The sequence below is a fragment of the Bradyrhizobium centrolobii genome (assembly GCF_001641635.1).
Lineage (GTDB): Bacteria > Pseudomonadota > Alphaproteobacteria > Rhizobiales > Xanthobacteraceae > Bradyrhizobium > Bradyrhizobium centrolobii.
In genome coordinates, this window is the sequence record NZ_LUUB01000096.1 from 89,588 (window position 1) to 132,151 (window position 42,564).

The 42,564-nt window shown below is 63.8% G+C and carries 47 protein-coding genes (1 of these 47 running past the window's edge); 7 read left to right on the forward strand and 40 right to left on the reverse strand.

The features are described from left to right. On the forward strand, positions 1 to 172 hold the final stretch of the coding sequence (locus tag AYJ54_RS35215; protein ID WP_063706412.1) for a serine hydrolase domain-containing protein. Its footprint begins 1,097 nt before the window's first position; 172 of the gene's 1,269 nt are visible here — the last part of the coding sequence; its start codon lies beyond the left edge, outside the window; it ends in the stop codon at positions 170 to 172. A gap of 129 nt (positions 173 to 301) precedes the next feature. Here AYJ54_RS35215 and AYJ54_RS35220 read toward each other — a convergent pair whose 3' ends face one another. Both AYJ54_RS35220 and AYJ54_RS35225 read right to left on the reverse strand, forming a co-directional pair. Next, complete coding sequence (locus tag AYJ54_RS35220) at positions 302 to 1,189, reverse strand: dienelactone hydrolase family protein (protein WP_063706413.1); 888 nt, start codon at positions 1,187 to 1,189, stop codon at positions 302 to 304. A gap of 101 nt (positions 1,190 to 1,290) precedes the next feature. Continuing rightward, positions 1,291 to 2,517: an MFS transporter gene (locus AYJ54_RS35225; RefSeq protein ID WP_082906007.1), complete on the reverse strand. Its 1,227-nt coding sequence runs from the start codon at positions 2,515 to 2,517 to the stop codon at positions 1,291 to 1,293. A gap of 560 nt (positions 2,518 to 3,077) precedes the next feature. Between AYJ54_RS35225 and AYJ54_RS35230 the strand changes: the two genes are divergently transcribed. Beyond that, entirely contained in the window at positions 3,078 to 3,656 is a 579-nt protein-coding gene (locus AYJ54_RS35230) for a MarR family winged helix-turn-helix transcriptional regulator (RefSeq protein WP_063706510.1), read from the forward strand. Between the two features lie 13 nt (positions 3,657 to 3,669). On the opposite strand, the gene AYJ54_RS35235 is transcribed toward AYJ54_RS35230, so the two are convergent. Then, positions 3,670 to 4,626: a hypothetical protein gene (locus tag AYJ54_RS35235; protein WP_063706415.1), complete on the reverse strand. Its 957-nt coding sequence runs from the start codon at positions 4,624 to 4,626 to the stop codon at positions 3,670 to 3,672. An 816-nt stretch (positions 4,627 to 5,442) separates the two neighbouring features. Here AYJ54_RS35235 and AYJ54_RS35240 point away from each other — a divergent pair. After that, a complete protein-coding gene (locus AYJ54_RS35240) occupies positions 5,443 to 6,213 on the forward strand; it encodes a response regulator transcription factor (protein WP_063706416.1) in 771 nt (256 codons plus the stop codon). A 120-nt stretch (positions 6,214 to 6,333) separates the two neighbouring features. Here AYJ54_RS35240 and AYJ54_RS35245 read toward each other — a convergent pair whose 3' ends face one another. From AYJ54_RS35245 to motA, 37 genes are all read right to left on the reverse strand, one after another. After that, entirely contained in the window at positions 6,334 to 6,792 is a 459-nt protein-coding gene (locus tag AYJ54_RS35245; RefSeq protein ID WP_063706417.1) for a hypothetical protein, read from the reverse strand. After that, entirely contained in the window at positions 6,789 to 7,298 is a 510-nt protein-coding gene (locus tag AYJ54_RS35250) for a hypothetical protein (RefSeq protein WP_063706418.1), read from the reverse strand. Before AYJ54_RS35250 ends, AYJ54_RS35245 begins: the two co-directional genes overlap by 4 nt. A 42-nt stretch (positions 7,299 to 7,340) precedes the next feature. Then, entirely contained in the window at positions 7,341 to 7,802 is a 462-nt protein-coding gene (locus tag AYJ54_RS35255) for a rod-binding protein (RefSeq protein ID WP_063706419.1), read from the reverse strand. Continuing rightward, positions 7,799 to 8,218, reverse strand: coding sequence for a hypothetical protein (locus AYJ54_RS35260; protein WP_063706420.1), 420 nt, complete (start codon positions 8,216 to 8,218; stop codon positions 7,799 to 7,801). Before AYJ54_RS35260 ends, AYJ54_RS35255 begins: the two co-directional genes overlap by 4 nt. 8 nt (positions 8,219 to 8,226) lie before the next feature. After that, entirely contained in the window at positions 8,227 to 8,979 is a 753-nt protein-coding gene (fliR, locus tag AYJ54_RS35265) for a flagellar biosynthesis protein FliR (protein WP_063706421.1), read from the reverse strand. Further along, complete coding sequence (flhA, locus tag AYJ54_RS35270) at positions 8,976 to 11,057, reverse strand: flagellar biosynthesis protein FlhA (RefSeq protein ID WP_063706422.1); 2,082 nt, start codon at positions 11,055 to 11,057, stop codon at positions 8,976 to 8,978. Before flhA ends, fliR begins: the two co-directional genes overlap by 4 nt. A gap of 78 nt (positions 11,058 to 11,135) precedes the next feature. Further along, entirely contained in the window at positions 11,136 to 11,402 is a 267-nt protein-coding gene (gene fliQ, locus AYJ54_RS35275) for a flagellar biosynthesis protein FliQ (protein WP_027556656.1), read from the reverse strand. Positions 11,403 to 11,404: 2 nt separating this feature from the next. Then, positions 11,405 to 11,821, reverse strand: a complete 417-nt coding sequence (flgD, locus tag AYJ54_RS35280) for a flagellar hook assembly protein FlgD (RefSeq protein WP_063706423.1) — start codon at positions 11,819 to 11,821, stop codon at positions 11,405 to 11,407. 15 nt (positions 11,822 to 11,836) lie between these two features. Beyond that, a complete protein-coding gene (flbT, locus tag AYJ54_RS35285) occupies positions 11,837 to 12,247 on the reverse strand; it encodes a flagellar biosynthesis repressor FlbT (protein WP_063706424.1) in 411 nt (136 codons plus the stop codon). Next, positions 12,247 to 12,591, reverse strand: a complete 345-nt coding sequence (flaF, locus tag AYJ54_RS35290; protein ID WP_063706425.1) for a flagellar biosynthesis regulator FlaF — start codon at positions 12,589 to 12,591, stop codon at positions 12,247 to 12,249. The genes flbT and flaF overlap by 1 nt, the downstream gene beginning before the upstream one ends. 65 nt (positions 12,592 to 12,656) lie before the next feature. Then, the gene (locus AYJ54_RS35295) at positions 12,657 to 13,703 is read right to left on the reverse strand and encodes a flagellar hook-associated family protein (protein WP_063706427.1); all 1,047 of its coding nucleotides are present in this window, start codon (positions 13,701 to 13,703) and stop codon (positions 12,657 to 12,659) included. Positions 13,704 to 13,706: 3 nt separating this feature from the next. After that, the gene (gene flgK, locus AYJ54_RS35300; RefSeq protein WP_063706429.1) at positions 13,707 to 15,182 is read right to left on the reverse strand and encodes a flagellar hook-associated protein FlgK; all 1,476 of its coding nucleotides are present in this window, start codon (positions 15,180 to 15,182) and stop codon (positions 13,707 to 13,709) included. Between the two features lie 34 nt (positions 15,183 to 15,216). Continuing rightward, positions 15,217 to 16,461, reverse strand: coding sequence for a flagellar hook protein FlgE (locus AYJ54_RS35305; protein ID WP_063706432.1), 1,245 nt, complete (start codon positions 16,459 to 16,461; stop codon positions 15,217 to 15,219). A gap of 95 nt (positions 16,462 to 16,556) precedes the next feature. After that, positions 16,557 to 17,138 (reverse strand): transglycosylase SLT domain-containing protein, encoded by a 582-nt coding sequence (locus AYJ54_RS35310; protein WP_063706434.1) that lies wholly within the window; start codon positions 17,136 to 17,138, stop codon positions 16,557 to 16,559. Then, the gene (fliK, locus tag AYJ54_RS35315; protein WP_063706436.1) at positions 17,089 to 18,414 is read right to left on the reverse strand and encodes a flagellar hook-length control protein FliK; all 1,326 of its coding nucleotides are present in this window, start codon (positions 18,412 to 18,414) and stop codon (positions 17,089 to 17,091) included. Before fliK ends, AYJ54_RS35310 begins: the two co-directional genes overlap by 50 nt. Beyond that, positions 18,411 to 19,595 (reverse strand): chemotaxis protein, encoded by a 1,185-nt coding sequence (locus tag AYJ54_RS35320; protein ID WP_063706438.1) that lies wholly within the window; start codon positions 19,593 to 19,595, stop codon positions 18,411 to 18,413. Before AYJ54_RS35320 ends, fliK begins: the two co-directional genes overlap by 4 nt. Continuing rightward, positions 19,592 to 20,944 carry a MotB family protein gene (locus tag AYJ54_RS35325; protein ID WP_063706440.1) on the reverse strand — a complete coding sequence of 451 codons (1,353 nt, stop codon included), beginning with the start codon at positions 20,942 to 20,944 and terminating at the stop codon, positions 19,592 to 19,594. Before AYJ54_RS35325 ends, AYJ54_RS35320 begins: the two co-directional genes overlap by 4 nt. 6 nt (positions 20,945 to 20,950) lie before the next feature. Then, a complete protein-coding gene (locus tag AYJ54_RS35330) occupies positions 20,951 to 21,625 on the reverse strand; it encodes a hypothetical protein (RefSeq protein WP_063706442.1) in 675 nt (224 codons plus the stop codon). Then, positions 21,622 to 23,247, reverse strand: coding sequence for a flagellar basal-body MS-ring/collar protein FliF (gene fliF / locus AYJ54_RS35335; protein ID WP_063706444.1), 1,626 nt, complete (start codon positions 23,245 to 23,247; stop codon positions 21,622 to 21,624). The genes AYJ54_RS35330 and fliF overlap by 4 nt, the downstream gene beginning before the upstream one ends. Positions 23,248 to 23,553: 306 nt before the next feature. Then, positions 23,554 to 24,468, reverse strand: a complete 915-nt coding sequence (locus AYJ54_RS35340) for a flagellin N-terminal helical domain-containing protein (RefSeq protein ID WP_063706446.1) — start codon at positions 24,466 to 24,468, stop codon at positions 23,554 to 23,556. Positions 24,469 to 24,743: 275 nt separating this feature from the next. Next, the gene (locus AYJ54_RS35345; RefSeq protein WP_063706448.1) at positions 24,744 to 25,649 is read right to left on the reverse strand and encodes a flagellin N-terminal helical domain-containing protein; all 906 of its coding nucleotides are present in this window, start codon (positions 25,647 to 25,649) and stop codon (positions 24,744 to 24,746) included. 269 nt (positions 25,650 to 25,918) lie between these two features. Continuing rightward, positions 25,919 to 26,659, reverse strand: coding sequence for a flagellar type III secretion system pore protein FliP (fliP, locus tag AYJ54_RS35350; protein WP_063706450.1), 741 nt, complete (start codon positions 26,657 to 26,659; stop codon positions 25,919 to 25,921). Then, a complete protein-coding gene (locus tag AYJ54_RS35355; RefSeq protein ID WP_063706452.1) occupies positions 26,656 to 27,099 on the reverse strand; it encodes a flagellar basal body-associated FliL family protein in 444 nt (147 codons plus the stop codon). The genes fliP and AYJ54_RS35355 overlap by 4 nt, the downstream gene beginning before the upstream one ends. A gap of 42 nt (positions 27,100 to 27,141) precedes the next feature. Beyond that, a complete protein-coding gene (gene flgH, locus AYJ54_RS35360) occupies positions 27,142 to 27,837 on the reverse strand; it encodes a flagellar basal body L-ring protein FlgH (protein WP_063706455.1) in 696 nt (231 codons plus the stop codon). After that, entirely contained in the window at positions 27,834 to 28,613 is a 780-nt protein-coding gene (locus AYJ54_RS35365; protein ID WP_063706457.1) for a MotE family protein, read from the reverse strand. Before AYJ54_RS35365 ends, flgH begins: the two co-directional genes overlap by 4 nt. Positions 28,614 to 28,680: 67 nt before the next feature. After that, positions 28,681 to 29,811, reverse strand: a complete 1,131-nt coding sequence (gene flgI, locus AYJ54_RS35370; RefSeq protein ID WP_063706459.1) for a flagellar basal body P-ring protein FlgI — start codon at positions 29,809 to 29,811, stop codon at positions 28,681 to 28,683. Continuing rightward, on the reverse strand, positions 29,808 to 30,284 hold the full coding sequence (gene flgA / locus AYJ54_RS35375; RefSeq protein ID WP_082906005.1) for a flagellar basal body P-ring formation chaperone FlgA: 477 nt from the start codon (positions 30,282 to 30,284) through the stop codon (positions 29,808 to 29,810). Before flgA ends, flgI begins: the two co-directional genes overlap by 4 nt. Before the next feature lie 13 nt (positions 30,285 to 30,297). Further along, complete coding sequence (flgG, locus tag AYJ54_RS35380) at positions 30,298 to 31,086, reverse strand: flagellar basal-body rod protein FlgG (protein ID WP_063706461.1); 789 nt, start codon at positions 31,084 to 31,086, stop codon at positions 30,298 to 30,300. A gap of 17 nt (positions 31,087 to 31,103) precedes the next feature. Beyond that, the gene (gene fliE / locus AYJ54_RS35385) at positions 31,104 to 31,430 is read right to left on the reverse strand and encodes a flagellar hook-basal body complex protein FliE (RefSeq protein WP_063706463.1); all 327 of its coding nucleotides are present in this window, start codon (positions 31,428 to 31,430) and stop codon (positions 31,104 to 31,106) included. Positions 31,431 to 31,432: 2 nt separating this feature from the next. Next, a complete protein-coding gene (flgC, locus tag AYJ54_RS35390; protein WP_063706465.1) occupies positions 31,433 to 31,849 on the reverse strand; it encodes a flagellar basal body rod protein FlgC in 417 nt (138 codons plus the stop codon). A gap of 11 nt (positions 31,850 to 31,860) precedes the next feature. After that, complete coding sequence (gene flgB, locus AYJ54_RS35395) at positions 31,861 to 32,241, reverse strand: flagellar basal body rod protein FlgB (RefSeq protein WP_063706467.1); 381 nt, start codon at positions 32,239 to 32,241, stop codon at positions 31,861 to 31,863. Between the two features lie 85 nt (positions 32,242 to 32,326). Next, positions 32,327 to 33,412 (reverse strand): flagellar biosynthesis protein FlhB, encoded by a 1,086-nt coding sequence (flhB, locus tag AYJ54_RS35400; protein ID WP_063706469.1) that lies wholly within the window; start codon positions 33,410 to 33,412, stop codon positions 32,327 to 32,329. 13 nt (positions 33,413 to 33,425) lie between these two features. Then, entirely contained in the window at positions 33,426 to 34,466 is a 1,041-nt protein-coding gene (locus AYJ54_RS35405; protein WP_063706471.1) for a flagellar motor switch protein FliG, read from the reverse strand. Between the two features lie 2 nt (positions 34,467 to 34,468). Further along, the gene (gene fliN / locus AYJ54_RS35410; RefSeq protein ID WP_063706473.1) at positions 34,469 to 34,858 is read right to left on the reverse strand and encodes a flagellar motor switch protein FliN; all 390 of its coding nucleotides are present in this window, start codon (positions 34,856 to 34,858) and stop codon (positions 34,469 to 34,471) included. Positions 34,859 to 34,959: 101 nt separating this feature from the next. Then, on the reverse strand, positions 34,960 to 35,268 hold the full coding sequence (locus AYJ54_RS35415) for a hypothetical protein (protein WP_063706475.1): 309 nt from the start codon (positions 35,266 to 35,268) through the stop codon (positions 34,960 to 34,962). After that, complete coding sequence (locus AYJ54_RS35420; RefSeq protein WP_063706477.1) at positions 35,249 to 36,190, reverse strand: flagellar motor switch protein FliM; 942 nt, start codon at positions 36,188 to 36,190, stop codon at positions 35,249 to 35,251. The genes AYJ54_RS35415 and AYJ54_RS35420 overlap by 20 nt, the downstream gene beginning before the upstream one ends. Further along, a complete protein-coding gene (gene motA, locus AYJ54_RS35425; protein ID WP_063706479.1) occupies positions 36,187 to 37,083 on the reverse strand; it encodes a flagellar motor stator protein MotA in 897 nt (298 codons plus the stop codon). Before motA ends, AYJ54_RS35420 begins: the two co-directional genes overlap by 4 nt. A 142-nt stretch (positions 37,084 to 37,225) precedes the next feature. Here motA and AYJ54_RS35430 point away from each other — a divergent pair, with 142 nt between their 5' ends. The 4 genes from AYJ54_RS35430 to AYJ54_RS35445 all read left to right on the forward strand — a co-directional run bounded on the left by AYJ54_RS35430 (position 37,226) and on the right by AYJ54_RS35445 (position 41,576). Continuing rightward, positions 37,226 to 38,014, forward strand: a complete 789-nt coding sequence (locus AYJ54_RS35430; protein WP_063706481.1) for a DUF1217 domain-containing protein — start codon at positions 37,226 to 37,228, stop codon at positions 38,012 to 38,014. Between the two features lie 3 nt (positions 38,015 to 38,017). Beyond that, positions 38,018 to 38,746 (forward strand): flagellar basal-body rod protein FlgF, encoded by a 729-nt coding sequence (gene flgF / locus AYJ54_RS35435; protein WP_063706483.1) that lies wholly within the window; start codon positions 38,018 to 38,020, stop codon positions 38,744 to 38,746. 30 nt (positions 38,747 to 38,776) lie between these two features. Next, a complete protein-coding gene (gene fliI / locus AYJ54_RS35440; RefSeq protein WP_063706485.1) occupies positions 38,777 to 40,102 on the forward strand; it encodes a flagellar protein export ATPase FliI in 1,326 nt (441 codons plus the stop codon). An 838-nt stretch (positions 40,103 to 40,940) separates the two neighbouring features. Next, positions 40,941 to 41,576: a MarR family winged helix-turn-helix transcriptional regulator gene (locus AYJ54_RS35445; RefSeq protein WP_063706487.1), complete on the forward strand. Its 636-nt coding sequence runs from the start codon at positions 40,941 to 40,943 to the stop codon at positions 41,574 to 41,576. The last annotated feature ends 988 nt before the right edge of the window (positions 41,577 to 42,564 follow it).

Sequence of the window (42,564 nt, forward strand, 5' to 3'; positions counted from 1 at the left end):
GGTCCCCGGCAATCCCGGCGAGTTCACCTGGAATGGCGCCTACGGCACGCAGTTTTTCTGCGATCCCAAGGAGCGGCTTGTCGTGGTGGTGGGAACAGCGGCGCCCGGCGAGCTACGCAAATACTACCGCGAGCAGGTGCAGGACATCGTCTACGGCGCGATGGTGAGGTGAGCGCGCCCTTCGAGATCGGACGGGTGGCCGATCAGGCCGCCCGCGCAATTCTTTGAGCATGATCTTGTCGGAAAGCCGCTGCACCCTTTGCGCTAACGCGGCCCTTCGGGTCCGGATCATGCTGCGGCGTCAGCTCAGCACGCCGTACTTCTTGAACCAGGCCTGCGCCTGCTTCCAGGCATCTTCCGCCGCGTCCTTGCGGTAGCTGCCGCGATAGTCGGCATGGAAGCCATGCGGCGCGTCCGGATAGATCTTGAACTCGGCCGTCTTCTTGTTCTGCTCCAGCGCGGCCTTGAACTGCTCGACCTGCGCGACCGGAATGCCGGTATCGGCGCCGCCATAAAGGCCGAGCACCGGTGCTTTCATCTCGGGGGCAAGCTGAAGCGGGCTCTTCGGCCACAGCGGATTGGCGGGATCGACCGGCGCACCGTAGAAGGCAACGCCCGCCTTGAGGTTACCGTTATGGGCGGCGTATTCCCAGACGATGCGCCCGCCCCGGCAGAAGCCGATGATGCCGAGTTTCGTGATGTCGCCGCCTTGCGATCCCGCCCATGCCGCCGTCGCATCGATATCCGAGAAAAGCTCGGCGTCCGGCTTGGCATTGACGACCGCCAGCAGGTCCTTGATGTCGGTGACCTTGGTCAGATCGACGCCCTTGCGGAAGTAATAGTCGGGCGCGACCGCGAATGCGCCGAGTTTTGCGAGGCGCCGGGTCACGTCCTTGATGTATTCGTGCAGACCGAAAATCTCCATCGCCACGATGATCACCGGCGCCTTGGTGTTGCCGGCCGGGCGCGCATAGTAGGCGGGCATCTCTTCGGAGCCGACCTTGATCTTGGTATCGCCGGCCTGCAGGCCATTGGTGTCGGTGGTGATGATGTCGGCTCGGACAGGCCCGGCCGCGAGTGTATAGCCGGCAGCAACGGCCGCGGTCGCGCTCATGAAGCCGCGACGCGAGACAGGCGCCGCTTTGGTCAGTCCGACGACGTCGGATGTCATGGTGGTTTCGATGCTCATCGGTCTATCCCTTCTTGATGCCCTCCCAATCACCAGGGCGACGCATTCGCCAACAGTTGCCGGCGAAACGCAAATCACCAGCCTGCGAGCGCACGCCGCGCTCAAGCCTGCCCCTGCCGTTTTTTCACCGGCGCAGTCTCCGGCATCAGACTCATCGCGACCAGCCCGACGACCGCGGCAAGCAAGAGGTACCACGCCGGCGCCAGGGGATTGCCGGTGACATGGAGGAGCCAAGTGACGACGAGCTGCGCGGTGCCCCCGAAGCTCGCGATCGCAACCGCATAGACCGTGGCGAACACGCCGCCGCGGATGTTCTGGGGCAGCGCTTCGGTGAAGGTGGCATAGAACGCGGTGAACGGCAGCGATCCGATGATCGAAAGCACGCCGAAACCGACCAGAAGCGACAACGCGCCGGGCGCATGGACGATCCACAGGAAGGTCGGATAGGTCAGCACGAGCACTGCGAGCTGCGGCCAGACCATGATCGGCTTACGGCCCAGGCGATCCGCAAGCCAGCCGCCAAACAGCGCGCCGGCGATCTGAAGGCCATTGCCGACAAGTGACACGGTGAAAGCGAGTGTCGGCGTCACATGCAGCGTGTTCTGCGCATAGGTGGTCATGTACTGCGTGACGTAGGTGGAGATCGTGCCGCTCGCCAAGATCATCAACGCCAGCGCGATGACGCCGATGTGGCGGCCGGCCAGCGACAGGTGGTTCGTGCGTTCGTGAGCCGCAGCCCCCTCTTTACTCTGCGGGATCGTCTCCGGCAGCGTCCGCCGCATCCACAAGCCGAACGGCAGGCAGATCGCGCCGATCAGGAATGCCACCCGCCAGCCGTAGGATTCCAGCATCTCCGGCGCCATCGTCTTGCTCAGGATGACGCCGACCAGGGCGCCGGCAGTCGCGGCGATCTCCTGGCTCGCCGGCTGCCACGCCACCACCAGCCCTCGGTGTTCGGGCGGCGCGATCTCGATGAGATAGGCGGTGGTCGGTCCAACCTCGCCGCCGAGCGCGAACCCTTGCGCCGTACGCGCCACGATCACGATGATCGGCGCCGCAAGGCCGATCGTGCTGTAGGACGGGGTGAGCGAGATGGTCAGGATCGCAGCCCCCATCAACGCGAAGCTCAGGAGCATCGCGGGCCGCCGGCCGATCCGGTCGGAATAGATGCCGAGCACGATGCCGCCGATCGGCCGGGTGACGAAGCCGGCGCCAAAGGTCGCCAATGACAGCATCAGGCTGCCGTACTCGCTCTGGCTCGGGAAGAAGGTGCGGCCGATCTGGATGGCGAAGAAGCTGTAGGTGATGAAGTCGTAGAACTCGAGCATGTTGCCGATGGTGGCGGCCAATGCTGCGCGTTTGGCGTTGAACGGCTTTGCGTCCTCGATCGCAGACGGCAATCTCGCATTCCCTGTATCTGATCGCTTCCCCTATTTAACCGTCTCTCCGCGCCGCATCGCAACATCCATTAACCGAAAAGAGCGGTTCTATTGCCGCCGTCGACACCTTCGCCCGTTGCAGGCGTTCAATTCCCTCGTGCCATTCGAGAGCCTCCACAGCAACAAATGCGTCGCGCAGTGGCGGCGAGGACACATCATATTGCCCAGTGTCGCAAACGATTCTTCGCTGCCGCGAATACGCGTGCGAGCGCCACTCATTTGACTGAAATTTTCAGAAGACTTGAGCTTCGCAATTTACTCGAACTTTCTTTGTGACGCTCTAGTTCCACTCGCGAAAGTTCCATCTCCAGAACGGAGAAGCGTCTTCCACGCGCGGTAAGTATTCCCGCTTCGAGCCGAACGGATCGCTCGATAGCTTCATTCTCGCCCGCCCAGATTGCGCTAGCAGATGCCCAATTGAATAAAGCTTTATCCGACCTGGAATGGAAATGAATTTAGCACGCGAGTCGATCGAATTACTGGAGCAGGTCGCGCGGATCTTGTGGTTCGAGGGCACCAAGCATGGCTTGCGCGATCGCGAGTGGATGGCACTGCGCTTTTTGTCCCGCGCCAACCGCTTCTCCAGGACGCCATCGGCGCTGGCGAGCTATGTCGGCACCACGCGCGGCACCGCCTCGTTCATCATCGGCGAGCTCGAGCGCCTCGGATATCTGGAGCGCAAGCGCTCGGCAAAGGACAAGCGCTCGGTGATGCTGAGCGTCACGCAACAGGGCAAGAAGTTCCTGGTGCGCGACCCCGTCAACGTTCTCGTGGACGCAATCGCCGTTCTCGACGACGACGGCAAGATCCGCTTTCGCGACGCGCTGCGGCACGTGCTCGATCAATCGGATGCAGCCGAGCAGCGGCACCACACCGACGTCTGCAAACGGTGCATCTTCCTCAGGGAAGACCGCACGACCAGCGACAGCAAGACGACGGTCGAGTTCACCTGCCGGCTGTTTCGCGCATCGATCGCCGAGGCGGAGATCGAGCTGCTATGCACCAGCTTCGAGCATCACCGCCAATAGAAGAGCCCCAGCATCACGGCGTCCCCTTGCGCGAGGAGTAGACGACGCCTCCGCTGACCTCGACGACCAGGCGCCCGTTCTCGTTCCTGATCTCCTCGATGCGGCCAAGGCCGGGCACCTGCTGTCCCAGCACGGCCTCGACGACTCCGTTCGGTCCTTGCAGGATCGCAATTCCCTCATAGGCCTGGCGAACCGACCAGCCCTTGACGGGCTTGCGCGGCGCCGAGCTGCGTTCGGACGGAGACACGGACCCCGTGACCTCGGGCGCGCCGAGCGACGCCATCATCGGCATTGGCTGTGACGACGGCTGCGACTGCGCCATTGCTGGCGCCGGCGCCTGGGCCTGCGCTTGCACCTGGGCCAGCTTGTCGAGCTTTGCCGTCGACGACGAGCTCACCCGCTCGATGCGATCGAGATTCTCGGCGAAGCGGCCGAAGCGATCATTGGTCGCCTTGCTCGATAGATCGACCGCCGTGCGCAGGCCGTCGAGATTTTCCGATACGCCCGACAGTTGCTTGCGCAGCTGTGCGACGGTGTCGCGCAGATTCCTGATCTCGGCGTTGGCCGCGGCGTTGGTCTGGACGGGCTGCGTGGTGAGATAGGCGATCACGCCCGTGCACGCGCAGACCACCAGCCCGACGGCGACGGCCAACGTTGCGAGCGGCGCGACCCAGGTCGGACGGGGCGGCGGCGGCTTGGCCACGATCACGGCCGGACGGACGACGGCGGGTGCGGGTTTCGGTATCGCCATCTTGTCGAGGCGCGCCTTGGCGCGAATACGCTTCAGCCCCTCGAGTGCTTCCTTCGCCAAGGCTTCGTCACTTGCCGCGGCGGACGCACGTCTTGCGCTTGAAGCGGGCTTGGCCGCTTGCGTCGCATTGTCCTTTGCATCGCGCGCCTCCGGAGCCTGCTTCGCCGCCCCGGACACACCCGTGGTCTCGTTGGGACGAGCTTTGCCATCGGACAACATATGAAAATGCTCCGTTCGGTTCGATCTATCGAACGAAGCTAATTGCCGAAGCTTGCCTGAAACGTGCGCACGGAAAAAATCTCATCACGCAAGATGCGACGTGGATTTGAGTCTAATGCGTCATGCACGAGGCAAGAGTGCGACTCGAAAGCCACACACTCGCCAAGATTTCGCCAAGCTGGAGTCGCTTCGCCATACGTGAGTCGAATTGTCGCAGGCGGGAGTGCACCGCGGCGAGTCAATCCGGGGTTGAAAACCCTCCAATATGTCCACCCTGCTATGCTACCCAAAATGGCTGTAATTCTACGAAGATGCGGAAAATTAGAACCGCTCCGAGGCAGATATAGTTCGGCATCTAAATCAACTGATGCGTTTAGATATAACAAGAAACAACTCGTAACAAACCAACAGCATTAAGCTCGCACACCAACAGCTTTGTTGCGCGCGCTTGATCGGAAATCGGCAATTGTTACGGTCCTACACAAGTGATTCTCGCCCGTTGGCGAGGAGATCGACACAGTTCAGTAGTGTTCGGACGCGATGAGCAACTTGGCGCAACTGTTCTAGGTCGTTTTCTCAATCCGCTCCGCGAGGTGATCCGTAAGACACCCGCCGAGCCCCACGTCGTAGCGTTCAGTATCGAGTCGAAGTAGCAGGCCTGCATGCGTAGGCGCTGAATGCGTGAGGCTGCCCGCGAATATCTCAATCAGAACAATGGTTCGCGGGAAGGAATGTCGTCAAACAGCATGGCTGCCGAGCCGGGGCATCACAACAACCAACCGGCCGCAGCAAGTGCGAAACAGGGGCGAAAGACTGATGTATATTATCGTTGATGATCGCGAGAGCGTCACGAACAGCTACGTAGGCGGGCTGGTTCGTGAAGGCGTATCGTCGATCGGCTTCTCCTCCGGAGAATTCTGGGACTGGCTGCAATCCGCAAGTGAATCGGATCTCGCAGCAGTCGATGCGTTTCTTCTGGGGGACACCGATGCCCGCGGAAGCCTGCCGCGGGCGGTGCGGAAGCGATCCACAGCTCCCATCATCGCCGTAAGCAGCCAGAAAATGCTCAAGAACACGCTGGAGCTGTTCGAGTCGGGCGTGGACGATGTCGTCCACGTGCCGATTCACCTACGCGAGATTCTTGCCCGGACGGCCGCGATCGCGCGCCGCCGGGCGGGCGACCTGCCGAGGCCCTGCGAGACCAGGATCCAGGTTTTCTTCAACGGGCGTGATCCGGAGATCGCCGGCCGCGCCCTCACCTTGCCGCGCCGTGAACTGCGCATTCTCGAATACATGGTCGGCAACCACGGAAAGTGGATCACCAAGACGCAGATCTTCAACGCGGTCTACGGCATCTTCGAATCCACATTCGACGAGAGCGTGATCGAGAGCCATGTCAGCAAGCTGCGCAAGAAGCTTCGTGACCGCCTCGGCTTCGACGCGATCGTGGCGCGGCGTTACGTCGGATATCGGCTCAACATCCCGGTCAGCGAGGCCATGGACGAGCCGATGCAGGAGCTCGACGAGGTCGGCATCCTCCTCAACAGGGCGCACGCCGCACCGGCCGCGTACCCCGCAGGAAACTGACGCCGCGAGGCATCCATACGACAGCGACGCCGGCCTCTGCGGCATGACAGCCGCAGAGGCCGGTTCCTTTTCAGCCGGGGATTCGACGGCGTGCCGGCGCGGCTCGGCCGGCGCGCCGGATCACGGCTTTTGCTGAAATTCGTCCTTCGAGACGTAGTTGAAGTCCTCGACCAGCACGTCCTGGATGATGTCGGCCTGCATCCGCTCGTTGACGCGCTGCTTGATGGCGGCCGTGAGAATGGACAGGTCGTAGCGGGCAAGCTTCCTGAAATCCAGGCGCTCGTCCGCATAGATCCTGCGAAAGGCTTCATCCACGACGAACGGCTCGGGTGGGACAGTAAGCTGGTGCATGGTGCGCGCCTCCACGGTGAAGACGAACCGCGCGACGATGTAGCCCTGCACGCTTCCGTTCTCGACCATGGGCACGCTCAGCGCCCGCGTCTTCTGGTATTGCAGCCCGTCGAGATATTCGTCCTTCGCAGGCAACAGGCTTCCGTTCTGTTTCCAGTAGGCCACGGCATAGCTCGTGCCTGCGGTGAGGATGCAAACCCAGAGCCCGGCCAGCACCAGTCTGATCATTTGCGGTCCTGGGTTGCGCGACCGCTATAGGTGCCGTCCGACTCGGCGTCCCTGATCGCCTTGAGGATGATGGTCGCCACTTCCCGCACGGCGTCGTAGTGCATCTCGAGGATTGAGCGGTTTCGCTCGAGCTTCTCGCGCAGCCGCTGGATTTCCTCGGTGATCTCGGCCTCGCCGCCGAGATGGATCCGCGCCCGCATCAGCCGGACGAACTCCAGCATGCTACGGCTCTTCCGGGCGCTGAAGTCGTCGAAGTCGATCTTCTTCCCGGTCGCGAGCGCGACCGTTTCCTCCTCCACGATGCTCTCGAGCCGCCGGATCGCCGCCAACAGGCCGCTGACCTCGTCCGGCCTCGCCACGTCGCCCGGGTTGACCATCGCCTCACCGCCTGCATCCGGCACGTGCACGGGCAGCAGGGCGTCGCCCGCCACGGCTTCCGTCACCGCCTCGGTCTGCGCTTCCCGCGTTTCCATCACCAGCTCCATCGCGCCCTCATCTGCCTGCATCGAAAGTCCATCCCTCAACGTTCGTCACCCATTCAAAGTCCATCATCCGGCCTTCGCATCATCCCGAACTGCCGGATGCGCAGCGGCGAGTTGCCGGGCAATGCCGATCCCCTTGCCCGCTGCGAGCTGATTGCCGAGCTGCTCCGCCAGCATCGATTTCCAGACGCTGCCGGCGGTGCCCTTGCCGAAGACCTCCTCCGATTCCTTCGGCAGCATCGTCTCGACGAAGGTCTGGAGGATGAAGGCCTCGAACTTGCGATACACGTCGCCCGAAGCCGGCGCCTTGATCACCCGCACCGGCGCAGCGTTCGGCGCCTGCGCGTCCGCCGTCTTCGCCGCTTGCTCGCCGGCCGCGGCCTTGCCGACCTCGGCCTCCATCGTGGCGGCAAAATCGGCATCCGACGATTTCAGAGCGTCCAGCTTCGCGGTCGCAGCGCGCTGCGTCACGGGATCGGCCGCCTCCAGGACGTCGAGAACGAGGTCGGGTGTCGCTGTCACGATCATGTTCGATTCCGGCTGGCTGTCATGGACGTCCAATCAGGCGTAGCGGGGCGTGTCCCCGCCATGTCTTCGAGCGAGCGCTTCTCGGCCTCGCGGAGCTTGTCCGCCAGCGCAGCCTTCGCCACCTGCTCGAGTTGCTTGACGCGGCGACTCTCGGAGCGGACCTGGTCGAGCTGGCGCGAGGCCTGCACCTGGACGGCGCGCGCGCCAACGCTCGTCGACGTCAGGCGCCGCGCGATCGATTCGCTCGACGACCCGGCCGGCAGTTCCGCGCCGTTGAACGCCCCGACCAGCCAGGCCTGCTCGTCCTGCAAGCTTCTCTCCTGCTGCCGCAACTGCGCGAGCTGCCATTCGGACAGCCGAAGCTGGAGCTTCACCAGCGAGACCAAGCGACCGAGTTTTTCTGCGCGTGACGTCATGGTCCCCCTCATTCCGCCAGCCACGCTGAGACGCCGAGCATGAACTGCGTCAGCAGCTCGTCGCTGGTGAGGTAAAGCAGCAGGAAGCCGCCGAACAGCACGAAGGGCACCGAGATGAAATAGACGGGAATCGCCGGCGTCAGCTTGTTGATCAAGCCGACGGAGAAGTTGACGATGACCGAGTAGACGATGAAGGGGCTGGTGATCCGCAGCGTGAGCACGAACGCCTCCGACAGGCGGCTCGCGAGCTGGTCCAGCGCCATGCTTCCGCCCAGCCGGTCGCCAGGATGCCATACGTCGTAGGAGTTCATCAGCCCGCGCAGCACCTGCCAGTGCTGGTCGGTCATGAAGAACAGCGTGGTGACGGCCGCCATGATCAGCGGCACCAAGGCCGGCGCCGGATCGGTGTCGGCGATCGGCGTTCCCGGGATGTTGCTGAGTCCGATCGCACTCGCCATCACCGTTGCCATGGTCTGAAGCGCGAGAAAGAACACGCGCCCGCCGAGCCCGATGACGCTGCCGATCAGCAGCTCGGAGCAGATCAGCAGCGCAAGCGTCATCGGCGGCGCGTTTTCCAGCAGAGGCTTCAGCACGGCGATCAGGATCGGCGTCAGCGCGAAGGTCGTGACGAGCGCGACGAACAGACGAACCTGGGCCGGAACGTTGACGCTGGAATAGCCGGGCACCAGCATCAGGCAGGCGCCGATGCGGCAGAACACGATGAACGTCACGAGCACGCTGTCGGCGAGGCCGCTGATCACGACACGGCTCCGAGCGGTCTGATCTCGGCGCTGCGCGCGACTTCGACATGCGACAGGATCGGCAGGGTCGGAAACACCCGTTCCAGGATCATGCGGACATAAGGACGTGCCTCCGGGGTCACCGCCAGCACGACGCTGGTGCCGTTCTCAGTGAACTTCCGGATCGCGGCGCTTGCCTCGGTCGCGAACTGCTCGATCAGGCGCGGATCGGCGTCGAACTCGACGACGTCGCCCTTGGCGTCGCGCTTCAGGCTCTGATGGAAGGCGAGGTCCCAGCGATTGCCGAGCCGGACGACGTTGAGCACGCCGTTGTCGGAGAGGTCGCCGCAGATCTGCTGAGCGAGACGCATCCGCACGTGCTCGGCGACCTGCTCCGAACGCCGCACATGGGGCGCGATCTCGGCGATCGCCTCGAGGATGAGGTGAAGATTCCGGATCGAGACGCGCTCGGCGAGGAGGATCTTCAGGATCGCGAGCAGGCCCGAATAGGAGATCTGCGACGGACAGATGTCGTCGACTAGGCGCTTGTATTCCGGATCCAGCCGGTCGAGCAGGCCCCGCATGTCCTTGTAAGACAGGAGCTGGGCCAGGTTCGCCCGGATGACTTCGCTCAGGTGCGTGAGCAGCACAGAAAGGTTATCGACCGGCTTGCAGCCCTGCCGCTTGACCTCCTCGGTGAAGGCTTCCATCACCCACAGCGCCTTCATGCCGAAGGCGGGTTCGATCACCTCGTCGCCTGGGACGTCGGGCTTGCCGTCCTTGTCCACCAGCACCATCACCTCGCCGAGCCGCAGCTCGCCATGGGCGACGCGGGTGTCGTGGATCCGGATCTGGTAGCCCTTGGGATCGATCGAGAGGTTGTCGGTGAGCTTGATCTCGGGCACCACGAAGCCGTACTGCTTGGCGAACTTCTTGCGGATCTTGGCCACGCGGTGGGCAAGCTCGGTGCGCGAGCCCAGCAGATGGACCGAAAGGTGGCCGCCGAGCGCCAGCTCGATCTCCGCGGTCTTGAGCGATTCCTTGACGGATTCCCTGGCCTCGGCCTGGGCGCGCTCGTCGGCCTTGCGCGCATCCTCCTTCTGCTTCAGCGCCGCCTGCCGCTTCGGCAGCGAGTAACCGACGAAGGCCATGACGCCGCCGAGCAGCACGAACGGCGCCATCGGCAGTCCTGGCATCAGGGCGAGAACGAACATCATCAGCGCCGCCGCCGATACGGCGCGAGGATAGCCGCCGAGCTGCCGGAGCACGGCCTGCTCCGCCGACCCCCTGGTGCCGCCCTTGGAGACCAGGAGGCCTGCAGACAGCGACACAATCAGCGCCGGCATCTGCGACACCAGGCCGTCGCCGACGGAGAGCTTGGTGTAGACGTCAGCCGCGCGCGCCAGCGTCAGCCCGTGATGGGTGACGCCGATGACGATGCCGCCGAAAATGTTGATGGCGGTGATGATCAGGCCCGCGATGGCGTCGCCGCGGACGAATTTCGAGGCACCGTCCATCGCACCGAAGAACGCGCTCTCCTCTTCGAGCTCGCGGCGTCGGCGCTGGGCTTCCTTGTCGTCGATCAGGCCCGCCGACAGGTCGGCGTCGATCGCCATCTGCTTGCCAGGGATGGCGTCGAGGGTGAAGCGGGCGCCGACTTCGGCGATACGGGTCGCGCCCTTGGTGATCACGACGAAATTCACCGTGACCAGGATCGCGAAGATGATGAGGCCGATGACGAAGTCGCCGCCCATGACGAATTTGGAAAAGCCGGCGACGACGTAGCCCGCAGCCTGCTCCCCCTCTCCGCCGCGCGACAGGATCAGACGCGTGGTCGCGATGTTGAGCGCGAGCCGCAGGATCGTCGCGATCAGCAGCACGGTCGGGAAGGCCGAGAAATCGAGCGGCCGCTGGATCCACAGCGCGACCATCAGGATCAGCGCCGACAGCGCGATCGAGAAAGCGAGGCCGAGGTCGATCAGGATCGGCGGAATCGGCAGGAACAGGATCGTGAGCATCACCACGATCCCGCCCGCGAAAAAGGCGTCCGCCCCCAGTCGTCGCGGGCTTGGCAGGCTAGCAGCTAACGTATCGGCCATGGGTCACCGGCAGCAGATTCCGGTCTGCAATCTGCCGCGCAAAGCTTACGCGAGGGTGGTGGCCGGACGCCCTGCGGATCAGAAGCCGTGCTCGATCCGCGAATAGACCATCTCGGTGAAAGTGGAGAGATGCGCCCCGATGAAGGAACCGGAGACGGCCACGACCAAGAGGATGACGATGATCTTCGGAACGAATGTCAGCGTCACTTCCTGGATCTGGGTGAGCGCCTGGATCAGCGCGATGATGGTGCCGACCAGCATCGCCGCGCCGACCGCGGGTCCGGAGGCGACGATGATCGTCCAGATCGCCGCCTGGACGATGTCGAGGGCATCCCGCTCGTTCATGGCTAGCTGATCGTGAGCCCGGGCCCGACGGCGACTTTCGTGCCGTTTTCGAGGGTGGCGATCGAGCCGTCGCTGTTGATGGAGATCGAAGCGACCTTCCCGGTAAAGGTCGCACCGGTCGAGTCGGTGAAACTGACGGTCTTTCCGATCAGTCCGTCGGCCTGCGACAGTGACTGCGAGGACAGCAGCGCATCGAGCTTCGTGTTGGTCTGCATCGCCTGCTCGACCGACGAGAGCTGCGCAAACTGGCTCATATATTGCGAGGTGTCCATCGGATTGGTCGGATCCTGGTTCTTCATCTCGGCGATGAGAAGCTGAAGAAACGTGTTGTAGTCGACTCCGGTGCTCGACGTGGACGTGGTGGAGCTGGTCGAACTGGACGACTTGCTGGTGCTATCGGTCGCGCTGGTGACGTTCATTTGGCCTCTCCGCTGTCAGGCAGCCTCGAATGGGGTCTCGGTGGTGGCGCCGGCCAGGATGGCCTGCTCCACCGGGAACAGCGCCCGGATCCTTTTCAGCGCCTCGAAGTAGCGGGTCGCCCCGACCAGTTTGTCGATCGCGGCAAGCCCGTCCAGCATCTCGCGGCTCTCGCAGACAGCACACAAGGCCGCGTGATGCTGACCATAGAGCGCGGCGGCGTCCCGGATGTCGGTCGGGTTCATCAGCATGAGCTGGACGATGAAATAGAGCTGCCGCATCGCCGTGGTGGCGTCGGAGGCCTGCATGACCTGCCCTTCGAGCAGAAACATCACGTCGTTGACGAGCTCGACGGAGACCTTACGGTCCACGCGAAGCACCGCGCCGTTGATGTAGATCCGTTCGCCTGCGCGCAAGGAGATCTTCATCAAAGAGCGTCTCGGATCAGGCGGTTGATTTCGATGAGCTGCATCACGTCGTTCGACCTCTCTTCGCGAAGACGATCGGCTTCCTTGACCACCCACAAGCCGATCGAGATGATGTCGGCGCGCAGCTTCTCGGGAAGCCCGTTTTCCGGATGCGCGAGATCCTCGATGAAGATCGTCCACAGCCGCCGGACATAGAGCAGGCTCTCGACCAGGTCCTCGAGGCTGAAGCGCCCCTTCTGGATCCGCTCCAGCCGGTCGATGCCGAGACTGAGCGCCTGGCGCTCGCGGCCCCTCGCCTCATAGCCGCTCTCATCGACGACCGCTTCATAGGCTTCAAACGTCATCAGGACCACTCTGCGCAGGAAATCGAATAACGAGACAAAGGTTACGAGCCTTGAGAGCCCTTGGCTCAGAGATAGTTGATGAGGCTGATCTTCTGCAGCTGCGACGTCAGCGCGAGCGCTGTCTGGATCTGGGTCTGCAGTGCATTGACGCGCACCGACGCTTCCGCCGGATCGACCTGCTCCATACCGACGATCTGATTGTTCAGAATGTCCTGCTGCGTCTTGAGCTTGTCGGTTGCGGAGGTGATCCGCTGCTGGATCGTGCCGATATTGCCGCCGAGCGTAGCGAGGTCAGTGATGGCGTTTCCGACGAGACCGATGGCCTTGTCCACGACGACCTGGAACGTCGCTTGGTCCAGGTTCGCATTCCCGAGATCGGCCATCATGGTGTACGCCTCGGCGAGCTTGCGGAAGCCCGTCTGGTTGGCGCTCACGGAGGTATCGGCGACCTCGGTCGTGGAGATACGGCTTTGCATGACCTGATCGGTGGCCGACGACCAATTGGTGTTCCAGGCCGGGCTCGCGAACTCGGCATCGAAAGTGGTGTCGAGAAAGGTCTGCATCTGAGCCGGGGTGATGCTGCTCACGCTGGCCGAGGATTGCGAGAAGCCGAAGGTCGCAAGGAAGTCGGCGTCGACCCGGTTCTTGCTGGCCGAGCCCGCGGTATAAGCCGTGATCGGCGTGTTCTGCGTGTTGATGCCCGAGAAAAGATTCGAGCCGTTATAGGAGACGTTCAGCGCGCCGATCAGGTCCTGGAGGTTGGAGGACGCAGGCGGCAGGATGATCCGCCCGCCGCCGTCGGTGCTGCGGGCCGCGATCAGATCCTTGAGGAAGTCCGTTGCAGTCTTGCTGAGCTGGGTGATGCGGTCCTGGGTCACGGCCAGACGTCCCGAGACGAGCCCGTTGGTATCGACGAGCTGATCGGCGAAGCTCATATCCGCCCGCAAGGTGAGGTCGCCTCCCGTCGTGGCACCAAGCTCGAGGCCGACATCGGCGAAGCGGCCGGTGGTCGCCTCCTTCGACGCCTTGCTCAGCGCAGCCTGGTTGTTCGTGATCGAGGACCTCAACGACGAAGACAGCATCAGGGTCGAGATGTAGTTCGCGCTCATCATGACTTAGTTCCCCACGGCAGCCAGCAGGCTCTGCAGCATTTCGTCGACGGTCGAAATGATCTTCGACGACGCCGAATAGGTGCGCTCGACCTGAAGCATCAGGGACATCTCGTCGTCCATGTTGACGCCGGCGACGTTGGAAAGCGCCGCGGTGCTGCGGTCGAGCAGCGTTTTCTGGTAGGTCACGTTGGAGTCCGCAGTCTTGCGCTGGTTTTCGATCCAGCTCGTCGACGACGACGCAAAGTCGATCAAGCTGCCGCTCGGCTTGCCCTGCGTGGTTGCATCGAACGGCTGCGACGCATCCATGCCGCCGATGAGCTGCTGCAGCCGGGCCGAGTAGCCGGCGTTGCCGGCGGTGTTGTATTGGTATGCGACGTTGCCGCTGATCGCGCCGTCGCGCAGCAGATTGGGGTTGCCGCCCTGGGCCGGATCGACCGATGCGGCAACCGAGATCGCGCCGGCAAGCCCCACCGAGACGGTGGCGCTCGCGGGCATCGCCGGCGCGCCGGGATAGGTGAAGAGACCGGGAACGTCGGGCAGCGACGCGCCCGATTGATCGCTTTCCCTGAAAGTATTGATCAGTCCGCGCGCGATTTCATCGAGCTGGCTCTGATAGGTGACGGTGTCCTGGTCGCGCAGCTGAGCGAGGCCCGCGAGCTTGCCCGACTTCAGCGGCATCACCGAATTGGCGCCGGTCACCGGCACGCCGTCGATATAGACCGCATTGCCCGTCGTGCCGGCCGTATAGACGTTGGTGGACGTGAAGCTCACCGTACGCGCCGTCTTGTCGAACAGGACGGCGCCGCTGTCGGTGTAGAGCGCCGCGTCTCCATTGGTACGGATCGACATCGTGACGCCGAGCTCCTGCGACAGCTGCGAGACGATGCTGTCGCGCTGGTCGAGGTAGTCGGTGATGTCGTCGCCGGAGATCGTGCCCTTCACGATCGCGGTGTTCACGGTCTGGAACTGAGAGAGCAACCGGTTGATGTTCTGAACCGACGTCTTCATGTCGGCATCCGCGCCCTCACGGACCGACTGCACGGTCTGGGTCGCCTGGTTGAGTGCGGTCGCCATGTCCTTGGCGGACGTGACCGCCGCCTGCGCCAGCGTGGTGTTGTCCGGGGCGTTGGCATATTGCTGGAGCGCCTGCTTCAGCGCATTGAGCTGCGCCGTCGGCGACTGGTCGAGCTCCGGATCGTCCACCGTGGCAGATGCGATCTTCTGGAGACCGTCATAGATCGCGGTCTGCTTGGCCGACGACGAGGTCGCGATCAGGACGTTGTTGTAGAGACCCGAGCTGGCGGCGCGCTGGATCGCCGCCACATAGACACCGGTCCCGGGGAGGTTGTCCAACACGGCAATCTTGCGCGAATAGCCGGCGGAGCTGGCACCGGCGATGTTGCGCGAGACGACCGACGACTGGATGCCCGACGCCATCAGCGAGGAGCGAGCGGATTCGAGAGCGGCGGTGAGATTCATGATTTGCTCTTGCCGGGGACCAGCGCTGCAGGACTCAGCGCTTCAGGTTGACGACCACGTCCAGCAAGTCGGCGCCGGTCTGGAACGATTTCGAGTTCGCGGTGAAGCCGCGCTGCGCCTCGATCATCGAGGTCAATTCGTCGGCGAGATCGACGTTGGAGTCTTCCAGCGCGCCGGATTTGATGGTGCCGAGGCCGCCCTGGCCGGCGAGGCCGACCTGGACGTTTCCGGAATCCAGGTTCGGCGAATAGACATTGCCGACTTCAGGGGTCAGATGGTCCGGGCTCGGAACAGTGGCGAGCGCGATCTGAAAGCTCGGCAGCTCGGTGCCGTTCTTCAGGACGGCGGTGACCACGCCCTTGTCGTCGATGTTGACCTTCTCGACCGCAGATGGAGCGTTACCGTCAACCGTCGCCTTGAAGTCGAAAGCGGAGGCGACCTGCGTCATGGCCGAGAGGTCCATTGTGAAGGGGTAAGTCGAACCGCCGGCACTGGGAACGTTAAACGAAAGCGACTTCGTGCTCGCCGCGGCCAGCGCACCCTTGCCGGCGGCCGTCGTGTCGAAGGTGAACGTGGTACTGGGGCCGGTCGGTGGAAGCAGCGACCCTCCCTGGTAGACCTGGATATCCCAGGTATCCGTCGCGGTCTGGGCAAGATAGACGTCGAGCGTCACGGGATTGCCGATATTGTCGTAGGTCACCATGGACGTCTTGGACGTATAATTGGCCGGTCCGGCCGGGGCCGTCAGATTGGCCGCGCTCGGAGCAGGAGCCAGATTGGCGGCGACCGTCGCCTTGGTCGAGGCCGAAGCCTGGAGCGCCATCTGGTTGACGTTGATGACCTGGAGGCCGCCGAAGCCATTGGCGGCGACGTTGGGCACGGCACCGTTCGCGATGTTGTAGCCCATCAGCTGGAAGCCGGCGGCATTGACGAGGTTACCCGTGCTGTCGGGCACGAAGGCGCCTGCGCGGGTCAGGAAGTTGTTGCCGTTCGCATCCTGCACGACGAAGAAGCCGTTGCCCTGGACCGCGAGATCCGTCGTCGAGGTCGTGAACTGGTAGTTGCCGGCATCGGAGATGGCGTAGCGGACCGTGGTCTCGACCGCGCCGGAATCATAATTGCCGGAGCCGCTCTTCAGTATCAGCGAGGAGAACTCCGTCGAAGCCCGCTTGTAGCCGACCGTGTTGACGTTCGCGATGTTGTCCGAGACCGTCGACAGCTTGTTGGACTGCGCATTCATCCCGGAAACGCCGGTGCGCATCACACCATACAGGCTCATGGATTGGGCTCCTTTGGTAGGTTGTCGTTACAATGAGGGTTCTTGCTTGCGCGGGGCTGATGGCAATTGGCGATGCACAACTTCATGTTGTCATTTCAGGTAGTCTTGGGCTGACAGAACGAGCGCGCCTTATCGGTCCACGCACCGAAGCCGCTGGAGATGAGATGAGCGACGATGTGACAGACGTAGCGCTTCTGCGCCGGCTGGTTGTTGGGTCCTGCATTGTAGCGCGCGACCGCCATGGTCCAGCTTCCCTCGCGCAGCTTCAGTTCTTTCAGAAAGCGCGCGGCGTAGTCGACGTTCTTGGCGGGATCGAACATCGCCCGCACCGAAGCGAACTTGTCGCCGTGATAGTGATGGTTGATCTGCATGCAGCCGAGATCGATCAGCTTGATCCCCTTGTGCCGCATCGCCTCGAAATTCGAGATCGCATCATCCATGTCCTTGGCGAACACGGTCTGTCCCTCTGCGCCCAGCGCATAGGGGTAGAGCGCGCCGCGACGGCCGGTCTCAGTCAGACCGATGGCATAGAGAATGCCGAGCGGAATTCCGTGCTGCTGGGCCGCACGCGCCATTTCGCGCTCGCAAGAGCGCGCGTTGTCGGTCGCCGCCTCGGCTGCGCCCGCGCTACAGATAAACAGGGCCGCGACGAATCTGCGGCGCCACGTCCTGGTCATGACGCGTCTCCTGATTGGGTTGGCGCTCCTGCCGGTCCTGCCTCGCTCCGCCCTCGGATTGACCGGACGACGTGCTGGAGCCGTTGAAGGCGCTCTGCGACTGCGGCGACTGTTGTTGTCCCGAAAGCTGCGATTGCGACTGGCCGGAGCCCGCCTGGAATCCATCGAGCGAACCATGCTGGACCGGCGCGACATCGGCGACGTACCCCGCCGACTGCATGAGTTCGCGGATCGAGTCGCGCTGCTGATCCAGCATCTGGCTCGTATCCTTGCGTTCTGCGGCGAGATGGACGGACACCTCCGTGCCGACCAGGCGAAGCCGCACGGTGACGTTACCGAGCGCGGGAGGCTCGAGATTGATGGTCAGGATCTTCAGCGGCTGATCGGGTGCATTGCTCTGGGACGCCGCGAGGTCCGGCGCTGCGGATGTCGATGCCGCGGGCGAACTCTTCAGCTCCGACACGACCGCGTTCGCGACCTGCTGGGTCGCGCTGAATTGCGGCACGGGCGGCAGATGGGTCTCCTGCTGAACCACCGTGACCTTGGTCGCCTCGGGCAACACGTCCCGCGCCGATGCCTTTGCAGCGCGTTCCACATTAGCCGTAACGGCTTCGAAGCCGGGCGCGGTGGGCATTGCTTTCGGCGGAACCTCGCTGCCTTGCAGTGATGTCGCCTGCGAAGCCGCCACCAGCGAGCGCGTGCCGGATGGAGTCGCGGCAGACGGAGCGAGATCGGACGTTGTCGCCTTCGCCATGCTCGCACTCTGAACGTCGCGCCCCGGGGCGGAGGATCGCTCGTCTCGCGCTGACGTGTCTTTCTTGTCGCCCGACGGCAGTTGGGTCGACGGCTTCATCGCGGGCGCGGCAGCGAGCTCCTGCCCAACGGCCGTGAGAAGGCTCAACCGGCTGTCGACCTCCACCTTCGCGACCTGATCGATCGAACTCTTGTTCGACGACTTATCCGCCGACTTGTCGGACGATGTGGGCTCCTCGGCGGCCTCGGTGCGTTCATGCACCGTCCCGTCCCTCGGCTTGTCGTGCTCGGTCGGTTGCGTCAGGCGCGCGCGCAGCGGTCCCGCCTTTCCGGCCCCGTCGGTGCCCTGGTCGTTCAACGCTCGTTTCGCCAGATTCGAGACGGTGTGGAGCAGATCGTGAAACGACGAATCCTCGGTCGACTTCGCCGCGGTGCTCTTGGCAGAGCGGGTCGCGCCGCGCGTATTGATGCTTTCGGCGAGTCCGGCAAAAAGCTGTCCGGAGGTTCCGTTGAGCTTGGTCATGGACGGCGATCCTTGGTGAGAAGATCCAGCTCGCCGAGCTGCTTCCGGGCGCGCGCAAGCGTCGCGGTCGACGAGGCGAGATCGAGACGCGCCGGAGTGGGCGGCGGCTTGTCGGCGGCGACATCGGCGGACGGGCCCAGAATCGGCTTGCGGACATCGAGGGCGAGCTGGAGCGTTGCATTCAAAAGCAGAACGTCGCGTTCGGGCAGCTTCGACCTGTCGAGCGCCTTCAGCTCGGCGAGGCCGCCGTCATATTCGTCGGTGAGCACACGGGCCGCACCACGGAAGAAGTGGGCGCGTTCTCGATCTGCTCCGATGTCCGGACTGAGCGCCAACGCCCGCTCGCCGGCAAGCCGGGTCACGGCAAGCCGGCCGCGTACGAGTCCGGCGCGCGCGATCACCAAATAGAGCTTGAGGCGGCTCGATCGGTCGATCTGCTCCAGCAGGGCGACGATCCGCGCAAAGCGGCGCTCGTCCAGTGCGAGGCTCGACTGCGTCAGGCCCGAGGAGAAGCGCTGCCAGAAATCGCCGGCATAGATGGAGTTGCGATAGTGGCGGATATAGGCGAGCGTCAGGAACTCGAACTTGTCGAAATCCTCCGCCTGCCCGACCAGGAGGATCTCGCGCCGCAGCGCCGCCTCCTCCACCAGCGTGCCGGGCAGCAAGAGGCGCGCGTCGTCGAGTCGCTCGATCGCCACCGACGCATCGGAGTGCGCGAGCAGCGCACCCTGCACCAGCGCGACCTGTCCGGCCATGCTCGACGGGATCGCGCGCGGCCTGAAGTCCTTGAGCAGCTCCCGGGCCTCGTCCTGCCGCCCCTCGACATAGGCCAGCGCACCGTTGAACAGGCGTTCGTCGACGTTCAGCTTGTCACGCGGCAACTTGCGGACGACTTGCGGCGCGCCGCCGCTGAGCAGATAGATGACAACTGCCTGACCGTTCTGCGGATTGCTCCACACGCTCGCGTCAGCGGCGAGAAATTTTTCACCGATCTGCCGGATCAGCGCGAGATGGTTGCCATGCGCGGCAGTGTCGCCGTTGGCGATGCCGTCCTGCACCGCCTGCAATGATCGCACAAGCTCGTACGGCTCGCCCGACGACGGTGCCGGATCGGCAAGCGCGCCCGTCGCGACGATCGCTTGCAGCATCACGAGCGCAGTTAGGATGCGCGACCTGATCAAGGACGCTTCTCCCGGATCAGGATTTCGATCCTGCGGTTTTGCGCGGCAGCCGGATCGTTCGGGAGTTTTGGCCGCCGGTCGGCGTAGCCTTCGACATGCTCGATCCGCTGCGCATCGACCCCAGAGCGCACCAGCATGTAATAGGCCATCTGCGCGCGCGCCGTCGACAGCCGCCAATTGTCGTAGGTGTCCGACTTATAGGGGCGATTGTCGGTGTGGCCACGGACGATGATCGTGCCGGGGCGTTTCGTCAGCAGCGGCCCGATCTTGTCGATCACGCGGATGAGCTCGGGACGCGGCTCGGCCGAGCCGACAGCGAACATGCCGAAGCTCGCATCATCAGTGAGGCTGACCAAGAGGCCTTCCTCGACCTGGCGCACCTCCGCGACAGGTCCTGCGCCGGCCTTGATGTCCGAGAGCGCGTCCGCGATCGCTGCCTGGAGCTGCTTGACGGTCGGCTGCTGGGTCTGGGCGGGATTGCGCGGGTCGGCGTCCTTTGCGGCGTCGGCCGGACGGGGCGGCGGCGCGGCGCTGGCCTGAGCGCTGGCTTGGGAGTTTGCTTGAGAATTTGCCTGCGCGCTTGCTTGCGCACTACCTTCGCGCGCGGGTGATGTGGGCGCTGGTCCTGGCGGCAGCAGTGGCGACATGCTGGCGGACGAGACCTCCGCGTTCGGCGCCACGCTTCCGCCGGCATCATCCGCCTTGGCGCGGCGCGCGGGCTGCGGCTCGCCCTGATTTGTTCCAGACGGATTTTCGCGCGCGGAAGCATTCGGCTTGGCCTCGCTCTCGATGATCCGGTCCGCGTCCTCGGACGCTTGCGGAGCCAGCTTCCAGTAGCCGGGGTCGAACGGATCGCGATAGGCGTCGCCGCCCTTGAGGCCGTCCTCTTCTGCCGAGTTCAAGGCGCCGGCGCGCCGCTGGCCCGAGGCCTGGTTCGAGCTGGCCGCGATCTCGGCAAGCGTGGCGTAGGGATCGCGAAACAGAACCTTCTCTTCGTAGAACGGCGGCTTCTCGGCCGTCGGCGAATCGCCGCGACGCTCCTCGCTCGGTCCGGCCGGCTGGCGCTTGCCGCCCTGACCATCAAACGTCGTCGGTTCCTTCTTGGAGAGATCCTTGAGGCCCTTGGGCGCGGGCGCGTTCTCGGCGAGCTTGATCGGGTTGAAATAGCTCGCCACGACCTGCTTCTGGTCCTGGTTGAGCGCGTTGAGCAGCCACATGACCAGGAAGAACGCCATCATCGCGGTCATGAAGTCCGCGTAAGCGATCTTCCAGACGCCGCCCTTGTGTGCCCCATCTTCGAAGGCGCTGCGCCGCCGAATGATGACGAGCTCTGGCTTGACCTCTTCCATCTGATGTTACCGGCGCGCGTCCTTCAGGCGCCCGGCCCAGGCCGAGATCTGGGTCTCGATCACAGTCTGGTCGGCGACGACGCGGATTTCGAGGGTATCGGCGGCCTGGTACTCGATGCCGGTTCGGCGGGCCGCTTCGAGCTGCGTCCTGACCAGGTCGAGCAGCTCGCCCGGCCCCGTGATCTTGAATACCGGCACGGGTGAATTGGAGGTCAGTGCCGCGATCTGCTCGACCAATGCGGCAACCGCCTTGTCGCGAACCGCGTCAGTCAGGAACGGGAGCAGGATGCGCGCAACGGAGCTGGCGATGTTGGTTTCAACCTCCCGGCAAGCCGCGGCAAAGCCATTCACGATGGCGACCGCCTGCTGGTCGGACCATTTGGCCCGCTCCTCGCCGAGCCTGATCGCGCTGCGGACGCGCTCTTCGGCGAGCCTGGCATCGCCTTCGGCAACACCTGCGGCGTAGCCGCGGCGATAGGCGTCATCCAGCAGATTGACCGGCGGGGTCTCGGCCTTCGGTGCAGGCGGAGGAGACTGCGGCTGCGGTTGAGCCTGAGGCTGCGGCTCGCGCCGGACATCCTTCGGCCTCGCCACCGACTCCTGCACTCTTGGCTTCTCGGGCGGCTTGGTCCGGCCGTTGGAGTCGAACTGCGTAAGGAGCTTCCCGATTGCCGCGTTCATGCCGCCTCCTCCCGACGCATCCAGTCTTTAAGGATCGCCGCTGCCTGCATCTGATCGAGCCGCACGATCTGCTCGAGCCGCTTCTGCGGCGTGCGTTGCATCTTGCCTTCGAGGTCTTCGACCAGGTTGAGCTCCGCTTCCTCGCTGTCCGGCAGCGCGAGAGCGGCGGCAGCCTCAAGCTCGGCGATCTCTGCGGCTTCGGTCTGCTCCTGCTGCGCACGATGGGTGAGGATTCCGTTGACCGCGGGCCGAAGGCCGAACCAGACCAGCATCGTGGCAACGGCCAGAATAGTCACCGCGTTGATGAAGCTTCCCATCTGCCGGTTCAGCATCTCGACGAAGCCGATCGGCGGCACCGGCGCTATCTCGCGCGAGCCCTCGATGAAGTCGACCGCCGTCACCTGGATCTGGTCGCCGCGCTGCTTGTCCAAACCGCCGGCGGTCGCCGCGAGCTGGCTGATCTCGGCGATCTTGCTGTCGATGATGGCCTGGTTGGTCTTGTCGCCGAGATCGGCGACGAGCCGTGCACGATTGATCAGGACGGCGATGAAGAGTTTCTTGACGGAGTAGCCGTCACTGACCGTCGTCGTCGTCTTGGACGAGACCTCGAAATTGGTCACGTCCTCGCGGCGCTGCTTTTCCTCGTTGGAATTCTTGCCGCCGCCGGCATTCACCTGCTGGTCCGGAAGGTTCTGCTGTACGGTTGTCGGCGTGGAACGATCGGCGTTCTGCGAGGATTCCTTCTCCCGGACGTTCCGGACCGAGCGCTCGGCCCGCGTCTCCGGATCGTAGACGGTCTCGTTGATCTGGCGCTTGTCGGTCGAAAGCTGCGGCGCGACACTGACCTCGAAATTGTCGAGGCCAAGATACGGCGTCAGCGCCTTGCGGATGTTCTCCTGCACCATCCCGCCGACCATCTTCTGCAGGCTCGCCATCTTGGTCGGCGCCGCGCTGGCCTCATCCTCCTCGGCAAGCAGCATGGAGCCGTCGGCATCCAGCACCGTCACCTTGTCCCGACTCATGCCGGGAATCGCAGCCGCCACGAGATGACGGATCGACTGCGCCGTGCGCGCCTCGATGGCTCCGTCGGTCCGCAGCACGACCGATGCAGACGGCGGCTGCTGGGTCGCACGGAACGAGCCGCGCACCGGCAGCACGATGTGAACCCGCGCAGCCTTGACGCCCTTCATCAACTGCACTGTGCGCGCGATTTCGCCTTCGAGGGCTCGAAGCTTGGTGACTTCCTGCATGAACGAGGTCAGGCCGAGCGAGCCGATCTTGTCGAACAGCTCGTAGCCGGAGTTGGCGCTGGTCGGCAGCCCCTTCTCGGCGAGCAGCATGCGCGCCTGCATGGTCTGGCTCGGCCGCACCGAGATGGCATCCCCCGCCGCGTTGACGTCGAACGCGATGTTCTGCTCGCGCAGCGCGGCGCCAATGCGCGTCACGTCTTCGCGGGTGAGGCCCGTGTAGAGCGTTTCGAACTCAGGCCGGCTCAGATAATAGGCGCCGCCGACGACGGTGACGAGAACGGCAAAGCCGATCAATCCCAAGGCCATCAGGCGTCGCGGCCCAAGCTCCAGCAGATTGTTGAGCAGTTGCTGTACCTGCGCACGACTGAGCATATGACCTCGTACCAATGCGAACGTAGAGGACACTCCGCTGCGAACCTTGTCTGAAGGTTGCGCGAGGACACGAATGTGTCAGTTCGCGGGTGAGGCGTTGCAATTTTGCAAGAGCTTTGGGTGACGCAATCAGTTCAGTGGCAACAAGCGGGCGCTCGGGCGCATGGCCGCGCGATCGGCTGCGGCGTGCTGCATGAAGTCTGGCGTCAGGAGGTCGATTGCAGGCACGTCTTGTGCCGTCACATCCGCCAATCACGGCGGGGACCGTGCTCCCGAAGGGAGCACGGTCGTTTTCGATGCTTCTGCTTAACCGCCGCGGAACAGCGACAGGATGCTCTGGCTGTTCTGGTTGGCGATCGAGAGCGCCTGAACGCCGAGCTGCTGCTGGGTCTGCAGGGCCTGGAGGCGGGTCGATTCGGCATTCATGTCCGCGTCGACGAGCTGGCCGACACCGCGGTCCACGGAGTCCATCAGGGTCTTCACGAATTCCGTGTTGGTCGCGATGCGGTTCTTGACGGCACCGAGATTGGCGGCGGCCGAGGCCACCGAGTTGATCGCAGTGGTGACCTGCGCGATGTAGCCATCGAGCGTGGTCTGGTCGGCCGTCGAGTCGGTCAGCGCGGCGATGGACATGTTGTCGACCGACACGCCGGCGGTCTGCGTGTCCAGGATGCCGCTCGTGGTCGAGGTGTAGAGCGAGAAGTTGGCGGTCGTCACGGTGATGGAACCGATGGTGGGCGTGCCGCCGACACGCGAGTACGACGACACGAGATTGAAGGTCGCCGGTGTGGTGGCCGTCGTGCTCAGCCAGTTAATTCCGTTGAAGGTCGCCGAGTTGGCCTTGAGCTTCATATCCTGCTGGATCTGGGTGATGTCCGCCTGGATCTTGGTGCGGTCGATACCCGCGGTCTTGGCTTCGACCAGCAGTGCCTGGAGCTTGGTCAGGCCGGAGTCCTTGTCGCCAATAACCGAGGTCAGAGCGGTATATTCGGTGTCGACGGTCGCAGCCGACAGACCGAGCGAGTCGGAGACGGCGGAGAGCGCGGCGTTGTCGGAGCGCATCGACGTCGCGATCGACCAGTAGGCGGCATTGTCAGACGCGGTCGAGACGCGCTGACCGGTGGAGATCCGGTTCTGCGTGGTGGCGAGTTGCGAGCTGACGTTGCGGAGGGTCTGCAACGCGGTCATTGCAGACGAGTTGGTGAGGAGACTAGAACCCATTTTGATGTCCCTTTGAAGATTGAATTGAGTTTGGGGACATACCGGGCTTGCACCGGTACGACAGGGCGGCGTCATGCCTTTGGGCGCCCGGAAAAGCGGGTTAAGGCCCAACCTGTCGTAACGGCAAGGTTAGCGAGCGAAGCTTGTGCGAGGCTTGTGGCTCTGTGCCCCGACTGCAACAGGGCCAGCCGAAATTACGGCGTGCGCGGGACGTCACGCCAAACGAAAGGGCCGCGCTTCGCGAGAAGCGCGGCCCTCCCCAGATTGTTCAAGACTTAGCGGAACAGCGACAGGATGCTCTGGCTGCTGTTGTTGGCGATCGAGAGCGCCTGCACCCCGAGCTGCTGCTGGACCTGGAGGGCCGCCAGGCGCGTGGACTCCTGGTTCATGTCGGCGTCGACGAGCTGGCCGACACCGCGGTCCACGGAGTCCATAAGCGACTTCACGAAATTCGTGTTGGTCGAGATACGGTTCTTGACGGCACCGAGATTGGCGGCGGCCGACGCCACCGAGTTGATCGCAGCGGTGACCTGCGCGATGTAGCCATCGAGCGTGGTCTGGTCAGCTGCCGAGTCGGTCAGCGCGGAGATCGACATGTTGTCGACCGACACACCGGCGGTCTGCGTGTCGAGGATGCCGCTCTGGGTGCTCGTATAGAGCGAGTAGTTGGCGGTCGTCACTGTGATGGAACCGGTGGTGGGCGTGCTGCCGACACGAGAGTACGACGACACGAGGCTGAAGGTCGCCGGTGTGGTGGCCGTCGTGCTCAGCCAGTTAATTCCGTTGAAGGTCGCGGCATTGGCCGTGCTCTTCATCTGCAGCTGGATCTGAGTGATGTCTGCCTGGATCTTGGTGCGGTCGATACCGGCGGTCTTGGCTTCGACCAGCAGCGACTGGAGCTTGGTCAGACCGGAGTCCTTGTCACCGATAGTCGAGGTCAGAGCGGTGTACTGCGTGTCGACGGTCGCAGCCGACAGACCGAGCGAGTCGGAGACCGCGGAGAGCGCGGCGTTGTCGGAGCGCATCGACGTCGCAATCGACCAGTAGGCGGCGTTGTCCGAAGCGGTCGAGACGCGCTGGCCGGTGGAGATCCGGGTCTGCGTGGTGGAGAGCTGCGAGCTCACAGACCGCAGGGTCTGGAGCGCAGTCATGGCGGTCGAGTTCGTAAGCAGGCTTGACATTGCGAATGTCCCTTTATGTACGCGTTACATTTTTCACGAGGGGACATACCGGGCTTTCACCGGTACGGAGGGGCGGCATCATGCCTTTGGACTGATGTGGGTGGGGTCCAACCCGCCGTGCCGCATTGCTAGCACGTCGAATCTTGCTTCCAGATTAAGGCCGGCTTGAATTTCGCAGCAATATCATATGGTTAATATTACTCCGTGCTAACCATAAGCCAGTACGTCTCGCTAACCATAACCAGCCGGTCGGCCGGCGATCGCGGCCGCTAAGAGAACGACCGAACCAGTCCGGAGGCCAGCAGATTCCAGCCGTCGATCAGCACGAAGAACAGCATCTTGAACGGCAGCGCGAGGATCGTCGGCGGCATCATCATCATGCCCATCGACATGGTGAGCGTCGCCACGATCATATCGATGACGAGGAACGGCAGGATGATGAGAAACCCGATCTCGAACGAGCGCCGCAGCTCGGAGATCATGAAGGCCGGAATGATAACGCGCATGTCAATGCGCTTGTCGTCGAACTTCTTGCGGAAGCTTTCCGCTGCGAGCGCCTCGAAGGTCTGAAGGTCCTTCTCGCGGACATGGGCCAGCATGAATTCGCGGAACGGATCGGTGATCCGCAAATAGGCTTCCTCCTCCGAGATCTCGTTCTTCATCAGCGGCTGGACACCGGTCTCCCAGGCCCGGTCGAAGGTCGGGGCCATGACGTAGAACGTCATGAACAGCGCCAGGCTGATCAGGACCAGGTTCGCCGGCGTGGTCTGCAGACCGAGACCGGCCCGCAGGAACGACAGCGCGACGGCAAATCGCGTGAAGCTCGTCACCATGATGAGCAGCCCCGGCGCCACCGAGAGCACCGTGATCAGCGCCATCAGCTGGATGATCCGGCCGCTGGTCGAGCCGTTCCCCGGCGGCAACAGCGAGTTCAGGTCCGGAATCTGGGCGAACGCCACCTCGGGCAGGACGATCAGCAGCAACGCGAGCAGCAGAACTCTCACTCTCACTGGATCACCAACGTCTCAATGATCAACTCGCGGACCTTGCCGGACGACCTGATGTTGGCGCGCTCGGCGAGATCGTCGCGGAGATGCTGGAGGCCGCGGGAGCCTTCGAACTGCGAGGCCGAAGCCGATCGCAAATAGGTGACGATGTCCTCGCTGATGTGGGCGGCCAGAATACCGGCGTCTTCGTCACTCATGCTGTCGGTCACCATGGAGGCTTCGATACGCGCCCAGTTGTTGGCCGGCGCGGCGAGATTGGTCACGATCGGGGACAGCTTCCTGAGCCGCGCACTGCCGGCGTAGCTCGACGCGATCGGCGGCGGGGTGGCGCTCTTTTTGGCGTCGGCGACGCGTTCGGCTGTCGCGAGAAGATGCAGACCCGCGACCGCGCCGGCGCCGATCGCGATCAGGGTCAAGGTCACGATGGCTGCAATCAGGCGCATGAAGTTCCCTGCCCCCACGATGCGGTCCGGTCTGCCTCAGCGTCAGAATGGCGCCACGGCGTCATAGACCCGATGTCCCCATCCAGGCTGCTGCACATCAGACAGATTTCCGCGGCCGCCATAGGACACGCGCGCCTCGGCGATCTTGTCGTAGGAGATCGTGTTGGCGCGCGAGATGTCGCGCGGCCGCACGATGCCGCCGACATTGAGGACGCGCATCTCCGTGTTGACGCGAAACTCCTGCGACCCGCTGATCATCATATTGCCGTTCGGCAATACGTCAGTGACGATGGCGGCGATGGACAGCTTGATGTCCTCGGTGCGATCGATCTGGCCGTTGCCCTTGATCTGGGTGTTGGTGCTGAGGTTGGCGTTGGTCTGGCCTTTGTCGTTCCATCCCGCAACATCCATCAGCCAGTCGAGGCCGAACTTGATCTGCGAGTCGCGCGAACGGTCCGTCTTGTTGTCGAGCTTGGCCTTGTCCTGCATCGAGATGATCACCGTCACCACGTCGCCGACGCGCCGGGCGCGCGGGTCGCGGTAGAGATCGGTGCCGTCGTCCCAGGTCGAGCGATAGCTGACGGGCGTGCGCAGGCGGGGCGTCACCGGGATAGGATCGGCCGGCGCCCTCAGGCCGCTACCGACGGGCGACATTTGCGGACCGAGCAGGACCTCGGCCGGATCATGGGAGCATCCGGCAAGGAATACGAGCGACAGGATGAGGATCGGCTTCTTCATTTACTCGTCTTTCCGTCATCGACACGACGCATTCCGCCGAGCAGGTCGGCGAGATGCGCCGCGCGAGCCGAATCCATCTCATTGAAGATCGCGCTCGAGCTCCTCGGGCTGAGCTTGGCGAGGACCGCCGCGGCCGTCTCGTCCGCCATGCCCGCGATCTGGGTGGCCGCAGCTTCCGGCTTCATCCGCGAATAGATTTCGACAACGCTCGCTTCGGCCTTCTTCAGGAACTCGTCGCGCAGGGCCATCCACTGCTCGTACTCGGCGCGCTTGGCCTCGACCTCCGCTATCCGCTCGCGGAGCTGGGTCTCGGCTTTCTCCAGCTCCTTCAGCTGCCAGGCCAGCCTTGCGTCGACGGCCGGATCTGCGACGTTGCTGCAGAATAGCGCGACCTCGTTGTCCAAAGGCGCGGCCGCAGCCGGCGAAGCCGGTTTCGGCGGCGCGGTGACACTGCCGGGCTTGGCCGGGCGCACGGGCGCGGACGCAGGTGCCGATGGCGGTGGTGCAGTCTCGGGAGCAGGCACCGCGCCGGTGACCGCGGGCCCGGTGTCTTCCGCGGCCCAGGCCGTTGCCCTGACGGGCGCAGTATCGCTCGGGAATGATGCGACCGGTGCGTGCGGCTTCTGGGGACCGGGGGCACGCGCCCGTGCGAAGGAGAGCAGGTTGAGCGGTTTTGACGACTTCGCCTCATCCAGCGCCAGCACGGGTGAAGCGCCCACGAGCGCTGAGGCCGCGATCAGGAGGAGGACTTGTGCTTTGTGATCCAGCTTCAGCATCGGGCGGCGTGCGATTCTCGGTCGAGATGAGAGCATTGAGCGACCAAGCTTGCACGACGCTTATGCTTCATTGGACGATGACATCGGCCTGGAGCGCGCCGGCCGTCTTGATCGCCTGGAGAATGGCGATGATGCCGGATGGCTTCAGTCCGATCTGATTCAACCCGCGTACCAGGCGCTGGAGGTCGACGCCGCTCAGAATCGCAACCTGCGCACCGGCCTCGTTGGCCTCGACGATGGTCTGGGGAACGACGACCGTCTGCCCCTTCGAGAACGGCGCCGGCTGCGACACCACGGGCATCTCCGTGACGCGTACCGTCAGATTGCCGTGCGTCACCGCCACCGTCGAGATCCTCACGTCGCGTCCGATCACCACCGTGCCGGTGCGTTCGTTGATCACCACCCGCGCCGGCGTGTCCGGCTCCACGGTCAGCTCACCGATCTCGGCGAGAAAGCGCACCGGACCGATGTAGCGCGGCTTGGACAGCACGATGGTCCGGAAGTCACGCTCGAAGGCGATCTGCGCGCGATAGCGGCCGCCGGCGTAGCGGTTGATGGCATCGAGGATTCGCGTTGCGGTGACGAAATCGGGGTTCTTCAGCTCGAGCACCAGGAACTCCATTTCATGGAGACTTCCCTGCACTTCCCGCTCGACCAGCGCACCATTCGGGATGCGTCCCGCGGTCGGCGTGCCCTGGCTGACATTCTGCGCTTGGCCGCCCACGCTGTAGCCGGCGACGGTGACGGCCCCCTGGGCCACCGCATAGACAGCGCCGTCGGCGGCGCGCAGCGACGTCATCACCAGCGTGCCGCCGAGCAACGAGGTCGCATCGCCGAGCGATGACACGGTCACGTCCATTCGTTCGCCTGGTGCGATCGAGGGCGGCAAGTCCGCAGTCACCATCACGGCGGCGACGTTGCGCGTGCGCAGCGTCGTCGGCCGCGCGGGGTTGTTCGTGCTGGTGGCCTCGTTCCTGACGTTGATGCCCATGTTCTCGAGCATCGACTGGAGCGACTGCTCCGTGAACGGCGCGTTGCGCAGCGTGTCGCCGGTACCGTTCAGGCCGATGACGAGGCCGTAGCCCACGATCTGGTTTTCGCGCAATCCCTTGATGTCCGCGATGTCCTTGATGCGGACGGCAGCCTGGGCGCCAGCCGCGGAGACGATGAGGACGAGCGCAAACAGCAGCCTGATCATGATCCGTCCACGACCTTGACGGTACCGTCCGGTTGGACGATGCCCCTGATGATCACACCGGTGTCGGTGTTTCGGACCGGGATGAGCGCACCGGCCGCGCCCGACTGCATCGCCGAGCCGTACGTCACGATCGACAGGCCGCTGTCCTCGACGACGACCTTGACCATGGCGCCGCGAGCGACGGTCCAGGGATCCTCGACCGCGTTGGTGGGGATCGGTTGGCCGGGAAGCAGCGTGCGCCGCGCCATGCGTCCGACCAGGACCTGACGTCCCTCGATGAACATGGCGACGCCAAGCAGATTGGGCGCGAAGGCGCGTTCCGTGATCATATCGTCCCTGATCACCTCGCCGACGCGGATCGACACGGCCGGCACGGGAAGCCGCCGCTCCTCTGCCGCCGCCATATGCGCAGAAGCGAGAACCAGCAGCGCGGCGGCCAACCCGCGGATGATCAAGCCCACCCTGTTCAACATGGACACACCGGAACTAGCGAAGGCCTTTCGAGACAGTCGAGGCCATCTCATCCGAGGCCTGGATGACCTTGGCATTCATCTCATAGGCGCGCTGGGCGGAGATCAGCTCGGTGATTTCCTTGACGGGATCGACGTTCGAGGCCTCGAGATACTGCTGGTTGATCTTGCCATAGCCGGCATCGCCCGGCAGCCCGACGACGGGCGTGCCGGACGCCGTGGTCTCGCGATAGAGATTGCTGCCCAGCGGTTCGAGGCCCGCTTCGTTGGCGAAGTTGGCGAGGTTGAGCTGGCCGATCTGCTGAGGATTGATTGCCGTATCCAGCTTGGCAAACACCTGTCCGGTCTGGTTGACCGTAACCTGGACCGTTCCCTGTGGCACCGTGATTGCGGGATCCAGCAGGTAGCCGTCGATCGTGACGAGCTGACCATTGGCATTGGTGTTGAACGAACCTGCGCGGGTATATTGCACCTCGTTGTTCGGACCCAACACCTGAAACCAGCCCCGACCGTTGATCGCCAGGTCGTAGGGGTTACCGGTCTGCGTGAGCGCGCCCTGGATGTGCAGCTTGCGGATGGCCGCCGACTTGACACCGAGGCCGAGATTTGCGCCCTCCGGGATCGGTGACGAACCCGAGACGTTCGAGACGCCCTGCACGCGGTCCATCTGGTAGAACAGATCGGTGAATTCCGCGCGCGCCCGCTTGTACGACGTCGAGTTGATATTGGCGATGTTGTTCGCGATGACTTCGATATTGGTCTGCTGGGCATTCATGCCCGTGGCCGCAATGGCGAGCGATTTCACAGCGTCACTCCTTCAGATCAAATCGACATACGAACGACTTCTTGATACGCCTGCACGACCTTGTCGCGAACCGCGACCGCCGTCTGCAAGGCCTGCTCGGCCGACATCAGCGCCTCGACGACGCGCCGCGTCGATTCCTTGCCCTGCATCGCCGAGATCGACGCGGCTTCGCCCGCCTTCAGCGTACCGATCGCGTCCGTCGTCACCTGCTTCATCACCGAATCGAAGCCGACGTCATCTCCGGACTGGATCGCGGTGGCCGCGGGCGAGATGGCCTGCGTCTCGGTCGCGCGGCTCGCCGCCTGGCCTGCGGAAATCGCCGTGGATGAAATCGCCTCAAGCATTGTCAGCTCCTCAGGAGATCGATGGTCATGCCCAGCATCGATCTCACCTGCTTCACGACCTGGAGATTGGCTTCATACGACCGGTTGACCTCGCGCATGTCGGCCATCTCGATCATCATGTTGACGTTGGGCAGCTTGACGTAGCCGGCCTTGTCGGCGGCGGGATGCCCCGGATCGTACTCCACGCGATACGGCGTGGTATCGACACCGATTTCCTTGACCTTCGCAAGCTGCACGCCCGAAGCACGGTCCATTGCGGCATCGAAGGTGATCGTCTTGCGCTGATACGGATCGGCGCCGGCGGTGCGCCCCGTCGAACTCGCGTTCGCGAGGTTTTCCGAGACGATGCGCATGCGCGTCGACTGCGCTTCGAGTCCGGAGCTTGCGACCGTCAGTGAGGCGCTCAGAGAGTCCAGCATGTCAGTTCACCTCAGGTCTTCGTGCTCGACAGCAACATGCGGTGAAACGACCGCACGATCGCGGAATTCATCGAGTAGTCGCGATTGACATCGCTGCCCTTGATCATTTCCTGCTCGAGGCTCACGGAGTTGCCGGAGTGAACCACGTCCCAGCTATCCTTTTTCGCGGTCGCGCGCGTGTCGGTCTCGGCCGCGCTGAGCTGCATGTGCGAGGGCGACGTCATCGCAAGCCGCACCGGCGTTCCGTCGAGCACCTTATTGAAAGGCTCGACGTCGCGCGCCCTGAAGCCCGGCGTATTGGCGTTGGCGACGTTGGTGGCGATGGTCGACTGACGGAGCTCGAGCCAGCGCGCCTGCGATGATGCGAGTTCGAAGAGATAAAGCGGTCCCACGACAGTCCCATTCTGGTCTATTCGGGAGGACCTTAGGGCTGCAAGCTTTCCCCAGGCTGACGCGGAGAACGCTGTCCTCGGAAATCTACTGAACCTTCTCAGGCCGCGGCGACTGCTTCGACTGGAGGAAGTAGATGATCTCGGCGACGGGCCGGAAGAATTCGGGCGGGATCACCTGATCGACCTGCACCGCATCGTAGAGCGCGCGCGCCAGCGCCTTGTTCTCGATCACCGGAATCCTGTTCTCCTCGGCGACCTCGCGAATCTTGAGAGCGATCCCGTCCATGCCCTTGGCGAGCACCAGCGGCGCAGGATTTTCGTCGCGCTTGTAGCGCAGCGCCACCGCAAAGTGCGTCGGATTCGCGATCACCAGCGTCGCCCGAGACGCTGAGGCGATCATTCGCTGCCGTGACCGGTCACGTGCGAGCGAGCGCAGGCGGGCCTTGATCAGCGGATCGCCCTCCGCCTGCTTGTGCTCGTCCTTGATCTCCTGCCGGGTCATGCGCAGCTCGCGCCGCCAGTGGAACCGCGCCCAGGCGAGGTCGATCGCGACCAAAACGATCGTCGCGATGCAGATCGCCGAGACGATCCGCATGGCGATGGTGAGAATCATCTCCGGCAGCGCCACCGGATCGGTGTACATCGCCTCGAACGCTTTGGCCTCGGACGAGCGCAGCACGAAGCCGACGACGAGGCCCACGGAGACGAGTTTGAACAGTGACTTGGCGAATTCCACGAGTCCCTGCGTTCCGAATAGCCGGCTCCAGCCGCTGGCGGGAGAAATACGGGAAAAGTTCGGCTGGATACGCTCCAGCACCAGGCGCGGCGCGTTTTGCAGCAGCGAGGCCGCAAGCCCGAACACGACGAGGATCACCACCAGCGGGATCAGGAAGCGCATCGCCTGGAGGCCGACCACGGTGAGGAGGTTTTGCGCGTCCGCTGCGGTGCCGAGGGGGAAGCCGTCGGGATCGTCGAGGAAACTCTTCAGGGTCGGCGTCAGCTGCTGCACGCCCTGGCCGATCAGGAACGCCTGGATCACCATCAACGCCGCCATGGAAGCGAAGATCGACGCCTCCCGAGAGACCGGAATCTGGCCCTGTTCGAGCGCATCGCGGACTTTCTTCTCGGTCGGCTCTTCTGTCTTGCTCTCCTGGTCGGATGTTTCTGCCATGCCTGTTCAGCGGTCAGCGGAAGACCAGCTCATCCTCTTGCTCGGGGTTGAGCTCGATTTCGCCCTTCTCCGCGAGCTCGAGCGCAAGGTCGGTGATCACGCGGCGCGCCTCCAGCACGTCACGCTGGTTCGACGGCTCGCCGATGGCGAGTTCGTGCTCGACGACGCGGCGGACGCGCGAGGCGACCGAGGACAGGATCAGCTCGCGGAAGTTCTTGTCGGTTCCCTTCAGTGCGATGACGATCCGATCGGTCGGCACCTGATCGAAGATCATAGTGCGCGCCTTTGGCGTCAGGTTCACGACGTCGTCGAATGTGAACAACAGCTCTTTCAGCACTTCCGCCGATTTCGGCCGCTTCTCCGACAGGCTCTTCAGCATATCCTCGATGTGGCCGCGCTCCATCTTGTTGATGATGTCGGCGACGCGGGCATAGGTGTCAGCGCCGAGATTGCGGGCGAAGTTCAGGGTCAGGTCTTCATGCAGCGTCTTCTCGATGATGCGCATCGCATCGTCGACGATCGGCTTGAGGCTGAGCACGCGCCGCATCAGCTCGTTGCGCAGGCTCGAGGGAAGCTGGCTCATGACCTTCGCGGCGCAGGCCGGCTTCACCTTGGACAGGATCAGCGCGGCCGTCTGCGGATGCTCCTTGGTCAGATAGCTCGCAAGCGAGTTTTCCGACACCGACGACACACGATCCCAGACCGAGCGGCTGGAATTGCCGAGCAGATCCGACATGATCTGTGAAACCTGCTCCGCCGGAAGCACGTCCCCGAGCACGGCTTCAAGGCCGCCGAGGGTACCGAGGATGTTCGCGCCCATCGAGAACTGCTGGGCGAACTCCTCGACGATCCCCTCCAGCTCCTGCGCGGTGATCGGCCGAAGCTCCGCCGCAGCCTTGGTGACGATGCGGATCTCTTGCGGCTCGAATTGCTGAAGCACGCTCGCGGCCGCCTGCCGGCCCATGGCAAGCAGAAGCGCCGCGACCTTTTCCGTTCCGCCCAGCGTGGCAACGCCTCGCTGCTTGACGGGAGCGATGCCGACCTGTGCCGCCATGGTCAGGTATCACCCTGCCCCAGCGGTCCAACGATCTCCGTGAGCGAGACGCCGAAGCGGGAGTTGTCCTCTTCAACGACGACGACCTCGCCGCGGGCCACGATCCGGCCGTTGACCACGACGTCGACGGGTTCGCCCACCCGGTGATCCAGCGGCACCACGGCGCCGCGGCCGAGCTTCATCAGATTCGCCACCGGGATGGTCGCCGAGCCGAGCACCACCTGCATGGTGACGGGAATGCGCAGGATCGCGTCGACGTTGGCGAACTTGCCGGTCTCTTCCGCCGTGCGCGCGGCGATCTCCGCCAGCCTCTCCAGCGAGGACGCGTCGGTGTGCCCCTCCCCGGAGGCCGATGCTCGATTGGAAGACTCATAGTCGAAAGGTTGCGCCATCTGGTATCGCCTCTTGGTAATCCGCTCCCGGAGCGCCGCTCCAGGATCATCCCCCTGCCTGCGCGTCGACGTCAGGTGACGTCCGCACTATGGCCCCCGCCTCAATGCTTGTCCGCGTCGACACAGCCCTTGGCCGCAGCGAGCCCACGCCGCGCGTCCAGCGCGGCGATCGCCTCATGCGCCTGATCGATCTTTGTGCCGAGAACGTTGGCGAGCCGCCCGAGATTGGCCGTGGAATCGTGCGCCGCGGTAATCACCGTATCGAACGCGCCGGCCGTCTCATGGACGATCGTCGAGAATTCGCCCTGATAGCTGCGCAACCGCGCCAGCTCACGGTGCATCCGGGTCACCCGCATGCTGGTGAAGGCAAGCGCGATCAGCAGCACGGCATCAACGAGATAGGATATCATCGACGAACTCCCGTTTCTGATCGACGGGATCTGCCACCTGCATGGCATAGTAGCCATCAAGCTGGCCGATCTGGCACCAGAACAGCACCTGGTTGTTGCTTTCGAGCCGGGCCAGCGTGCGCGGCGTGGCCTCAAGCTCGAGCACCTGCCCGACGTGGAACTTCACGACGTCGCCGAGGGACAGCATCTTCTCGTCGAGCACCGCACTCAGCGTCACCTCGGTCCGGTGGACCTCGCTCTCCATCTGCTCACGCCAGTGCGGATCGGCCGCGCGACCGTCGCTGACGACGACGTGGGCGAGCTTCTGCCGCAACGGATTGAGCGCCGAGTGCGGAATAATGAGGAACATTTGGCCGCCGCGATAAAGCGCCTGCAACATGATGTTCGCGCAGATCGACATGTTGCCGCTCCGCCCGATCGCCAGCGATGCCATGGCGGTCTCAACCCGCTCGAGGCGGAAGGTCACCTCGGACGTGCCGGCAAAGGCCGATTGCAGCGATTTGGCGAAACGTTCGAACAGCGCCTGCACCAGGCGGAGCTCGATGTTGGAGAAGGAGCGCTCGACGTCGATCGGCGGCTCGGCGCCGTCCGATCCAAACATCGCCTCGACCATCGTGAACACGAAGTCGCGGTCGAGCATGATGATGACGCGGGAGTCCCACTGCTCGGCATAGAGCACGGCGGCGACCGCGTTGGCCTCGTAATCCTTGATGATGTCACCGACGCGGTCGTTGGTGATGCCGTTGACCGAGAAATAGCAGGGCGTGCCCGCCATAGGCTGGAGGCTGTCGGTGCACGATGCCGCCATGCGATCGAAGATCACATTGAGCATCGGCATCCGCTCGATCGATATGCCGGCGGCGTCGAGCAGGTAGTTCGGCAGCCGCTTCTGCTGGTCGACGTCCAGGTCTTCCATCATCATGCGCGTGCAGCCTTCGGTTCGGCATCGGCAACGACCGCCTTGGGCCCGGCGATCGTCTCATTTTCCACCACGTCGATCGACGGCCGCTCGGTGCTCGCGATCATCTTGCGGCCATGCTCCACCGCGATCTGCGGCATGGCGCCGTTCATGAAGGCAAGCAGGGTCTGCTTGACGATGATGTAAGGCCGGCACCGCTTCTCGCGCGTCAGCTTTATCTTCAGCGCGAAGGGCGAGATGATGCCGTAGGACAGGAAGATGCCGGCGAAGGTGCCGACCAGGGCGGCGCCGATGAAGCCGCCCAGCAGTTTCGGCGACTGGTCGAGCGCGCCCATGGCCTTGATGACGCCGAGCACCGCGGCGACGATGCCGAGCGCCGGCAGCGCCTCGGACACCACGACCAACGCGTTGTAGGGCGTGAGCTTGCTCTTCACGATGGTGTGGATCTCCTCGTCCATCAGCGCCTCGATCTCGTGCGTGCGCGCGTTGCCCATGATGATGAGGCGGACATAGTCGCAGATGAACTGGAGCAGCGCCGCGTCGCCGAGCACGCTCGGGAACGCCTTGAAGATCTCCGAGGACGAGGGATCGTCGATATGCGCTTCCACCTCGTTGCGGCCCTTGCCCCGCAGTTCGCGCATCAGGGCGTGCAGCGCGCCGAGCAAATCGAGATAATAACGTTCACTGGGCACCGCGCCGGTGATGGCCTGCATGCACGCCAGCCCGGTGTCCACGACCACCTTCCACGGATTGGCCACGATGAAGGTGCCGACCGCGGTGCCCATGATGATCACGAACTCCCACGGCTGCATCAGCACGGCCAGATGCCCGCCCATGGCGGCGAATCCGCCGAGCAGTGCCGCAACCGTGATGACAATCCCCACGAAACTGCCCAACGCACCGCTCCATCGCCGATCCCATCGGCAACATCTATGCGTCGACGCTTGCGCGAAGCTGGTTTCCTGGTCGCCAGCCTCGCGCAAGCAATTCGCGGCAGCTTGAGACGATGTCGCAACGGCGGCCAGAGGGGCGCGTGTCATGCTATCCACCATCGCGGACTACACCAGACTGACCAAGGACATGGGCAAGTCGCTGACGCAGGTCGCGAAGCAGCCGGATGTCAGCCGCGAGACCGATTATTTCCTTGCCAATATCGGCAAGGTGAAGACCATCGACGATTTCCTGAAGGACTATCGCCTCTACTCCTACGCGATGAAGGCCTACGGCCTCAGCGACATGACCTATGCCAAGGCGTTCATGCGCAAGGTGCTGACCGAGGGTATCGCGACCAAGGACACCTTCGCCAACAAGCTCACCGACACCCGCTACCGGGAGTTCGCCGCCGCCTTCAATTTCGCCGCGCTCGGCAGCAACGCGACCCAGACCGCCCAGGCCACGACCGGCACGGCCACCCAATACGTCACGCAGACGATGGAGCAGAACGCCGGCGACCAGAACGAGGGCCTGCGGCTGGCGCTCTATTTCACGCGCAAGGCCTCGACGATCACGAACGCCTACCAGATCCTCGCGGACAAGGCGTTGACGCAGGTCGTTCAGACGGCGCTCGGCCTGTCGTCGACCGTCAGCTCGGCCGATATCGACGCCCAGGCCACGATGCTGAACAAGATGCTCAAGCTCACCGATTTCCAGGACCCGACCAAGGTGACCAAATTCGTGCAGCGCTTTGCGGCAATGTGGGATGCGACCCAGGCGTCGAGCGACAACTCGACCAACCCCGCGCTGGTCCTGATCGGCGGAGCGTCGACGATGGCCAGCATGGATACCGACATTCTCTCGAAACTTCAGTCCATCCGGTTCGGGAAGTAAGTCATGCAATCGGCTCTCTATGTGGGATTGTCGGCGCAGGTCGCCCTCGAGAAGCGCCTCCAGACGATCGCCAACAACGTCGCCAACGTCAACACGGCGGCGTTCCGCACCGACGTGGTGAAGTTCGAGACGGTCCTGTCGAAGGCAGGCGCCAATCCCGTCGCCTTCTCCACGCCTGGCGACAACATCATCTCGCGCGAGGCCGGCAATATCACCGAGAGCGGCAACCCGCTCGACGTCGCCGTGGTCGGACTGGGCTGGCTCGCCTTCGCCGGGCCCAACGGCACGGTCTATACGCGCGACGGCCGGCTCCAGATCGCTCCCAATGGCGATCTCCAGACGGTGAGCGGCTTCCCCATCATCGATTCCGGCGGCGCGCAGCTCACGCTCGATCCGAACGGCGGACCGGTCTCGATCTCGCGCAGCGGCGCGATCACCCAGGACAACAACGAGATCGGCACCATCGGCCTGTTCAACATTCCCGCTGACGCCAATCTCGAGCGCTACGGCAATTCCGGCGTCACGCCCGACCGGCCTGCGACCGCCATCGCCGATTTCTCCCGCGATGGCTTCAAGCAAGGCTATGTCGAGGGCTCCGGCGCCAATCCGATGATGGAATTGACGAAGCTGATGGCGGCCTCGCGCGCCTTCGACGGCACCAATTCGATGATCGAGGGCACCGAGAGCTCGCTCCAGAACGCGATCCGGACGCTGGGCGACCCCGGCAAGTAGCCTCGCGCGCAATGACGGTGGACAACTTCCTTGAACGCTCTTCGGCAACTTGAGTGGGCGCTGCTGGAGCTTCAGCAGAGCACTCCCCTCGCAAGCGTCAGCGGCGCGATCTCCGAGATCGCGCCGACGCATTTCCGTGTCTCCGGCCTGTCGCGCTTCGTCAGGCTCGGCGAGCTGATCGGCGTCAATTCGGCCGGCAAGCCCCAGATCGGTGAGGTGGTGCGGATCGACAGCGACGGCATCATCGCCAAGCCGTTCGACCGGCAGTTCTCCGGCGGCCTCGGCTCGATCGCATATCGGATGCCGCCACTGTCCTTCGCGCCCGATCCGAGCTGGAAGGGCCGCGTCATCAACGCGCTCGGCGCGCCGCTGGATGGACAGGGTCCCCTCACCCCGGGATCGCGCGCCGTGTCGGCGGAGGCGGAGGCGCCGCCGGCGATGAAGCGGGCGCGCGTCCACAAGCCGCTGCGCACCGGCGTGCGGGTCATCGACCTGTTCGCGCCGATCTGCGCCGGCCAGCGCGTCGGCATCTTTGCCGGTTCCGGCGTCGGCAAGTCGACGCTGCTCGCGATGCTCGCCCGCAGCGAAGGATTCGACACCGTCGTGCTTGCGCTGGTCGGCGAACGCGGCCGCGAGGTGCGCGAGTTCATCGAGGACGTGCTCGGCAATGACCGCGCCCGCGCTGTGACCATCGTATCGACGGGAGATGAAAGCCCGATGATGCGGCGGCTGGCGCCCAAGACCGCGATGGCGGTCGCCGAATATTTCCGCGACCGGGGCGAATCGGTCCTGCTCGTGGTCGATTCGATCACCCGCTTCGCGCACGCCGCCCGCGAGGTTGCGCTTGCCGCCGGCGAGCCCGCGGTCGCGCGCGGCTATGCGCCGACGGTCTTCACCGATCTGCCGCGCCTGCTGGAACGGGCAGGGCCCGGCGAGGAGGGATCCGGGACCATCACCGGCATTTTCTCCGTGCTGGTCGACGGCGACGATCACAACGAGCCGATCGCCGACACGATTCGCAGCACGCTCGATGGCCACATCGTGCTGAGCCGGCACATCGCCGACCAGGCGCGCTATCCGGCCGTGGACGTGCTGGGCTCCGTCTCCCGCCTCGCCCATAACGTCTGGGATCCCGAGGAGCGCGAGCTCGTCAGCAAGCTGCGCTCCATGATCGCCAAATACGAGGACACGCGCGACCTTCGCCTGATGGGCGGTTACCAGTCCGGACGCGATTCGGGACTCGATCAGGCGGTCGACATGGTTCCGAGGATCTACAGCGCAATGCGACAAGACGCCTCAGCCCCGCCGAGCGCCGACCCGTTCCGCGAGCTGCGCGACATGCTCAAGGGCGACTAGCGGCCAATCCAGCCGCGCGGTGAACCCATGCATTGCGCTTCAGCGTGATCGCAGGAGAGCTGGGACTTGGTTGCCGCGGAACACGGCCCGCAAAAAATACGCATAGCTTCCGTCCTCGACAGCATCATCCGTTCGGTCGAGTACGGACATTACGGGGGCGCCACCGACAAGCCGCCCCTCGCGCGGAGCGCGAACAACCGCCGCGTGTAATTCCCACACATTCCCCCGCCAATTCTGTAAACTGATTGCGCAAGTTGTGGATGACACGGCGGCGTACATCTTCGTCATGCACAAGCTCTGATCAACTTGCATCGGCGGCGACCAGCAATATGCGTGCAATCAAACGCTCGTATACTTCACTGCAGCTAGCTTGATACATAGAGAATAGCGTTCACCTACATGTGTCCTCCGTGGTGAGATTGAGTTGAACGTCATGAAAGTCTGCGACTACATCCAGTCTCCGAGAGCGCTCTACTTGATTTTGTTGAGAAGCTCATTCATCGTTTCGGTGGATCATAAGAAACGTTTGCTTGTGACTTGAACTCAGGGGCTTCGGTTGAACAACTCCGATCCATCGTCCGGCGGTGACGGCAACTCGGACTCCCGTTCGACGACACCGCGGTTGGCATGCCATCAGCGACGCTGCTTCTCGCGCCGGATTTCGCGGCGCGCAGCAAGCCAGACCAGCTTCGTAGCGATGCGTGCCTTTGAGCTGAAGCCGGGCGCGACGAGCTCATCGGATGTCGCCGGCTATCCAGCTTCTCGCGAAGGACTCGTGCGCCATGGCGGAAAGCGGCTTCGGGGCGCCGCAGACGAGATTCCCGGGGCGAGGTAACTTATGTCGTTGGCACGCGAAGCGGTCGAGCTGCTGGTTCAGGCGGCGAGGGCCTGGTATTTCGAAGGCAATCAACATGGGTTGCGCGACCGGGAATGGATGGCGCTGCGGTTCCTCGCACGCGCCAACAGGTTTTCGCGCACGCCCTCTGCGCTCGCGGGCTTCATCGGCGCCACCAGGGCAACTGCATCGCAGATCGTGAAGACGCTCGAGAGCAAATCCTTCCTGGAGCGCAAGCCGTCGCATGAGGACAAGCGCTCGGTCGTGCTCCATGTCACCACGCAGGGTGAGAAGTGCCTGAACCAGCACGATCCGATCAATCACGTGCTGAACGCGGTCGCCGCGCTCGGAACCGATGAGTGCATGAGGCTGCGCGACTCGCTGACGAAGATCCTCAATCATCTCGATGCGACGCATCAGCGACTCAATGCCAGCATCTGCCGCGACTGCATGTTCCTCGCCGAGCGTGGCCCCGTTACGGGCAAGGCACGCGCGAACGCGGAATTCATGTGCCGGCTGTATCGCGCTCCCGTCTCGCTCGAGGAAACGGAACTGCTTTGCACGAGCTTTGAGCGCACCCGCGACCGCCCGAAGATCGAGGAACATCTCGATCGCGCTCGCGTCGCCAGCCAGGGCTGACGCGACAGGCGGCGGCCTGACGCGCCGGCATGCGCAATTTCCGGACGAATGTCGCGGGCGGCATTTGCGGAAAATTTCGCAAGATGATGCGGTCGCATCATCGGTGATGCGACTGTAACGAATCTCTATGCCTCCAATGTCGTCCTGGCGAAAGCCAGCACCCATACCCCCAAATCCATGGTGTTGCGGACAGCCGGGGCCACACGGCGCTTTCATCTTGGAGTTCAGTGGTAACGGGTCCTGGCTTTCGCCAGGACGACGTTAGTGAGACGTTGTGCACACCGTCTCCTCAGACTCGTCATTGCGAGCGCAGCGAAGCAGTTCAGAGTGTTCCGCGGCGACGGTCTGGATTGCTTCGGCGCGCTCGCAATGACGAAGATGCATCGCCACTCTTCTCCAATTCGCATCCTAAGTCGCAGACATACCTTCGCATTCTCGCGACGCATTTCGCCCGAGCTTTGCTTCATCTCTCCACCCTCTGAACCAAGAGGGCGCAGGGAAGGCCGGGTGCCGGCCGGCACCCATGGGTCCGCTGTGCGCATGTAGCGCATCAGAAACTGCACAGCGGCAGACAGGTGAAGCCAAACACGCGGCCTTCCCTGCGCAGTGGTCTGACGGCTTATGCCGCGCTCTCCCGGGAGCCGAATTCCTTCTGGCCTCCCTCGCCCCGCGAATTGACGGCGCAAGTCCGCCCGGTTGGGCTCGCCTGCACCTCCGCGAAAGGCTTGACCGTAGCAACGACGGCCAGGACCACACGGTTTTGCCGTACGCGAGCTCGCTTGTTCGCCGCAGTGGCTCCGGCAGTGTGCACACGCGCCGGAAACTGTTGGCGAGACGAACCATCAGCGCCGTTCGTCTGCACGTTGCCTCGGGCTCACAGGGACTACCCGCCCTGCCCGCGCCTCTCGTGCCCGACGCTGCCGCGTCCACCGCAACCCGGCCCGCGAATCGTGACGACGTACGATCGCCCCTCTTGGTGGACCGGGAT

Excerpts from the sequence above, each read along its gene's own strand:
- AYJ54_RS35345 (WP_063706448.1), bottom strand. The coding sequence starts at position 25,649 with ATGTCAAGCCTGCTTACGAACTCGACCGCCATGACTGCGCTCCAGACC.
- AYJ54_RS35225 (WP_082906007.1), bottom strand. The coding sequence starts at position 2,517 with ATGCTCGAGTTCTACGACTTCATCACCTACAGCTTCTTCGCCATCCAG.
- flhB (WP_063706469.1), bottom strand. The coding sequence starts at position 33,412 with ATGGCAGAAACATCCGACCAGGAGAGCAAGACAGAAGAGCCGACCGAG.
- AYJ54_RS35240 (WP_063706416.1), top strand. The coding sequence starts at position 5,443 with ATGTATATTATCGTTGATGATCGCGAGAGCGTCACGAACAGCTACGTA.
- AYJ54_RS35405 (WP_063706471.1), bottom strand. The coding sequence starts at position 34,466 with ATGGCGGCACAGGTCGGCATCGCTCCCGTCAAGCAGCGAGGCGTTGCC.
- AYJ54_RS35230 (WP_063706510.1), top strand. The coding sequence starts at position 3,078 with ATGAATTTAGCACGCGAGTCGATCGAATTACTGGAGCAGGTCGCGCGG.
- fliK (WP_063706436.1), bottom strand. The coding sequence starts at position 18,414 with ATGACCAAGCTCAACGGAACCTCCGGACAGCTTTTTGCCGGACTCGCC.
- AYJ54_RS35415 (WP_063706475.1), bottom strand. The coding sequence starts at position 35,268 with ATGATATCCTATCTCGTTGATGCCGTGCTGCTGATCGCGCTTGCCTTC.
- AYJ54_RS35250 (WP_063706418.1), bottom strand. The coding sequence starts at position 7,298 with ATGCAGGCAGATGAGGGCGCGATGGAGCTGGTGATGGAAACGCGGGAA.
- AYJ54_RS35235 (WP_063706415.1), bottom strand. The coding sequence starts at position 4,626 with ATGTTGTCCGATGGCAAAGCTCGTCCCAACGAGACCACGGGTGTGTCC.
- fliF (WP_063706444.1), bottom strand. The coding sequence starts at position 23,247 with ATGCTCAGTCGTGCGCAGGTACAGCAACTGCTCAACAATCTGCTGGAG.
- fliE (WP_063706463.1), bottom strand. The coding sequence starts at position 31,430 with ATGCTTGAGGCGATTTCATCCACGGCGATTTCCGCAGGCCAGGCGGCG.
- AYJ54_RS35220 (WP_063706413.1), bottom strand. The coding sequence starts at position 1,189 with ATGAGCATCGAAACCACCATGACATCCGACGTCGTCGGACTGACCAAA.
- AYJ54_RS35310 (WP_063706434.1), bottom strand. The coding sequence starts at position 17,138 with ATGACCAGGACGTGGCGCCGCAGATTCGTCGCGGCCCTGTTTATCTGT.
- AYJ54_RS35445 (WP_063706487.1), top strand. The coding sequence starts at position 40,941 with ATGTCGTTGGCACGCGAAGCGGTCGAGCTGCTGGTTCAGGCGGCGAGG.
- AYJ54_RS35355 (WP_063706452.1), bottom strand. The coding sequence starts at position 27,099 with ATGCGCCTGATTGCAGCCATCGTGACCTTGACCCTGATCGCGATCGGC.
- flgK (WP_063706429.1), bottom strand. The coding sequence starts at position 15,182 with ATGAATCTCACCGCCGCTCTCGAATCCGCTCGCTCCTCGCTGATGGCG.
- flgC (WP_063706465.1), bottom strand. The coding sequence starts at position 31,849 with ATGCTGGACTCTCTGAGCGCCTCACTGACGGTCGCAAGCTCCGGACTC.
- AYJ54_RS35365 (WP_063706457.1), bottom strand. The coding sequence starts at position 28,613 with ATGCTGAAGCTGGATCACAAAGCACAAGTCCTCCTCCTGATCGCGGCC.
- AYJ54_RS35430 (WP_063706481.1), top strand. The coding sequence starts at position 37,226 with ATGCTATCCACCATCGCGGACTACACCAGACTGACCAAGGACATGGGC.
- AYJ54_RS35245 (WP_063706417.1), bottom strand. The coding sequence starts at position 6,792 with ATGATCAGACTGGTGCTGGCCGGGCTCTGGGTTTGCATCCTCACCGCA.
- flgF (WP_063706483.1), top strand. The coding sequence starts at position 38,018 with ATGCAATCGGCTCTCTATGTGGGATTGTCGGCGCAGGTCGCCCTCGAG.
- flgD (WP_063706423.1), bottom strand. The coding sequence starts at position 11,821 with ATGAACGTCACCAGCGCGACCGATAGCACCAGCAAGTCGTCCAGTTCG.
- AYJ54_RS35255 (WP_063706419.1), bottom strand. The coding sequence starts at position 7,802 with ATGATCGTGACAGCGACACCCGACCTCGTTCTCGACGTCCTGGAGGCG.
- AYJ54_RS35330 (WP_063706442.1), bottom strand. The coding sequence starts at position 21,625 with ATGAACGCGGCAATCGGGAAGCTCCTTACGCAGTTCGACTCCAACGGC.
- AYJ54_RS35260 (WP_063706420.1), bottom strand. The coding sequence starts at position 8,218 with ATGACGTCACGCGCAGAAAAACTCGGTCGCTTGGTCTCGCTGGTGAAG.
- flbT (WP_063706424.1), bottom strand. The coding sequence starts at position 12,247 with ATGAAGATCTCCTTGCGCGCAGGCGAACGGATCTACATCAACGGCGCG.
- fliQ (WP_027556656.1), bottom strand. The coding sequence starts at position 11,402 with ATGAACGAGCGGGATGCCCTCGACATCGTCCAGGCGGCGATCTGGACG.
- flgH (WP_063706455.1), bottom strand. The coding sequence starts at position 27,837 with ATGAAGAAGCCGATCCTCATCCTGTCGCTCGTATTCCTTGCCGGATGC.
- AYJ54_RS35295 (WP_063706427.1), bottom strand. The coding sequence starts at position 13,703 with ATGATGAGCGCGAACTACATCTCGACCCTGATGCTGTCTTCGTCGTTG.
- flhA (WP_063706422.1), bottom strand. The coding sequence starts at position 11,057 with ATGGCCGATACGTTAGCTGCTAGCCTGCCAAGCCCGCGACGACTGGGG.
- fliN (WP_063706473.1), bottom strand. The coding sequence starts at position 34,858 with ATGGCGCAACCTTTCGACTATGAGTCTTCCAATCGAGCATCGGCCTCC.
- AYJ54_RS35340 (WP_063706446.1), bottom strand. The coding sequence starts at position 24,468 with ATGGGTTCTAGTCTCCTCACCAACTCGTCTGCAATGACCGCGTTGCAG.
- flgI (WP_063706459.1), bottom strand. The coding sequence starts at position 29,811 with ATGATCAGGCTGCTGTTTGCGCTCGTCCTCATCGTCTCCGCGGCTGGC.
- AYJ54_RS35325 (WP_063706440.1), bottom strand. The coding sequence starts at position 20,944 with ATGGAAGAGGTCAAGCCAGAGCTCGTCATCATTCGGCGGCGCAGCGCC.
- AYJ54_RS35305 (WP_063706432.1), bottom strand. The coding sequence starts at position 16,461 with ATGAGCCTGTATGGTGTGATGCGCACCGGCGTTTCCGGGATGAATGCG.
- flgA (WP_082906005.1), bottom strand. The coding sequence starts at position 30,284 with ATGTTGAACAGGGTGGGCTTGATCATCCGCGGGTTGGCCGCCGCGCTG.
- flaF (WP_063706425.1), bottom strand. The coding sequence starts at position 12,591 with ATGACGTTTGAAGCCTATGAAGCGGTCGTCGATGAGAGCGGCTATGAG.
- AYJ54_RS35420 (WP_063706477.1), bottom strand. The coding sequence starts at position 36,190 with ATGATGATGGAAGACCTGGACGTCGACCAGCAGAAGCGGCTGCCGAAC.